The following is a 57,671-nucleotide window of genomic DNA, read 5'->3' as shown; positions in this document are numbered from 1 at the left end:
TTCAGACGAAGACGGGCTGGACTTTTCCCAAAGAATACAAAATCAACAACCTCAGGGAAAGCATTACGGGCAATAATAAGATCAAACAGGTCGAAAGCATGGAAACCACGGTTTCGCCGTATGGTAATGTGATGATCATCTCGGTTGAGCGCAGCGATACGGAAGGAAAAAAGGACTTGTATGTTTCCTTTCTGCAATCGAGCGACAGCTGGTCGGAGCCGCTGCATCTTGGAAATGTGATCAATACGGCCGATTATGAAGGAACTCCGTTTTTGGCATTGGACAACAAAACATTATATTTTTCCTCACACGGACACAGCGGCTACGGAGCCGGTGATTTGTTCCTCACCCGCCGGCTGGACGACACCTGGGTCAATTGGTCGAAACCTGAAAACCTTGGCCCGGTGATTAATACTTCGCTTTGGGATGCTTATTTTAATGTTCCTGCAACGGGTGATTATGCCTATTTCAGTGCCAGCGAAAAGGTTTCGGGGCAGGAAGATATTTTTCGTGTAAGGCTTACTCCCGAGACACGCCCGGATCCGGTGGCCATCATTTCCGGGACCATCCTGGAAGCAGAAACAAACAAGGCTGTGCGTTCCGACCTCATCGCACAGATCAAGAAAAACAATGATGTTTTCACAAAAGCAACATTTGACCCGGAAACCGGCGAGTACCGGCTTATTTTGCCGCTGAAAGAAATTTACCGCATTACGGCCTCTGAAAACGGCTATTTCCCTTTTACTGAGGAAATTGATTTATCCAAAGACACCACATTACGTAACATCCGGAAAGACCTTTATCTGCAACCGATCAAAGCGGGGCAGCGGATCAGGCTTAGCAGCACCATGTTTGCGCAGAGCAGCGCCGAAGTGATCCGGTCGTCTTACCCGGAGCTGGACAGGATTGTTTCGGCTATGACAAGTTATCCGGCAATGGAAATTTTGCTGGAAGGACATACAGACAATCAGGGCGAAGTCCAAAAAAATGTGAAGCTGGCGGAAGACCGTGTGCAACAGGTCAAAAAATATCTTTTATCAAAAGGAGTAGACGGCAAAAGGATCCAGACAAAGGCCTGGGGACCAGCCAAACCCATTGCCAGCAACCTCACTGAACAGACCCGCCAGAAGAACCGGCGCGTGGAGTTTACAATTCTTAAAATCTAAAAAATATCCTATAAAGGGAATTTTGCTTAATTTCGCGGCAACTCGGTCTGTTTCCCAATTTTTGGGCAAAATAGAACGATACAGAAATTTTAGCGCACATCAACTTTCTTAAATGTCTTCAAACCGTACGAACGAAACTCTGAAAACCTGGCTCATTTTCGCTGTCATTTTAATTGCGGGAACTGCGCTCAGGCTTCACAATCTGGATCGTTACAGTATTTTCTTCGATGAGAGAAGCACAATGGTGATCAGCCAGGGTGTTGTGTTGGAAGGTGCCAACCAAAAGGAAGTTTTTTCTAAGCTGACATTATCGGATTCGCAGTTCTGGAAAACACCTGAATTCAGCCTCAGGCCGCCAAGAGTCTTACGCTCATTTACTTACAACGAAAATTATGCCCCGCGTGCATTTACACCCGCCGAGTTTTGGGCACCCAAAACAATAGAAGATTATTACGAAGCCAATAACCGGAGTGATATTGGAAACAGCCCTTTCTATTATCTGCTGCTGCATTATTGGATGGAGGTTTTCGGTCTTTCGGACTTCTCCGCGCGATCCCTTTCTGTGCTTTTCAGCGTGCTCATCATTGGTGTGGTATACTTGTTCGGAAGGCGTTTTTTTGGGGTTAATACAGGACTGATTGCCGCTGCGATCGTGGCTATCGAGCCGTTTTTTATCGGTTACAGCCAGCAAGCGCGCAGTTACTCCTTAATGTTCTTCCTTACCCTGCTTGCTACCTATTTCTTTTTACAAATCATTGAAAGAGAGGCTGCAAAGCGGAAAACAACCCGGCTTTACATAGGCTACATTATAACTGCAGGATTAAGCATCCTATCCCATTTTCTTTCTATTGCGGTCCTTTTGGGGCACGCCTTATATGCTTTACTTTTTCTAAGGAATGTCAAAGGTTGGATAAGAATGGCGGTTTCGGCCGTAGCGGCTTTGTCTGGTGTGGCCTGGTGGATGATTTATGGCGGCGGGACGTATACGCTGCATACGCTTAATTATCAGGCAGCGCTCTACAAAAGAATGGCCGAAACACGGCCTATGGACAATCCTTTCGGCATTATTTTACCTGCCACAATTGGTAATGTGTTCACCAAAGCGCTGCCACTTTTTTCAGACCTAATTATTTTTACCAACGGACTGACGGATGCCCTTGCCGGCAGAAAGAATGTAATTGTTTCTATATCAATTGGCGTGCTGCTGATCATTTGGTATCGGTTCAGAAACCACATTAAAATGAATGACGGAGTGAAAGCGGCTATTCCTTTCGTTCTGGCCATTTCCGGTGCTGTATTTTACTCAAATCATAAGCTGCAATTCATCATTCTTTCGGTCAGTATTTTTGCACTCTCCTTTATTCCCGATGTGCATATGCAGGCTGATAAGCAGCATAGGAGACGGCTTTGGATCGTCTATATTATGGCGCTGTTTCCAACGATCTTTTTGATTATTATGTCGTTCAAAAACGGCCATACATATGGATTGATGCAACGATATTCGGGTTTTTCGTTTCCCTATGCGATCATATTGCTGAGTCTTTTGCTGCAATATTACAACACCATTAAGCTGGAATTCAGGGCATTGATCTTTGTTGGCTTAGCTTGTCAGTTGTATTTTGTTTCGTTACGGCTTGGAGAATTCTATGCAGACCGGTCGGTGAAATACGGCTATTTTTCGACACCGCGGGCTCCTAACCCTTACTATGAGGCGGCGCAAAAAATTAAGGAATTGTATCAGGAAGGCGACACGATCCTGTATCCCGCTTCCCGCTATCCGATTTTATCAGAAATGGACAGGACATTCCTCTCCTATTCGGTTCAGGACGCGCAGGTGACGAATTTGTATCTGCCCAAAGACGCCCAATATGTGCAGGTGATGGACACGACACAGACTACACATATTTTACTTAAAAAAGCAGGAAATCCTGAACCGGTTGTGATCAAGAAATTGAAAGGGCTGCGTTACGGATTGGAGTAGGCAATGTAGGCTGATATCAAAAGCCGACAAATAAGATTTTGTATATTGCACTCTCAAAATCGAAGATTTGACCTTTATTTAGTGAGATTTTCTTAATATCGACATATACACAGGCATGACCGCAGAAGAGATATTGAATGACCCAAGACAGATAAGCGGAGAACTTCGGCTTAAAATTCTGGGTCTCTACCACAAAGCAAATGCCGGTCATATCGGCTGCTCATTAAGCTGCATTGATCTGATGATCGCTGTTCTTTTTCTGCAAAAATCGGAGGAAGACACCTTTATTTTATCCAAAGGACACGCCGCCGCCGCATTATACGCCTGCTTGAATGTTACAGGCGAAATTACAGACGAAGAACTGGACACTTTTTACCTGGACGGCACCTCACTCCCAGCCCATCCGGCCCCAAGGCAATACAAAGGAATTCCTTTCGCAACCGGCTCATTGGGTCACGGCCTCCCCATTGCAACCGGAATCGCTCACGCAGCAAAAGTCGGCGGAGAAGAAACTTATTCATTCGCGTTGCTTTCAGATGGCGAGACAAATGAAGGAACAACCTGGGAAGCAGCACATTATGCGATCCAAAATCAGCTGGATAACTTGTTTATGATTGTTGATAAAAACGGTTTGCAGGGTTTTGGTCCAACGGATAAAGTGTTGGGAGAAACAGCCTCCGTTGAGAAATGGAATGCAATCGGTTTTGAAACGATAGAGGTTGACGGTCACGACATTAATGCGCTAAGTCTGGCTATTGACGAACTTAAAACGCACAAGAACGGGCTGCCAAAGGCGATTATCGCAAACACTGTGAAGGGCAAGGGAGTGTCCTACATGGAGCATAAATTAGAGTGGCATTATTTACCAATGAACAAAGACCAATACGAGCAAGCCACGCTGGAAGTAAAGGAACGCTACTTTAATGAATTGACGAATGCTTGACCAATTGCCGGTTTTCCGCGATAAAATAGAAAGTTTAAAAGGGCCAGTTTTTGTTTTTGGTGCAAGCGGCTTCATCGGAGCCAATCTTTTCAACGAAATTTTTAAGATCCGAAAGGACTGTTATGCGCTCACACATGACGCAACAAAAGCATGGAGGCTGAAATTGCTGAATGTTCCTTTTGAAAACATTGTCCATTGCGATATCCTTTCCAACAACTCTGTTCAAGAGGTTTTTGAAAAATATAAACCGCAAACGATTTTTAATCTGGCGGCCTATGGCGCTTACAGCAAGCAAAATAATGTCAACCTGACCTATGAAACCAATGTCATCGGGACTGTTAACATTCTGCAAAACTGTACGACCGAAATGGTTTATATCCATGCGGGAAGCAGTTCGGAATATGGCTTCAACTGCACTTCTCCAAAAGAAACTGATCGCGTTGAGCCAAACAGTCATTATGCGGTTTCCAAGGTTTCAGCGGCCTATTTATTAGAATATTATGCCAAAGTTTTCAACCTGAAAACGCTTAATCTCAGACTTTACTCCATTTATGGATACTGGGAAGAGCCGGACCGGCTGATCCCGAAACTAATCGAAAACGCCCGGAAAAAGCAACTTCCTTCGCTCGTATCTCCGGATATAAGCCGTGATTTTGTTTTCATAGAAGACTGCGTGGAAGCGTTTCTAGACGCGGCATTAAAGATTAACAAGGAAACTTCAGGGAAGTCCTACAACATTGCAACGGGTCGTAAAACAACGATGGGCGACCTCGTTGATACGTCCAGACGAACATTCAACATTACGCAGGAGCCGCAGTGGGGCAGCATGTCCAACAGAAAATGGGACCTTGCTGAATGGTTCGGCGATCCGAGCGCATTTGAAACGGACTTTGGCTGGAAAGCCCGGACTTCGCTGGAAACCGGCCTTTCAAAATACAGTGACTGGCAGGCGCAGATAAAATACGAAGACCGTGTCATTCCTGCTTTCGAAAACCCGAAACTGAATCCGATCATTACCGCGATCATCGCTTGTTATAAGGATGCGCAGGCTATCCCGTTCATGTACGAGCGGCTTGTGAAGACTTTCAATGATCTGAAAGTGCGCTATGAAATCATATTTGTCAATGATAACTCGCCTGATAATCAGGAAGAAGTGATTAGCCAGATTTGTGATAAAGATCCTAATGTTGTTGGAATCAGTCACTCGCGTAATTTCGGATCTCAATCTGCATTTTTGAGTGGAATGGAGATTGCAACGGGCGATTGCGTGGTTTTAATGGATGGTGATTTACAGGATCCGCCGGAAATTATCCCTGCTTTTTACGAGAAATGGATGGAAGGATTCGATGTCGTTTATGGCGTTAGGGTTCAGAGGGAAATGAAACCGCACATTCACTTTTTCTATAAATCGTTCTATAAAGTATTTCAGGGACTCAGTTATATTTCGATTCCCCGCGATGCCGGCGATTTTTCTATGATTGATCGCAAGGTTGTTAAGGAATTGGTAGATCTGCCTGAAACAGAGCAGTTTCTGCGTGGATTGCGCGCGTGGGTTGGTTTCAAGCAAACGGGCGTTCCTTATGTAAGGCCGGAGAGAATGTTTGGCGTATCAACCAACAACTGGACAAAAAACATTTGGTGGGCAAAAAAAGCGATTTTCTCGTTCAGCTTTGCTCCGTTAGAATTGATGAGTTATGCAGGTTTTGCCTTAACCGGATTTTCGATTTTAGGGATTATCTGGCAAATCTTAGCGAAATTCGTGTTTTTCAGGGACACACCGCAAGGCATCAGCACCGTTATTGTATTGGTTGTTTTCTTTGGAGGGTTAACCATACTTGGCATTTCGTTCCTGGGAGAATACATTGCCAAGATCTTTGAAGAAACCAAAAAGCGACCAAAATACATCCGGACCAGAATCCGCCGCGGCTCAAAATCATACAAAACCGCAGACGAGATCCGGACGTTAGTGAAGCAATTGAGGAAGTAATTGCAATAGTCAAAGCATCATCATACAAACCGAATGAGAAAAGAATTTTCAAACGCTATGGAGCAGTTGGCAGTGGAGGATGACTCCGTTGTCTTCATTACTGGCGATCTTGGCTATAATGCATTGGAAAATTTGCAGGCCAAAATGGGTAAAAGATTTATAAATGCTGGTGTTGCTGAGCAGAATATGGTCGGCGTGGCAGCAGGATTTGCGCATAAAGGCTATAAAGTTTTCTGTTACAGCATTGCCCCTTTTATCGTTTACCGTTGCTTAGAGCAGTTTCGGAATGATGTGTGTTTCAATAACTTGCCCGTATTCCTTGTCGGGAACGGCGGTGGTTATGGATACGGAATCATGGGAAGCAGCCATCATACAATTGAAGATCTGGCTTGCCTGAGCGGCCAGCAGAACGCAAATGTGTGGGTTCCTGCTTTTGCTGATGAAGTGGAACCTATGATTCAACAGATTGTCACTGACGCGCGCCCCGCTTACCTGCGTTTGGGCGCGGGAAAAACAACTCCCGACAACAGTTACATTTCAGGTTCATTCAAAGTAATCCATGCGCCGGAAACGGCTGAAATTACAGTTTTTGCATTAGGACCAATTGCTAATAATGTCATGACCGCCCTTTCACTTTCGGAAGATCTTACAGCGAAGGTGAATGTGATTACGGCAATGCATTTCCCTTTGCAAATTACCGACGAAGTGGAAACGCTCATTCGGAAAGCGCCTGCAATTCTTGTGGCGGAAGAACACATCAGCATTGGCGGATTGGCGCAACAGCTTTCTGTCCAGCTTTTGGAGAAAGGCATTTTTCCCCGGGCTTTCAAAAGCCTCAGAGCGGAAGGTTATCCGAACGCCCGTTACGGAAGTCAGACATATCACCAGAAATTATCCGGCCTGGATCCTGATTCCATCGTTTCCCACATTGGTCAGTTAATGATTCCGGCATGACGAAAAAGGCTTTAACTATCTTTCTGAGCCTGATCCTGCTGCTACCGGTCCTGATTTATTTTATGGTCTGGAATTATTATGCTATTAATATTCCAAAATTTGACGACCACGCTTTAAAAGAATTTATCCTGTATTATTCCCAGGCGTCGTCCTGGAAAGAGAAGATCTGGCTGCTTTTTAAACAGCATAATGAGCACCGGATTTCCTTAACAAGGCTCATTTCGTGGTGGGACTATTCGTTATTTGGATCATTGAATTACCGGCATCTGATGACAGCCGGGAATCTGTTGCTTTTGGCTGTTATCCCGCTTTGGTACGAACTGCTAAAAAAGAACAAAAAGCCCTTATCTGCCCTATTACCCGTTCCTTTTCTCTGGCTTACACTTGCATTTTGGGAAAATATGTATTGGGGAATGGCTGCGATCCAGAATTTTGGTGTCGTTACTCTGGCAGTCTGGACGTTGTATTTGTGTATCAATTTTAAAACACTACCCTTCGTAATTTCCCTTATTCTTGCTGGCGTCACCATCCTGACGAGCGGGAATGGTTTGCTGGTTCTTCCGCTGGGCGCACTGCTATTATTCCTGACGGGCAATAGAAAGCGCTTCGCATTGTGGCTTGTTGTCAGTGCCGTTGAGATCTTCTGCTATTTCAATTGGTATACTAAACCGGAATCCAATCCCGAATCCAAAGCAACCATTTTCCAGTTCATTAAGGGCTACATGGCATTTCTGGGATCATTTGCGGAATCTTTTCCAGTTGCCGACCACATTAAGGTTTGCTTTTTTATGGGGATCGTTTTGTTCCTGGTTGCTATTTCTATTGTTTCCACCACGCTGTTCCGAATCGTGCGGAATAAATACAGCCAGAAATTTGAGCGCATAACCGACCTTTTCTGTCTCGGAACTATCCTTTTCATTCTGGCCACTGCATTAATTGTGGTTTACAGCCGTGCCGGATTTGGATTTGACACACTCGTAACCAGCCGTTATAAGATTTACTCGGTGCTCTTGCTGATTGTCGCGTATTTGTATGTGGTTATTCCGATTCGCGGAAGCTTTCTTTCACCCTATGTGACATCAATTGTTTTCCTGGGCGTGATATTCAACATTTTCAGCTACCATTATCATTTGGTTGACGCTTATAACTTGCGCAAGGAGTTAACGACTTCGCAGTTTAACTGGACTTTTACAGACAAAGAACTGAAATCCCCGACTGACACTTCGTTTGCGGCCAATATAGTCGAGAAAACTCCCGTTTTCTATAATAAGCTTCTCCCGCTCATTTCCGTGGCCGACCGCCAGACTTATGCCGGAAACTCGCGCGGCCTGACCGAATTATACGATCGCACTACTTTTAAAGCTGGCGAAGAAAATCTGACCATTGAAAATAATACTTTTACCAGCCAGAGATTGCAGGACAGCGGCATATACATTTTGCTCAGTTCCAAAGAGCGATATTACCTGTTTCCAGCATTGAGAACGCGTAATACAAGCCGTAAAGAGCTTTTTTTGAAACAATATTACTTTGCACCGGGATTCAGGGCGAACATTCCTTTTTCCGAAATGGACAAAGGGCTTTATGATGTTGCATTAATCAGGCAGCAGGGAGATCAAACGGGCATTCTGTTTCAAAACCAGAAAGTGCGGGTAAAGGAAACTAAGAAAAAGACAGTGAAGGTAAACTGGTAATTATGCGCAGCACATCACAGGGACACATTATTCAACTTGATGGAATCCGCTTCATTGCCATCGCACTGGTGCTGATCGAACATCTGTTTGTAGAAATCAACACGGTGCCCGTCGGCGCTACAGGAGTGACAATCTTCTTTGTACTAAGCGGCTTTTTGATTTCCCGGATTCTTCTGAAAAGCAAAGAGAAAAACTATGAACTGGAAGGCGGGTTCAAAAAATACTTAAGCAAATTCCTGATCCGCAGAACAATAAGGATCTTTCCGGTCTATTATCTGACCATTTTCCTGCTCTATATCTTCAATGTGCCTCCCGTAAGAGAAAAACTGGGCTGGCTGGCATTGTACGGGACAAATATTTACATGGCCTGGAATAAAACCTGGATGGGTTCTATGGATCATTTGTGGTCGCTGGCCGTTGAAGAGCAGGTTTATTTATTCTTTCCTTTCCTTATATTTTTTATTCCAAAAGGCAAGCTGGTTCCGGTTTTGGGCATTATGGGCTTGCTAAGCCTTGCATTTCGTTTTTACTATTTCTACACACATCCGAATTTTGCCCTGGACGACTGGATTGTTACGTATGTAAGTACGCCAGCATGTCTGGACTCATTTGCGTTGGGTGGCTTACTTGCGTGGTTGCAGCTTTACAGGAACGATTTTTTTGAGAAGCTTTTCAGTAAATCATGGCCCGTTGTGCTTGCATTCGCTATATGGGTCCTGCTTCAATTCTGGTCTAAAACATTTGATAACCGTTTCAATGTATCATTTGTTGTCCTGGACAGAACGGTGTCGTCCATCTTCGGCTTTTTCCTGATCGGGCGGGGCGTTATGGGCTATACGGGAATCATGGCCGCTTTTCTGGAAAATCCAGTGAGCATTTACTTAGGAAAAATCAGTTACGGCTTGTATCTCTATCACAATTTCGTCTATAACCACTTTCATAGTGGCCCTATGCACCCTACTGTTCGCATTTTCCGGAAAATCTATCAATATGCTCCGGAACTGAAAGGCTCGGTTGCCTTTGAAGCGCTGGTCGTGATCCTCTTAACGATTGCTGTCGCTGCTGTCTCCTGGCACTTTTTTGAGAAGCCCATTAATGCCTTGAAAGACAGGTACGCTTAGTAATTTATCATTACCCATAGCCCGGTTACAGGCTTTATTTATTAATTTCGCGCAACCATACCAAATAAGTTTCTGCATGTCGTACCTTCTTAGTATAGTAATGCCCGCATACAATGAACAGGATTGTATCGAAAAGGTAGTATATAATTGGACTAATTTCTTAAAAAATAAATTTCCCAACGACAATACAACACTGATTGTAATCAATGACGGTTCGAAAGACAATACGAAAGTGCTTTTGGACAAATTACAGCAGGAGGTTAGCAATCTGACAGTTATCAATCAGAAAAACGGTGGTCATGGCAATGCAGTCGTAAATGGCTATCGCAAAGCGCTTGAACTGAATTCGGAATATGTTTTCCAGACAGACAGCGATGATCAGTTCGTTTCCGATGACTTCGATAAACTTTGGAACAAGCGCAGCCAATCGCAGTTTATACTAGGTTACAGACAAGTAAGGCACGATGCCGGCGTCCGTTTGTTCATCACAAAATTCCTTCGCGGAACGATCTCGACGGTTTATGGCACATTCATTATGGACAGTAACATTCCTTTCCGTTTGATCAAAGGAACGTTCCTGCAAAAACTGATGAACCAATTGCCTGATCCTGAGCCTTTCGCACCTAACATTTTCTTGTCTGTGATGGCCAAAAAATCGGGTCAGGAGTTGTTCGATATCCCCATTACACATAAAGACCGCGAAACCGGAACGGTTTCGATCGTCAAATGGAACCTGTGGAAGGTTTGTATACGCAGCTTTAAAGAACTGTTGCGGTTTCGCCTGGAACTCAATGATAAAGTGAGAGCGATCCGTGCTTAACCATTAGGCTTGTGTCGAAAAAATACATTTTAGCTATCCTGCTCGCTGCTGTCATTGCAGCAGCAGGATATTTTCTGTTCAAATATTCGAGAGGCTCGGCTGCTGCGTGGAAATTCATCCCGTCCAGCGCGCTTGTGGTCATCACCAGCGAACATCTTCAGGACTCTCTCTACGTCGCTACGGACGCCAATCTGGATGTGAAGCGACTTCCTCTGCTGGATGTTGCAAGCGACAACTTATCGCTCCTTAACCTTTTTACAAAAGACCAGAAAAAGTTAGGTAACTTCCTCAAAAACAAAGCCGTATCCTACTCCTACCATCCGCGCACAAGCACAGAATGGGGGGTGATCATGTACATTCCCATTGCTAATGAGGAAGAATCGAAATGGCTGAGCACGCCGCAGAATCCCAACATCCGCGCGTTGCACCATAACTTTCAGGATCATCGCATTACGGACATTATCGATGCCAATTCACGTCCGCTTTTTTCCTATCTTGTTGAAGATCATTATTTAATTGTAAGCTATTACGGCGATCTGATTGAGGATGCAGTCCGGGCTTCTTCTATTAACATTGAATCATTCAAGCTGAAATCACGCTTCTCCGATCTGAACGATTCGGACTATGGAACAAGCATTTATCTGCGAAATGATGCCTGGAAATCAGTTATTGCTGGTGACAATATCAATAGCAACTTTTACGAGTTCGGCCGGAATTTTCCGACATTCCAGGATTTTCACATTGAAGAAGCGAAGTCAAAAGGCGGTCTTTCATTGAAGTCGACCGGAACTGATGCACCGGATTATTACCTTACCAACATTATCAAGGACATTCCCGGTGCCCCGTTCAGCGGTCACAAGCACATATCTCAACAAACGTCATTTCTTTACAGATCGGGAGTTGTAGACCGGGCTGCATTTCAGAAGGAGTTTAAAAAATGGCATAAAAAATACAAGTCAGAATCGTGGAACAAGCTTGCTTACTACATTGGAAAGGAAAGCAATCAGCTCATCGATAACCTGGGTGCTGAGTTAATTTTATGTCAATTGGAAGAAAATAACAGCATTAGTGACGGCAAGATCTTGTTGGCTGAGTTTTCGAATTATGAAAAATTGCGGCCTGTGCTGCAAAAGCTGGCGCGCCTGGCAAATGAAGAAACCAATGTTTCCATTGACCAATATCAGGGTTACGACATTTACTCTGTGCCCATTCCAGAGCTGCCGTCTGGCCTCTACGGCCCGATGTTTACCGGTTTCCCGCGCAGTTACATCACTTACATTGCGCCTTATCTGGTGATCAGCAACAATTCCCAGGTTTTGCAGAATTACATTGTCGACTACGAAAATCAGATTACCTGGAAACAATCCCCTGAATATGACAGCATCCTTACTTCTGCGAAATCAGAAGCCCAGCTTTCGTTGATCGTCAATTTGCGTAAGGCGCAGACGCGTGCAGGCAATGGCGGGATTAAGAAATACAATGATTTGGTTACCAAGATGGAATCACTCGTATTTCAATGCAAATATGAGGACGGCGATGCATTTCCGGAAATCACACTTATTCCCAAAAAACGCCAGACCGCCAATAAAGTCCTGAACCGCACTTTCCTGAACATTGACATTGAATGGCCGGAAATTTTCGATTCCCAGTTGGCGGCTTTGCAGAACCCGATCGATGGAAGTTCGGAGATATTGCTGACCGACAAGCAAAATAACTTGCTAAGGACCAATAATTTACGAGAAGGAAAAACCGAAACCATTGCCAAGCTAAACGGGCCGATCATTACATCTGCCTATAAGGTCGATTTTCTTAACATTGGACGGCAACAGCGTATTTTTGCGACTAAGAGCACGGTTTACGCATTGGACGAAGATGATTCTACCACCGTCACAACATTTACTGGCTCGCTGCCTTCCGGCCAGGATATTGCTGCATTGTACGCGATTGACGGTGGTGATGACGGCAGTAACCGGTTTATTATAAAAAATACGGCGGAAGAGCTTTTCCTTTGGGAAAGCGTCACAAAGCCGATCAGGCGACTGAACCATTCCGTCCAGTTCGAGAACATTCAAAGTCCCGTTGTTGCATTGAACCAGATCGGGAATCGAGGGTTTATTGTAACGCAGAAAAACGGTAAGATTTTCCTCTTAAAGGAAAACGGCACGGTCAAGCAAGGTTTCCCGGTGGACATCCTGACGCGAACGGAAAGTGCATTTACGTGGACGCAGAATCCCGCAACCGGCCAGCCTGAACTTGTAGGGGTGAGTGTTTCCGGCGAGTTGATACGCATTAGTCTGGATGGCAAAATTACTTCCCGTAAGCAATTGCTAAGACCTGAACCCGGCTCGAAATTCAAGACATTATTTGACCGGAATTCGCTGGATTGGATCCTGATCCGGTCATTGAATTCTAAAACGGCGATCATCACGAAGGATGGAAACGATCTTTTTGAAATAAAGGACATTCTTCCAAATTCGATCATTCAATATCACTTTTTTGGCGTTGACAATCGCTTTATTACCATTAAGTCAGGAAGTTACACAACGGTTTTCGACATGACCGGCAAGCGGCTGGGCGACAAGGCTATCCCGTCCGAAATGCCTGCGCAGCTCACTTATCAGCCCGGATATTACAAATTGCTTATATTCAGCCGTTCGGAGAAAAAAATCCAGGTTTGGTCTATTAAGCTTCGTTAGCAGTTATGAAGTTTTTAAAATACGCGGTTTTATTTTTGGGATGCATTGTCTGGGCCACCGGGCTTAACCCTACCCTGTTAGCATTGGTTGGAAAATGCAGATTAATCACCGACGGTTATCAGTACGGTGACCTTTACCGCATGGCCAACCTGTCCGCATTCAAAGATCCGCGACAAGAATGCCCGGCATACACGCCCCCAGCCAGGAAAAACAATGCAAAAAAAGTGCATTTGTATATCGTAGGCGATAGTTTTACGGAAGCGCAACGCGTAGGAAAAAGTGATTTCGCGGTGGATCAATATGCATATGTGAAGTGGGCCGATGTGCTGCATGTGAAACTCGACACGTCGACGACCAACATTCTTTTGCTTGAATCCGTAGAACGCCATTTCAGACAGCATCTGGCAACACCCGTAACCTCCGTTGTGCCGGATTCAGCCACATTCACGCAACAGATCTCGTCATCCAAATTTATGCACAAACTGGATGCAGCATTCAACGGGAAACAAGCTCAGGACCGCTTTGAGGCTCTTTTGTTCCAAAATGAAGCTTTTTTGAAGGTTAAGGAATGGAAAGCCGATTTTACCTATCATCTTTTTCATCGTGTCAACACCAATGTTACCCTGATCGACAATGACCGTGCCGTGGTTTCACACATGGACACAGACACGCCCAACGTTACTTCTTCATTCTCCGAAGTCCGGAATTCGGAACTGGACTCGCTGGTGATGAATCTTGAATTGACAAAAAATGCTGCGCTAACAATGGGTTTTAACTTCGTTGCGCTAGCTATTATTCCCAACAAAGTTTCTGTTTTACAGCCTGACTACGGCGCTTATAATCAACTCATTGAGCGGGTTTACACCCATCCAAAGCTCCCGGTTCCCTACATTGACGTGCTTACCGATTTCCGCAAAATGGGAGCTGCTTCTTACCTGAAAGGCGATTCCCACTGGACTTGTGAAGCACAGAATTTGTGGCTCAACAAAGCCAATGCATTGATTAACACACTCGTTGGGCAGGAAAATATTTAAATGCCTGCCTGCTTATCTGCCGGGATTTTCTACATTTAAGTGAACAAATGTTACGTTCACGCTTTTAAAGATTGGATCGTATGTCAGAGAATCACCCGCGCAGCTCACGTTACAAAATTGAAAGACACTATTGCTGCTTTCTTGCCATTCTGATTCTGCTCGGTTCAGTTTCCGTAAAAGCGCAGAATAGCCAGCTCAAACCGGGCTTTGATAAAGAGGAATATTTGGAATTGCTCAGGATGCACGTTCTGTTATACGATTCCACAAAGGTTGACCCTTCAAAACCAAAATCTGCAATCACAAAACCGACCCATTTTACGAATGTATACAACTCTTCCGTGGTGGGCCTGGATAACAAATGGGGATTGTGGATCAGCAAAAAGCACCCTATTGCAGTGCTCAATGTCCGCGGGACGACAGTGAATCCTGTCGGTTGGTTAGAAAACTTTTATGCGGCCATGGTGCCGGCAAAAGGCGAGGTTAAGCTGGCGAATGACTACACATTTCAATATCATTTGGCCGACAATCCGGACGCGGCCGTTCATATCGGCTGGCTTGTCGGGATGGCTTTTTTAGCGAAAGATATTGTTCCAAAAATCGATTCCTGCTACAAATCAGGCATTAAAGAATTTCTGATTATGGGCCACAGCCAGGGAGGCGCCATCACTTTTCTGCTTACTTCTCATCTTTATCAATTACAAAAAGACAAAAAGCTGCCTGCCGATATCCGTTTCAAGAGTTATGCAAGCGCAAGCCCGAAAGTCGGAAACACTTATTATGCCTACGAATACGAGAGCTTGATTGACGGTGGCTGGGGGTATAATGTGGTAAATGCAGCAGATTGGGTGCCTGAGCTGCCTTTTTCCGTACAGACCCTGGATGATTTCAATGAAACCAATCCTTTTAAGAACATTGACCCGGTTATCAAAAAACAAAATCTACTAACCCGGTTTGCCCTGAAGCACGCTTACAAACAGATGAAAAACCCGAGTGTTAAGGCGCAGAAAAACTATCAGAAATACCTGGGAAATTATGCGTCAAAGTCCATCAAAAAGGCATTGCCGGAGTTTCAGCCGCCGGTTTATTTCAAAAGTGCCAATTACGTCCGCATAGGGCCTACAATTGCATTAATCCCGGATGCAGCATATTACAAGCAATTCCCAGATTCAGATACACAGGTTTTTATGCATCATTTGCCAGACCCGTATTTGTATTTAATGCAGAAATACAAACATTAATCTCAACAAGTTTCGATTCGAATATGCGTTTATTTTTTTACTCAATACTCTTCTCCTTTACATTATCAGCACAGGCCCAGTACACAACCCGATTTGAAAGCAGCGGCGGCAAACAAACGCCAACTTATGAAGAAGGGATTGCTTTTTACAAACTGCTGGCCAAGGACTTTTCGCAGATTCAGATCACTGAAAAAGGACTCACCGACAGCGGGTATCCGCTTCACCTGGTGTTATATTCCAAAAGCAAAACATTCGACATTAAAAAACTAAAATCGCAGCAAAAAGCCATTTTGCTGATTAATAACGCCATTCACCCGGGCGAGTCGGATGGTGTGGATGCGTCCATGATGCTGCTGCGCGACATAGCCGTTAATCCGGGGAAATTCCCTGAGCTGGACAATGTGATCATAGCCGTAATTCCATTTTACAACATTGGCGGTGCATTAAACAGGAACAGCACAACGCGCACGAACCAGGCAGGGCCGGAAGAATATGGTTTTCGGGGCAATGCCCGGAATTACGATCTGAACAGGGATTTTATCAAGAATGACACCAGAAATGCACGAAGCTTTGCGGCTATTTTCCATGAATTGGACCCCGATCTTTTTGCAGATACACACGTGAGCAATGGCGCTGATTATCAGTATGTAATGACATTGGATTATGCACAAAAAGACAAGCTTGGAGGTAAATTGGGCTATTTCAATGATAAGGTTTTCCTGCCTTATATGTATAAGCATTTGAAGGAATCAGGATTTGAGGCAACGCCTTATGTTAATTCCTGGGGCCAGACGCCGGACAAGGGTTTTGTGCAATTCCCGGACTGGCCTCGCTATTCAACAGGTTATGCTGCATTATTTCACACGATCGGCGTGATGACAGAAACGCATATGTTGAAGCCTTATGACAAGCGCGTTGCCGCAACTTACGCTTATTTGTTGGGCAACATTAAGTTCCTGGCAAGAAACCGCAGGGAGCTTCTTAAACTCCGGAAAGACACCAAAGAGGCTGTAAAAACGCAGGAGAAATTTGCTGTCTCCTGGGAAGTCAATAAAGTCAAAAACACCCAAATCGACTTTAAGGGCTTTGAACCTGAATACATTACCAGCAAGGTGAGCGGAGCGCAAAGGTTATCATACAACCGCTCCAAGCCATTTACCAAAAAAATCCCTTTTTACGACACTTACTCGCCATTAGACGAGGTTACCAAGCCCGTTGCATACATTATTCCGCAAGGATGGCACAACATTATCGACCTCATGAAGCTGAATGGTGTAGAAGTCAAGCAGTTAGAGAATGACGCTGAAATGGAAGTGGAGACTTACTATATCCAAGACCTGGAAACGCCCAAGCAGCCATTTGAGGGCCACTACTGGCATACGAGCGTGACTACGAAAACGGTTAATCAGCAGGTCAAATTCAAGAAAGGCGATTGGTATATTCCTGTAAACCAATGGACTAACCGTTACATTGTGGAAACGCTGGAACCGAAAGGTGTAGATTCTTTTTTCAAGTGGAATTTTTTTGACACGATCCTGCAATCCAAGGAACATTATTCCGCCTATGTGTTTGAAGATCTTGCCGCCGAACTGCTCGCCAAGGACGTCAGCCTGAGGATCAAGCTGGCAGATAGGCGTAAAAATGATCCTGAGTTTGCAAAAAGTGCCGCGGCGCAGCTGGACTTTATTTACGACAATTCGGCATACCGCGAAAAGGAATATATGCGCTATCCGGTATTCAGGCTGATGAAATGATGCTTATTAGAAACGCAGCCCCAGATTGAAATTGAATTCGCCGGTGATATTAATGCCGCCATTACTTATCTGCCGGTTGTCATTATAAGTCTCCCGGTCGATATACCGCGACCCTAAACCTGCGTTCAGGCCAATCTGAAAACGTTCTGTGATTTGGAAATTCACATAATTGTTGACGATAATGCCAAAACGAAAAATTTTTGTTTCGGTATTGTTGCCCGTATAGGTTCCTGTGTTAGGATCGTAATAACCGTTATTGCGGGACTGTTTTCCAAAGCCCGTAAAAACGCTCGGTCCGACGGCATAGGTAACCTTTCTTTGTCCGAAGGGATATATTTTCAAGCCAGGAGAAAAGTAAAACGACTCTGCCTGATCGCCATTTCCATCAAACGTATAGTTGAAACGGTCCGGAAAAATGATGGAAATAGGCAGTATGACGCCAAAATAGCCTTTTTCATCTGCCAGGATTTCATAGCTCAGCCCCAATCCTGGTCCGCTATCCAATGCTTTGAACGGTGAAAAGTTGATCAGATGTCTTCCAAAAAGATACGAGTTGCTCGCCGGTTGTGCGCGCCGCTTGCCCGGCAGATTTCTTTCATCAATGAAAACAGTTTGTCCGTTTCCAAACTCAATGCGGTTCAGCTCATTTTTTTTAATCACGAAACTGGCACTTCCGTCTTCCGAGCTGATTTTGTAAGAAACGCGGTCGATCCCAACTTCTGTAACCTTCCCGTCAATGGTCGAGCCGTTTTTCTTAACGAGAACATCCTGGCCGTTTGTAACTACGAATATCGCTGATAATAATACAGTTAGCGCGAAGGATCTGATCATAAAACAAATGAGTTGATGAATGTCAATCAAATTTAAACAATCCTGGATACTTTTGCGGAGTATATGGACTGAACGTTTAAAAATATACTACTGTTATACCCTTGGCTTACAAGGGCCTTTATATTATTCAGGCTGTTTTTATATTAATATAAAGGACAGCCATTTAAAAAAATCAAATGACATTTCAAGATTTAAAGCTCATTGAGCCTATTGCTAAGGCTCTTCAAGAAGAAGGATACACCACTCCCACCCCCATCCAAGCGAAAGCGATCCCCATTATCCTGGATCAGAAAGATTTACTAGGCTGCGCGCAAACAGGCACAGGAAAAACAGCAGCATTTGCTATTCCAATGCTTCAATTGCTTCATAATAATCCAGTTGGAAAATTCGAGAAAAGCAGAATCCGCGCATTAATTTTAACGCCAACACGTGAACTTGCGATCCAGATCGGTGAAAGTTTCGCCGCTTACGGTCGGCATACGGGTGTTAAGCATACAGTGATCTTTGGTGGAGTTGGTCAAAAACCACAAACGGATGCGCTTCAAAGGGGCGTAGACGTGCTTATAGCAACACCAGGACGTTTATTAGACCTTATTAATCAAGGCTTTATCAAGCTAAACCAGCTCGAATTCTTTGTTCTGGATGAGGCTGACAGGATGCTGGACATGGGTTTTGTTCATGATGTTAAAAAAGTGATCAAGCTGCTTCCCGCTAAAAGGCAATCGCTGTTTTTCTCAGCTACAATGCCACCAGCCATTGTAACATTAGCGAATACGATTTTAAGAAATCCGCTGAAAGTAGAAGTAACTCCGGTTTCCTCCACTGCGGACACCATTCGTCAGTCTGTTTTTTTTGTAGATAAATCTGATAAAAATTCGCTTTTACTACACATTTTGAGGGACGAATCCATTGCTACTGCATTGGTTTTCACCCGGACAAAGCATGGAGCAGATAAAGTTGTGAAGGTTTTGAGAAAAGCAGGCGTGAGCTCTGAGGCAATCCATGGAAACAAATCCCAGAATGCCCGCCAGAACGCTTTGAAAAACTTTAAAAGCCAGACCACCAGGGTTTTAGTAGCAACAGACATTGCTGCAAGGGGAATTGACGTGGATGACTTAACACACGTCATCAACTACGAGATCCCTAACATTCCTGAAACTTACGTGCATAGAATCGGCAGAACCGGTCGTGCAGGAGCGAAGGGAATTGCATTTTCATTCTGTGATCTGGATGAAAAAGTCTATCTGAAAGACATTCACAAATTGATCGCCAAAAATATCCCGGTTGTAAACGACCATCCGTACGCAACGGGCCGGTAACAATGACAAGGAATACTTACACCGACATTAACCTCCATGAGGCCAGGCAACTAGGAAAACAACCTGATGCTGTATTAGTTGATGTAAGGGAAACCTGGGAATTTGAAGAATTTAATGAAGGAGGAATTAATATTCCTTTGGCCGAGATCCGCGAAAGAAGAGCGGATCTCGTTCCATATAAGCGCATTATCGTAATTTGCACAAATGGTGTAAGAAGCAAAGTGGCTGCCATGGACTACTGCCGCGTGCCGGAGTGGCTCGATAAGCAGATTTTCCATGTCCACGGAGGGATTATTGAGTCCGAATAGATGGCCGGAGCTGAAATTTGCTAAGTCTTACAGGCTTGGCAAGTCCAAAACACCCTCAAAAACCCTAACCGCGGGCCCTATCAAATGAATGTTGTCAAATCCGGACTGCGTTTCTTCAAAATCAACTTTCAATGTCCCGCCAATTGTTTCAATGGTAATTGGCCCGTCAAAGCCTTTGCGTAAATGTGCCGATAATGCACATGCAGTTACACCGGTTCCGCAGGAGTAAGTTTCATCCTCAACGCCCCGTTCGTAGGTCCTGACGCTTAAATGATTGTCCTCGATCACTTCAATAAAATTCACATTCGTCCCGCCTTTCGGCCCATAAACCGAACCATAGCGAATTTCACTGCCGATATTCACAACATCCGTTTCTGACACATTATCCACATAAGTGACATAATGCGGTGAGCCGGTGTTCATGAAATCAAACTCTTCACGGCGCTCCACATTACTCACCGGCGACATTTTCAAGCTAATGACATCACCCGTAACCGTGGCCTCATGCAAACCATCGACAGCTATAAATGTTGTTGAATCCGTAAAAAGCCCTAAATCGTGCGCGAAGCGCACAACACAGCGTCCGCCATTGCCGCACATGCTGCCCTCGCCCCCATCCGCATTGAAGTACACCATTCTGAAATCGTAGCCCGGCTCATTCTGCAACAGGATCAGCCCATCGGAACCGATGCCGAACCTGCGGTGACAGATAGAAGCGATCAACTCTTTCGAAACCGGAAATGTTTTGCTTCGATCGTCAATCATCACAAAATCGTTTCCCGTTCCCTGATATTTAAAAAAAGCAATGTTCATATTATTAATGTTTCCGTCGGTTTAAACCGACGGGCATGGGGTCCATTTAAATTGACGGACAAATAAAACAATGGCCGCCGGTTTCAACCGGCGGACAATGGAAAAACAAAACCCTGCAAGAAATGATCGCTTGCAGGGTTTAAAATTTTTTGTCCGAAGGAAATTTATATTACTTCGATACTTTAAGCTCTTTAATACGAGCGGCTTTACCCTGACGGCCACGTAAGAAGAACAGACGTGCACGACGCACCTTACCGCGACGAATCAATTCGATTTTAGCGATACTTGGTGAAAGAATTGGGAAAACACGTTCTACGGCAATGCCGTTTGAGATTTTACGTACTGTGAAAGTTTCACCGCTTCCGCTAAGGTTACGACGTTGCATAACCGTGCCCTGGAATTGCTGAACACGCTCTTTGTTACCTTCACGGATCTTAACGTGTACGTTGATCGTGTCGCCTGAAGTAAATTCAGGATACTCGGATTTACGATTTTCAATCGTAGCTTCTACGAGTTTAATAAGTTCGCTCATGACGAATGCTTTTTTGGATTTAAAATGATAGCTTGCTTCCAGCGGATGAGGTGACGCCCCTTCATTCAAAACAGCTCTTGCGAAAACGAGTGCAAAGCTAATATTTTTTCTTTGTTTGTAAAAGCATTTACATGAAAATCCTAAATGTTGAACAGATTCGCGCACTGGATGCCTATACTATTAAAAATGAGCCGGTTTCATCCCTTGATTTAATGGAACGGGCTTCCAATGCCTTTGTCCGATGGTTTTGTAATCAATTTGTCAACACCCGCCCCGTTGCTATTTTTTGTGGCAAAGGAAATAATGGCGGGGACGGACTGGCGATTGCCCGGATTTTGAGCTCCAGCAGTTATGATGTTCAAGTTTACATCATCGAATACACAGACAAAGCTTCTCAGGATTTTCAAAGCAACTTAACACGTTTAAAGGATCATTTGCAACCCGTTAGTGTCACTGCTCAGGGTTCATTCCCAACATTGGCACCCAACGTGATTTGCATTGATGCCTTATTAGGATCCGGTTTATCAAGACCCGCCGAAGGGCTGTTGGCGCATATCATTGATTCTTTAAATGCACTTCCCAACAAGCTGGTTTCAGTCGACATTGCAAGCGGGTTGTATGCTGATAAAAGCAATCAAAAGGATGACCCGATAATAGAACCTGACTTCACCGTCTCATTTCAGCTGCCAAAGATTGCGTTTATGATGCCTCAAAACTCGAAATTTGTGGGTTCATGGCATTTGGTGGACATTGGTTTGAGTGAAGAATTTATCAAAAATGCAGAAACGCCTTACCATTATACAGATAAGCGCACAGCAGAAAAACTAATTAAGCCAAGGGACAAGTTTTCGCATAAAGGTACTTTTGGGCACGCATTGCTTATGGCAGGGAGTTACGGCAAAATGGGCGCTGCCGCCCTTTCGGGCAAGGCTTGTCTCAGGTCCGGCGTCGGTTTGCTGACCATGCACATTCCGTCCTGCGGATATGACATTATCCAGATTTCCATTCCCGAGGCAATGGCCATCACGGATCAGAATGCAAAACATTTAAGCGAAGTAACGGATCTCACCTCTTACTCAGCCATCGGCATCGGCCCGGGCGTTGGCAAAAATGCTACGACTGTTCAAGTCATAGAACAACTATTGAATAGCATCAATGCGGATGATATAAACGCCAGATTGATCATTGATGCGGATGCCTTGAATATTTTGTCAGAAAACCGGCACCTGCTGGATAAATTACCCGAAAACACTGTCCTAACCCCACATCCCAAAGAATTCCAGCGCCTGGCAGGAGAAAGCAAAGACGAATTTGAACGCTTACAAATCGGCATTGATTTTGCCAAAAAACACAAAGTAAATATCTGTCTGAAAGGCGCGAACACAGCCGTCATTCTTCCAAACGGCGAGGTGCATTTCAACTCCACCGGCAACCCCGGCATGGCCACAGGCGGCACCGGCGACGTGCTTACAGGGATAGTAACCAGTCTTTTAGCCCAAAAATATGAACCTGAGACAGCGGCAATTCTAGCAGTATACCAACACGGCCTGGCAGGTGACCGCGCCGCCGACCAACGAGGACAAAGCGCGCTGATCGCATCGGATTTGGTGGAGCATTTGGGTTGGTAAGCGCAAATGATTAAATTTGATACAATTGATTAAGCTATGCAATACTTAGAAAGAATAACCATCGAATCATCAATATGCCATGGGAAACCTTGTGTAAGGGGAATGCGATGGCCTGTGGAAGTCATTATCGATATGCTAGGTTCGGGAATGTCATTCGATGAAATTCTTGAAGATCATCCCGAATTAGAACGGGAAGATATTTTAGCCTGCCTGAGTTACGCGAAACTCCTGGTGTCCGGGCGCCTAATTAAGGACGCGGCCTGATGGATTTTCTTTGCGACGTTCACATTCCTATCAAACTGGCTAAACACCTGACAAGCTTAGGACATTCAGCGATTCATGTTAATCATTTGCCCTCGAAATGGAATTCAACTGACGCTGAAATATGCATCGTTGCAGACAAGCAAAATCTGATCGTCATCACAAAAGACGAAGATTTCAGAACTTCTTTTTTGCTACATAAAACTCCCAGAAAATTGGTCAGGATCATTCTAGGCAACATTTCCAATCAGTTGCTAGTAGAACTTCTTGAGAGAAATCTTCCTTTGATTGCTACATTAAATGAGGAAGATGGCTTCTTCCTCGAATTGGGCAGTTCGGCTGTTGTTTACAATTTATAAGCAATCCTTCAACTCAAAACCTGATAAACCACAAACGCCGATACATAAGCCAGCACCATTAAATAGGCTAGCTGGATCAACGGCCATTTCCAGCCGTGGGTTTCGCGTTGAACTACGGCGATGGTGCTCATACACATCATGGCGAAAACGTAGAATATAAGGAGTGAATAACAAACGGCTGGCGTGAACATGGCACCGCCGGTTTTGGGATTCTTTTCTTTAATCAACCGTTCCTTAACCGTCGGGACGTCCTCAAAATCACCGCTGATGCTGTAAATGGTTGCCATTGTTCCCACAAAAACTTCCCTTGCGGCAAATGAGGCGAGTAATGCAATGCCGATCTTCCAGTCATAACCCAAAGGCCTTATTGCCGGCTCGATGAAATGACCGAAATGGCCCGCGTAGGAATTTTCCAGGCGCGCGGACGAAATGGCTGCATTAACTTGTTCCTCAGAAGCTTGCGGCATGCTGGCAACAACTTTTTCCTCCGCCCGCTCCATTTTATCACCCGGGCCATATGTGGATAACACCCACAGAATGATCGAAATAGCCATGATCACTTTTCCTGCTTCCAGCACAAATGATTTCACGCTGTCATACATGGTAAATGCCACATGGCCCCAGCGCGGCAGCTTATAAGAAGGCATTTCCAGCATGAAATAGCCGGGTTCTTTTCTGGGAATGAACAATGACAAAATCCACGCAGTCGCCAGCGCACCTGCAAGACCGAGGAAATACAATCCGAACAAAACCAAGCCTTGTATATTGAGGAAGCCAAGCACTTTTGTAGGCGGCACAACCAAGGCAATAAGAATGGTGTAAATGGGCAAACGGGCCGAACAGCTCATCAATGGTGTTACCAAAATCGTCAGTAAACGTTCATAACGGCTGCTAATGCTCCTGGTTGTCATGATCGCAGGCACCGCGCAGGCCACGCCTGAGATCAGAGGGACTACGCTCCGGCCATTCAGACCAAATTTGCGCATGAGTTTATCCATAATCACCATTACACGCGCCATATAACCCGATTCTTCGAGAATTGAAACGAGCGCGAAGAGAATGGCAATCGGTGGAATGAATACCAGAATTCCTCCCAGTCCGGCCATGATGCCGTCGGTAAGGAGATCATTTAAAAATCCTTCGGGCAGAACTGCTTTTGTCCATTCAATAGTGGCCGCAATTCCCGCATCCAGCAAATCGCTGGGATAAGTTGCCCATGAAAAAATGGCTTGGAAAACCAGGATCAGGACGGCAGCGAATGTAACATATCCCCAAAACGGGTGCATCAGAATGCTGTCCAGCTTTCGCGTCCAGTAAGGTTGCTCGGTTACACCTGCTGACTTAACTGATTTAGAAATTATCGGCTTTATTTTCTCATAGCGCGCAACGGTTTCAGCTGCCAGAAAGCCGTTTTCATCAAACTCGTGCTTTTCAATCAGTTTATCCAGCGCAACCCTTGCCGGCGTTTCCAAAAATGAGAAATTATCATGCTGACAAACATACTGCAACGCAACGTAATCATTATCAAGGCTATACATACGCCTGACATCCGCAATCAAATCGATCTCGTTGTCTTTGGGCTCATAGAAATAGGCAAGTTCCGGTTTTTCAACCCGATCCGCCATTTGCCGCACCGCATCTTTTAACGCATTCAATCCTTCACCTGTGCGCGCATTGATGCGCACGACCGGCACATTCAGTTTCATAGCAAGCTGCACGGCATTAACCGTCAGGTTCATACTCGTAGCCACATCAAGCATATTAAGTGCCAGGACGCACGGCAGGCCAAGATCGCTTATTTCAGTAAAAAGGAGCAGGTTCCTTTGAAGATTCGACGCATCGACAACTACGATAACGACATCCGGGAAGTCAGGGTGGGCAGGGTTAGCGAGAATGTCCATTACGACAACCTCGTCCCTTGATTTGGGATAAATACTATATGTGCCCGGAAGATCTACAACGATGGCAGCAGCATCGGGCTGGCCCGACTGGCCGGGAAGCTTGAATGTTCCGGATTTTTTTTCAACGGTAACGCCCGGAAAATTCCCGGTCTTTTGGCGTAAACCGGTTAATGCATTAAATAATGTAGACTTGCCGGCATTGGGGTTACCAACCAGCGCAACTTTTATATTCCCTTGTTTCAATGGAGAGGCTTATAATCGGAACGTATCGCTTATTCAAGCACAATCACGGCCGCCTCGTTCAACCTGAGCGAAAGGCAATAGGAACCGCCAACATTAATACAGATCGGATCACCAAAAGGCGCAACTGCATCCAGACGCACTTCGCACCCGGGCAGGCAGCCCATTTCAAGTAATTTCAACGACATTGCCCGATCCGTAAAAGATTTTATGACCCCCTTTTCGCCCTTTCGAAGATGACTGACCGTACGAGCTGACATACACTCCTTATTTAGATTCATTTTATTTAAAGTGCAAATAAAGCACTATCACACCGTAATTCAAACATAACTTTTGCAATTGTGCTCCCACCCATACAAATCATGGAAAATCATGACCGTTTTATTATTTCCCTCAGGCTTTATGTAGTACTTTTGCAGCGCAAAGAGTAAATGAGCAGCGGAATTTTGAACGAGATTAAAACCCTTATCTGGAAAGAAGTTACACTCGAATGGCGTCAAAAGTATGCGCTGAGCGGCATGTTACTTTACGTGATCAGCACCGTTTTCGTTTGCTATCTGAGCTTTAATCTCAGAAGAAATCAACTCACTCCTATTGTCTGGAACACACTATTCTGGATCATCATTCTGTTCACTGCGGTAAATGCGATCGCCAAAAGTTTCTCTCAGGAGCGCTATGGCCGGTTGCTTTATTATTACAGCCTTTGCAGTCCGCAGGCGATCATTATTTCAAAAATAATTTACAATTCGCTGATAATGTTATTATTATCCGGAATGGGGTTTGTATTTTATTCGTTTGTAATGGGCAATGCAATCGGTGATATGGGGCTTTTTATCCTGTGCCTTTTTTTGGCCGCCATCGGTTTTGCATCCGTGCTTACCCTTGTGGCAGGGATTGCCTCCAAAGCGGATAACAGCGCAACATTAATGGCTGTTCTTAGCTTCCCGATCATATTACCCATGCTCCTGATGACGATCAAGCTGGCCAAGAATGCCATGGATGGCTTGGACTGGTCGGTCAGTACGGACGAAATCAGCACACTGTTATCAATTGATCTCATAGTAATTACGCTCAGTTATCTGCTTTTTCCTTATCTGTGGAGAAGTTGATTCAGACTGGCGAGTAAGCATTAAAGTAAAGAGTAAAATGAGAAAGATCTGGTGGAAAATCCTCTGCATAGTAATCATATTCTATGTCATTGTTATGGGTCTGATGGGCCCTGTTCCGCACCTTGCCATCATCAATGAGAGCATTCGTAACACTTATTTTCACGTAGCGCTCTGGCTGGCAATGACCACGCTGCTGTTCGTGTCCATGATTTTTTCAATCCGTTATTTGAATAAGGGAAGCATCGGCGACGACGACATTGCGAGTGAACTGGCCAAGTCCGCTATATTCTTCGGAATTTTAGGCTGCCTCACCGGCTCCGTTTGGGCCAATTATACCTGGGGCGATCCCTGGCCGAATGACCCGAAACTGAATGGTGCGGCAGTTGGCATCCTGATCTATCTCGCTTATCTGCTGCTGAGAAGCTCTTTTGAAGACGAGCAGCGAAAAGCGCGCATTTCTTCGGTTTACAACATTTTTGCATTCGCTGTTTTTATTCCAATCATTTACATCCTGCCCCGGCTGACAGATTCTTTGCATCCGGGCAGCGGCGGAAACAGTACATTCGGCTCCTACGATTTCAACAGCGATATCCGTAAAGTATTCTATCCTGCTATCATCGGTTACATTCTGCTGGGATTATGGCTGGCCGAACTTCGGATCCGGATTAAAGTAATCAACCGCGTCAGGGACGAAGCATTGATAACTTCTGACAAAATAGCCTGAACACGCACTAAGTTTGAACGATCACAAACATTTTAAATCAAATTTTCGTTAAGAATTTAGACCGTTACCCATATAATGAAAAAAGTCTCCCTCTTACTACTCACCTTATTTTTGATCTCAGGAAACTTGTTTGCACAAGCTGTTGATAATGGCGTGCCTATGGCCGACAAACTCCGGGAAGACGGTAAGATCTGGGTTGTTGTAGCTGTGATTGCTGTGATTTTCGCAGGGATCGCGATCAATATGCTTCGGATAGATTCCAAAGTAAGCAAAATCGAAAAAGAATTAAATATCAAGTAAACTTTCATGAAAAAGATACAAATATTCGGTTTGATCATCATTGCTGTGGCTATTGGCATTATTGTCTCAACAGCCGGTGATGCGAGCACATATGTGGATTTTACAAAGGCCAAAGAGATGGCACAGGACGGTGATGCAGAAAGCATTCACGTTGTGGGTACACTCAAAAAAGATGCATCAGGCCATATTATCGGCATGGAATACCAGCCTCAGGTTGATCCCAACTATTTTGCCTTCACATTGATCGACAACAACCAGGTCGAGCAAAGGGTCGTTTACAAGAACTCAAAACCGCAGGATTTCGATAAATCGGAGCAGGTTGTGGTGGTAGGTAAAATGAAAGACGGCGCTTTCACTGCGGAGAAAATCCTGATGAAGTGCCCGTCGAAATACGAGAACGGCAAAATGGAAACGACTGAACATACAGCAGAACAATCATGATTCACAGCACAATCGGAAGTGCAGGTCACCTGCTGGTAATAATTGCATTTGTAACAGCCCTGGTTGCCACATTCGCCTATTTCAAGGCTAGCACGGCTGGCATCACCATTGACGATGCCAAAACCTGGAAAAAATTCGGACGCGCCGTTTTTTATGCGCACGTTGCTGCCGTTATAGGCGTGGTTTTCTCCCTTTACTGGATCATCGGAAACCATTATTTTGAATATCACTACGCTTGGAAAAACTCCTCGCTGTCCCTGCCAACAGGCTACACAATTTCCAGTTTCTGGCAGGATCAGGAAGGAAGTTTCTTGTTGTGGATCTTCTGGAATGTTGTTTTGGGTTGTGTTTTAATCTTCACTAACCGCTCCTGGGAAGCACCTGTAATGACCGTTTTTGCATTGGTGCAGGCGTTTTTGACTTCCATGATTTTAGGTGTTGTCATTCCTGGCTTGGATCTTAAAATCGGTTCTACACCATTCCTGTTATTAAAAGAAGTAATGCCGGATCTGCCTGTTTACCAGATGGATGCGAATTTTATTCCAAAAGACGGAAACGGTTTGAACCCGCTTTTGCAAAACTATTGGATGGTAATCCACCCTCCTACCCTGTTCCTGGGTTTTGCTACAACATTGATTCCTTTCTCGTTTGCCATTGCAGGCCTTTGGACCAAAAAAATCCAGGAATGGATCCGTCCGGCTTTGCCCTGGGCATTGTTTTCTGCCATGATCCTTTGCATAGGCATCCTTATGGGCGCTTACTGGGCCTACGAAACGCTTAACTTCGGCGGTTACTGGAACTGGGATCCTGTTGAAAATTCATCTATCGTGCCCTGGTTAATCCTGGTGGCCGCGGTGCATACAATGATCATTGGACGCAAGAATGCGACAGCTCTTAAAACGTCCTTCATTCTTACCATTGCCACATTTATCCTGATCCTTTACTCCACTTTCATGACGCGAAGCGGGGTCTTGGGAAATGCTTCTGTTCACTCATTTACGGATTTGGGTCTTTCCGGACAGCTTCTGATTTACTTGCTGACATTCACAATCGTCGCAATCGGCTTGCTGATTTATCGCTGGAAAGACTTGCCAAGTGACGAAGAAGAAGTTTCCACCTACTCTCAGGAATTCTGGATTTTTATTGGTGCAACATTGCTTTGTTTGTCCGGTTTCCAAATCCTTGCAACGACCTCCATCCCAGTTTATAACAAAATCGCCGAAGCATTCGGAACGGTTTTGAACATGGCGCTTCCTGCCGATCAGATCGGACATTATAACAAATTCCAGCTTTGGTTCTTCTCACTGATCGTCATTCTGACGGGTGTAGGACAGTTTTTCTGGTGGAAAAGAACGGGTAAGGACAAATTGCAAGCGCTTTACAATCCGTTACTGATCTCACTGATTATCAGTGCTGCGATCATCACTATTCAAGGTGTTAAGGAAATCCAATACATTGTTTTGCTGACATCAGCAGTCTTTGCGATCGTTGCAAACGGGACGATTTTGATCAACATTATCCGTGGCAATTACAATCTGTCAGGCGGAGCGATCACGCATATTGGTGTGGCCTTAATGCTGATCGGGATCCTGTTTTCTTCGGCTTATACCAAAGTCGTTTCGATCAACAATTCGGGTTTGATGATTTCCCGGAGCGAAGAATTTACCAATAACGACAATAAGGAAAATAAGGAGAACATTACCCTGTGGCTTAATAAGCCCGAGAAAATGGGCGACTATATGCTTACCTGGCGCGACGTGCGCGTTGAGCCGCGTAAGATTCCTGGTTACATTCCTAAGAGCTGGGTCGATATCATCGAGGGTGATTTCCATGCAGTTGCTTTACGCGACATTGTTGTGGACGGGAAAAAGTATAATGTCAAAGGCGATACAATCGAGCTTTTCCCTGAAAATTTCTATTACGAAATCGAATACAGGGAGCCGTCAGGACGTATTTTTAGCTTGTTCCCAAGGGTGCAGATCAACCCGAGAATGGGTGGAATTGTTTCATCACCCGACATTCAGCGGAAGGTTGACAAAGACCTTTATACCCACGTAAACATGGTGACCAATCCAACTGCAGAGCCGGTTTGGAGCCAGACGGAGAACTTTACGATCAGCATGCGCGACACATTCTTTGTGAACGATTACGTCGCGATCCTGGATAACGTGGTGCGTACGGAGCAGGTTGAAGGCGTTAAGCTCGGCGATGGTGATGCTGCCGTGAAAGCCGTGATCCGGGTGCTGGATAAGGACAAAGAATACGTGGTAACACCATCATTCGTGATCCGTGATCGCATGGTGGCACGCAAGCCTGAGGTAAATAACGATTTGGGCATGCGCATTCAGTTCCAGGAGATCAATCCACAAACAGGACAATTCTCCTTCGCTGTTAATACCACTCAGCGCGACTTTATTGTGATGAAAGCCATTGAAAAGCCGTTAATTAACATTCTCTGGCTAGGAACATTTGTGCTGGTGATCGGCTTCATTATGGCTACGATCAGACGTTTCAAAGACTTTATCAAAATGCGGGATAAGGAAAATCAGTCTGCCGATAAGAAACCTAAAATTAAGGTGCAGCCTGTCTAGCGATTCTGGACCATTTAAAAGGGTGCGTTTGCTAAGCGAACGCACCCTTTTTATTTGTAATAACTCAAAGTTTCACGCGCAAAAGCAGCGTGCTAAATAATGAGCATGTAAGTTTTGATTCAACACTATCTTAAAACCTGAAACCTAATCTGGTGAAAAAGAAAGCTCCGTTGGTGCCCATTTGTACGGGATCCCAGCCGCCACCAGATTCTGTCAGACTAGGCAGAGACTTATCCGGATAAACATTCAGGATGTTGCTGCCACCGATCGAAAGCGAAATGTTTTTGCTGAACTTGTAATTCGCCGTTAGATCAGTCTGGACTTTCGCCTTGTAGATATCCAGTTCATAGTCCCAATTGGCCAGCTTCACCTCGCCAAATCGTATAAAACGTAGCATAAGGCTGAATTTATCAACGCCATAATCAAATGTCAGGTTGATTTTCGACGGCGGCGCCGAAGCCAGCACGAAACGCCGCTCCCTTTCATCAAAATAAGTGTCTTCTTTTCCTCGCAATTTTGGCACTGTATTAACCGGCCCCAAATCCATATCATTAAAGTTAGCCGCCAATGTTGTGCTCAGCCGCCCGATGCCCAGCGAAGTGGAATGCGCAATGATCAGGTCAATGCCTTGCGTGGTGGTGTAAGAAAGCGCGTTTGTGAAAAACTGGGCTTGTCCAACCCGCAGATTTTTCAGCAGCTCGCCGATATCCTCATCCTCATCGCTAAACTGCCCGGTAAGCACCACGCGATCCTTCACTTTTACATAGTAACCGTCAATCGTCACGGAAAGCCCCGGAGCCGGGTTCATCGTAAGTCCGATGCTGGCATTTTGGGAAGTTTCCTGCTTTAACTTTGGAATGCCCAGCGCCCTGGTCACTTCGCTGTTATTATTGGCCAGCAGCACATCCACCGCTTCACCATTGACGAAATTGGTGAATGTTGAATTGAAATATTTCTGAGCCAGTGAAGGCGCCCTGAAACCTGTGCTGACCGATCCGCGTAACGCAATGGCGTTGGTGATCTTGTAACGCAAGCCGACTTTCCCATTCAATGTAGTCCCAAAATCGCTGTAACTTTCAAACCGGGCGGCTGCATCGATCAACAATTTTTTAGTCAGATCTGCTTCTACGTCCAGGTAAGCACCTGCGTTGGAGCGGCTTCTATCCGTGACATCCGAAGGACTGTAACCCGGAAAGCCCTGCGATCCGCCTGCCAGGGAAGGATCGTAATTGTAGTACGAACCGCGCTCGCCCGCGAAAATCTTATAGCGCTCATTCCGAAATTCACCACCAAAAGCAACGTTGAGTCCTTGCAAAATGGTTTTGTAATGACGTGTAATGTTAAGGTTTGTAACGTTTTGTGCCAACTGAAATCCGCCTGCATCAAACTCCGTCCGTGACCCCTCGCCTAATGACGTGTTAATGGTGTTTTTCACATCAAACTGAAATTTATTAAACCCGTAAGTGTTGCTCAGATCAATGTTCCATGACTTCCAAACGCCCCGAACTCCCGCCGTTACAGCTCTGTCATCGATCGTGCTTGCAATGATGGGATCAAATCCGTTAGGGTAAATGGATGGCACATTGCGGTCATCATCGGCGAAACGTGTCCACGCATAAGCATCGCCTCTGCGCTTGTTGATTCCCCCGAAACTATAAAACTGGATATTCTCACCGACCGGGACTTTCGCATTGTAATAAAGCGCAGCATTATTGATCCTGGGATCGCCATATTGCCGCCTTTGAAGCTCGTCCGGATCGGAAACTGTGTTTGCGCGGTTGGTATGGTCCCGGAAATTATAATCGGCCGTCACATTCACAAAACCTTTTTGCGCAATTTTTACGCCGTAGTTGAGGTTAACATTACAATTCAGCCCATCGAAATCCTTGTTATCAAAGCGATATTTTGCCTTATAAATCCCTGCGTTCACATTGGCGGAAAGCTGGTTGACTGTCTCTTTTAAAACAATGTTGATCACGCCCGCAATGGCATCAGAGCCATATTGCGCTGCTGCGCCGTCCCTCAAAATCTCGATACGCTCAATGGCCGCAGCCGGAATGGCATTTAAATCGGTGCCCGTATTCCCGCGGCCTCTTGTTCCGAAAAGATTGACCAATGCAGACTGGTGACGCCGTTTCCCATTGATCAAAACCAATGTCTGGTCAGGTCCAAGGCCCCGCAAGGATGCAGGATCCACATGATCCGCGCCATCAGATCCCGTTTGCCTGTTGGAATTGAAAGAAGGCGCAGCGAATTGCAAAAGCTGGTTTACATCCAGCTGGCCTTGTTTGGTGGTGATCTCACGAATGTCAATCACATCCACGGGCGAAGGCGTGTCGGTGGACGACCGGTTTCCGTTCCTCGAACCCACAATGGTTACCTGATTAAGAATGGACGCGTCGGTCATTGTGAAGTCCAGATTAGCATTGGCCGAAACCGCGCGCTCAACAACATTGTAACCGACAAATGTCGCAACGAGAACAGCATTGGATTTGCCAACCGAAAGCACATAACTTCCGCTGCCGTCAGTAATGGTGCCATTATTGGTTCCTTTTTCCAGCACCGAAGCGCCAATGAGCGGCTCTCCGCGCTCATCGCGTACATTTCCCGAAACTTTAAGGCTTTGCGCCGTTGCATAAAATCCTGCAAGCGCAAGCAGACATGTAAAAATTGATTTTCTCACGAACGTTGGTGTTTGATTTTTGGTTATTCCTGCCTTCTAAATCTTCCTATTGCGTATCTTTACACTTAATAATCTTACGCTTACAGTTCTTTTTTTATGATCTCCACGCTTGTTAAATCCGCCCTCGGCCGTCTTCGCATCATTGCTTTTCTTGAAGGCATTTCTTACCTCGTTTTGCTCGGCATTGCTATGCCGTTGAAATATCTTGCCGGTCTTCCGCAGGCTGTCCGCATTGTTGGCATGGCGCACGGCGTTTTGTTCGTGCTTTTTGTCGTTTTGCTGATCCAGGTTGCTACGGAAAGAAGCTGGTCTTTTAAGAAATCACTTCTCGCTTTCATTTCTTCGCTCGTTCCTTTCGGGACGTTTTATGCGGATGCAAAGTGGTTCAGAAGCTGAGAACACCGCCTGAGCCTTTATTCAACCATTCCTACACCCTGATCAAGTGCAAAAAATTTCTATCCTAAACCTTATTTTTTTCTGTTTAATCATTTCAAAAAGCATTGCACAGAAACCCAATGAAAAATATCAATACAATATTCATTCCGCGACATCCTCGCTGAACATTGATGGTGTCGCGGATGACCTGGCATGGGAATCCGCTGAGGTTGCCAACAACTTTTTCATGATCACGCCTATGGATACCAGTTTTTCCAGGGCGCTTACGGATGTGAAAATGTGCTACGATAAGGACAACCTCTACATTCTGGTGGTTAATTATAAGCCCGTAAAAGGCTCTATTATTGTGGAATCATTGAAAAGGGATTTTTCTTTCGGGAAAAATGACAACTTTCTCCTTTTCATGGACACATTTGATGATAAGACCAATGGTTTTTCATTCGGTGCCAATGCGGCCGGCGCGCCGTGGGATGGCCAGCAGGGAGACGGTGGAACGGTCGATCTGAGCTGGGACAATAAATGGGTGAGCGCGGTAAAGAATGATGATGACAAATGGGTCTGGGAAGCCGCAATTCCTTTCAAAAGCATTCGGTACAAGCCGGGGATAACGAGATGGGGCATTAATTTCAGCCGTCAGGATCTCACTATTTCTGAAAAATCGGCCTGGGCGCCCGTTCCGCGGCAGTTTCCTTCGGCCTCACTGGCTTATACGGGCGTGCTGGCATGGGACGTTCCCCCGCCCAATCCGGGCCCGAACATTTCTATCATACCCTACGCGGCCACGCGTTTGACAAAAGATTATCAAAAAGACACGCCCAATAAATATAAGCCGGCCATCGGAGGCGATGTAAAAATCGGCCTTACCCCATCTCTGAACCTCGACTTAACTGTCAATCCGGACTTCTCTCAGGTCGACGTGGACGTGCAGCAGACCAATCTGGACCGCTTTGAATTGTTTTTCCCGGAGCGCCGTCAGTTCTTTCTTGAAAATGCTGACCTTTTCGCCAATTTCGGGTACGCTACCATTCGGCCTTTTTTCTCCCGCCGCATCGGATTAGGCGTCCCGATTCAGTTTGGTGCGCGTATGAGCGGGAAGATCAACAAGAACTGGCGCATCGGTGTGCTGGACGTGCAGACGGGTTCTTCCGACAGCCTGACGCCCAGAAATAATTACGCGGTTTTTGCATTACAAAGGCAATTATTAGCCCGGTCCAATGTCCGTTTTATATTTGTAAATAAAGATGCGACGAATTACTCGCCGGAGCAGCATCAGGCCACAAACCGCTATAACCGCAATATAGGAGCAGAATTTAACCTCGCAAGCGCTAAAAATCTCTGGACAGGAAAAGTTATGATGCTCAAATCATTCACACCCGGAAAGTCCACAGACGATTTTACTCACGCTGCTGATTTGAAATTTAACAAAGCCAATTTTTTCTGGCAGTGGCAGCACGAATATGTGGGTAAAAATTTCAATGCAGAAGTAGGTTACGTGCCGAATGCGGTCAGGATGGGTTATTACAAGATCAGTCCGAACATTGGTTATCTGTTTTTTGTCAAAAATCCAAAGATCATCAGCCACGGTCCAAAGCTGATCAGCAATGTATTTTGGGACAAAAAATTTGACCTCAGCGATCGTGAATTTATTCTTTCCTACAACCTGAATTTCATCAACCGCGCCACAGTTGCCGTTTGGGGATCGAGTAATTATGTCAGGTTATTAAGGCCATTTGACCCTACCAACCTCGGTGTGGGAACATTGGCAACCGGCAGCGAGCACAATTGGAAAGCCGCCGGTTTTGACATTGTTTCAGGCCCGCAGAATCGCCTTACTTACACTGCTTCGGGGATTTTCGGCGGTTATTATCAGAATGGTCATCGTAACAATTTACGGGCCGAGCTGGGTTATCGTGTGCAGCCTTACGTAGCGATCACCATGGCTGGAAACTATAACGATATCCGCCTTCCTGAGCCTTGGAAAAGAACGCAATTATGGCTCGTAGGCCCGCGGGTGGACTTTACATTTACCAATAACCTGTTCTTCACCACATTCATGCAGTACAACAATCAGGCAGATAACATCAACCTGAATGCGCGTCTGCAATGGCGCTATAAGCCTGCCTCCGATTTATTTATCGTGTATACGGACAACTATCTGCCCGAAAACTTCCGGGTCAAGAACCGGGCAGTTGTGTTGAAATTTACGTATTGGTGGAATTTGTAAATCAATAAAATACTTCAATGTTCTTGCTTTTCAGCTGGCCGAGCTGCCTGCTGTACTTGGTCTCCGCATCGTCTTTTACAAATGGGTTGCCGCGCAGGTAAAGTTTTTCAAGTTTCTTTATTTCCAACAGCTGCTCCGGGAAATCGGGGAAGTTGTTGGAAGAAAGATCCAGCTCCTGCAATTTTACAAAAGCGGTTAGTTCCGGGGGAAAATTGGTAAACCAGTTAAAACCCAGATCCAGAATTTTCAGATTTTGCATTTTGGTAATGCTTGCCGGGAGTTTGCTAAGCCGATTATGGTGCGCATATAATGTATGAATGCGGCTCAGTTTGTCGATCCGTTCGGGCAATGCTTTTATCTGGTTATAGGAAACGGCCAGATGTGTCAGGTTTTTAAGCTTAGTAATGCTTTTCGGCAGCATTTCCAGCTGGTTATAATACAGATCCAAGACTTCCAGATTCTTCATTTTCTTAATCCCCTTGGGTAAAACGGCGATGTCGGATTTGTAAAAATTCAGGTCTTGCACCGATTTCAGTTTTCGAAAACTGCCGTTGGACAATGCTGACATTTGGTTACCGCCAAGCCATAGCGTCCTTAATTTCTTGCATTTACGAATGGAGGTAGGAATGTTGGTAAATTTATTTTCTTTCAGATTCAGCAGATATAATGTATTGTTACCAGTGATTTGAAAGCTTTTTTCGGTGAGCTTATTTTGCTGTAAATGAAGTTGAGCCAGCTTAGGCAGGCGCGCCATGTCGATATAAACCGCCTGCAACTCGTTGTTTCCCAGATATAACTCTTCGAGGTTCGGAAACCGGTAAATGACATCGGGTAATGTCTTCAATTCCAGCTGGTTCAGATAAAGCCGCTTGGTTTTTAATGTATCCTGAAAAACGAGCGCCGTTTTCAGGTCAACGACCGAGCTGTCGCCACGCCGAACCTCGCGCACTACGGGCTGCTTCCCTACCGTTCGGACCGATACGACCGAAAACTTTTTCCCTGTTTTCGAAACTTTCCATCCATCAAAACCAGTCAGAAAAGCATATTTGGCGTGTTTATCGAGGGAGTCTTTGTCATATCCATCACCGGTCCGCAGGTCAAAGATCAAATAGTCCAGGCTTCCGGATTCATTGACATAAATCTGCGTGAATACGGTGATACCCGGATTGGGATTCTCAGGAAATGCGGACGCGATGATCAGACTTGTTTTCTTCATCACCTCAGTCATCATAGACTGCTCTTCACTTCCGTACTCATTAGCGATTTTAATAGGGTCGATGCCCTCTTTTTCGAGATTTTTTGAAGAGACCACCTTCATTTGTGCGCACGCACATTGCACGCACAAGCAGATTAATGCAGAGAATATAGCTTTCATGACATAAAGGTTTTTATGGAAGTGCTAACATAACTAAAAGTTTAGTCATATTATTATAGTTACTTACATATTTGTCGCGAAAGGGAAGTGAAGGAGTGAATGAATGAATTTTGAATGAGTGAATTTTGAATGAGTGAATGAGTGAATGAGTGAATGACTGAATATTTTTTTGTCACTCATTCACTCATTCACTAATTCACTCATTCAAAATTACTTACTTCTTTCTATGGTGTATTGAACAAGCTGTTCAAGGGAATGGCGGTGGGGGGACTCGGCAAATTCGTATAAAAGCGCCCTTGCTTCCTCGACGTAACGCTGCATGACCTGCTGTGCGTAACCAAGGCCACCGGAGTCTTTTACGAAGGCAATTACCTCGCTCACTTTTTTAGGTTTGTGACTTTCGTTCCGGATGATATTGATGATCCTCCGTTTTTCAAGCCAGCTTGCCTTATTGAGCGCATAAATGAGCGGCAGCGTCATTTTTTTCTCCTTAATGTCAATTCCAAGTGGTTTGCCGATCTCGTCTTCGCCGTAATCGAAGAGGTCGTCTTTGATCTGGAATGCCATGCCTACTTTTTCGCCAAACGCATGCATGCGCTTCACAATGTCAGCCGTAGCACCCACAGAACTGGCGCCTACCGCGCAGCAGGACGCGATAAGAGAGGCTGTTTTTTGCTTAATGATCTGATAATAAACCTCTTCGTTAATGTCCAGCCTGCGTGCTTTTTCAATTTGAAGCAACTCCCCTTCACTCAACTCACGAACGGCAGTAGAAACGATTTTCAGGATATCAAATTCCCCATGATCCACAGACAAGAGCAGTCCGCGTGAGAGCAGATAATCACCTACAAGGACGGCTATCTTGTTTTTCCACAATGCATTAACAGAAAAAAAACCGCGACGGTAATTGGAGTCATCCACCACATCGTCGTGCACGAGCGTAGCCGTATGGAGCAATTCGATCAATGCGGCGCCCCGATAAGTGGACTCGGCTATCTGGCCGCAAACACCAGCTGAAAGAAACACAAACATCGGCCGGAGCTGCTTGCCTTTGCGGCGGACAATGTAATTCATAATCTGGTCCAGCAGCATTACGTCACTTTTCATAAACTGACGAAACTTGTGCTCAAAAGCCTTCATTTCATCTGCAACCGGGACCTGGATTTCCTTTATTGAAAGGGTCATATTTATGGACGAGGGCTTCAAAAATCCCTCCTGATATAAAAGGCGTCGGAAAAACCGGAATTCGTTTTCATCGTTTTTCCGCTTCTGAACTCTGATCTTCAAATTTGGAATAAAATCTTCTGTTTATATCAATTTTAGTATGAAAATGTTTAGAATTGAAAAAATTAGGATTGCGATCCGTCGTTCTACCATTCAATCACTGCGCCGGCACCCCGGTTCAAACAACATTACATGAAAGCATTAGTGCTGGGAGGAGGATCAATGAAAGGCGCCTTTCAGGTTGGCGTTATACAAGCTGTGCTGGAAAATGGGTTTGAGCCCGAAATGGTTTACGGCATTTCCGTGGGCGCGCTGAATGCAACATTTCTTGCCAATGAAGCGGGAAAGCAAATGCACGAAAAGAATGCAGTGCAATGGCCGGTCGTCAGCAGGAAACTGCTTGAATTCTGGATCAAAAACATTACGCAGCCACAGGACATTTCAATGCTCCGCTCGCGGGTAATGCTTGGTATGGCAACGCTTATGAGCCGTTTTGACGGGATCGTGGATCCTATGCCCCTGCATTCCATGATCCGGAAGCATGTGAACGATCAATATCTTCATAACAGCCCTGTTAAGCTGAAAGTAGGCGCCGTGAACATCGGCAGCGGAGAAATAAAGTATGCTTCGCCCGATAACCCGCAATTTATGAGCTATGTATATGCAAGCTCATCCATTCCTATGCTGATGCCCGCAGTCGAGATCGAGCAGCAGCTTTACCTGGATGGCGGTTTGCGGGAAGTGGCCCCTATCCGGCAAGCGATTGAAGATGGTGCTACGGAAATAGTGCTTATTGCCTGCCATTCGCCGCTTTTGTACCAGCCGGAAGACATGAATTCACGCAACCTGATCACATTGATTGAGCGCGTCAGGGACATTACGGTCAATCAGATCGTCAACAGCAACATTGTCTGGGCCGAGTCATTTGTAGACCGCTCCAATCTGCGCGGAAAGCCGATGAAACTAACGGTAATCCGTCCCGCTGCACCGCTTTTTCTTGATTTACAACATTTCACTTCCGAAGACATTTCCCGATTGATTGTCGAAGGTTACCGGGCTGGGATTGAGGCCGTTATTGAAGGGGTGGAGAATAAAACGGAAGTCAAAACAAATTCATAACATCAAGCGGCTAAAAGCAGGATTGGCAAAATAATAACCGTTACAAGACGAATCTTGCAGCGGTTATTATTCACTTAATTACTTTTAAATCTTCCCTTTTATCGACGATTCATTCGAATGCACGATTGCTTATTCTCTATCTTTTTTCAGCCTCTCAACCTCGGCCTTCAAATCCTTAATCGATTCAATTAAATGCGGGATCAACCCCATGTAGTTTACTGATTTAAACCCTTCCGTATCCGTTGTCACCAACTCCGGAAAGCTAGTCTCCACTTCCTGCGCAATTAAGCCAGTTTGCAGGCTTTGATCCTTTTGACCGTCTTTCCAATAGTATTGGTAACCCTTTAACGTATTAATTTTTCCGAGGCTTGAAGTCAAGGGATTGAAATCGCGCTTTAAGCGACGATCTGAATTTTGGCTTAATGTGCCAGTTAAAGTGGCATTGCCATTGCTATTTACAAAATACTTCCAGCCACCACCTACAAAAAATCCGATTTCATTGTCATTTACCATTCCTACAAAACCAGCGGCTGCATTAGCTGAATTATTAAAAAATACTCCGGCCGTTTCACCATTGTGTTGAATTCTCGCTCGTCCTGCCACGTCGAGAAAGTATTTCGGATCCTTTGCACTCTGGCCTATACCCATGAAGCCGTTTCTTAGGACCGTGAGGGCGTTGCTTCTTTGGATAGAGATTCCATTGCCAATTTGGAAAATTCGATCTAATGGCAACTGTGCACTTACAGGATTATCTGAGACATCATTATAAATTCCCGCTGCTATTGAACCTTCTACTTTCGACACAGTCCCTACTCCCATTGCAATCGCAGCATACCCTGATGCATTTGTTGAATTCCCCAGTGAGGCCGAAGCCATCCCCGAAGCAGAAGTGTTTTCGCCAAAAGCAATGGAGGAGTTTCCAGTAGCTTGATTCGAGAGACCAAAAGCCATACTCTCGGATCCAAGGGCAAGATTACTACTTCCAAAGGCCGTAGAATTGTTCCCTATTGCATTTTCCTCCCAGGTAACACCATTGGAGGAGCCCGCTCTAAATGCTCCTTTTGCGGGATACCAAATAAGTCTCTGACCTTCACCTACATGAGGTAACAAATATTTTTGTATGTCAGGATCATTGGGGTCATTTATATCTATGTCAGATCCAATTTCAAATTTCTGAACGACTGGATAGCTTCTCTGCCAGCGACTTGCTTCGTTAGCATGCTGTGCATAAGGCACGCTTAAAAGCTGCGTCGTTCCTAAATCAATTAAACTATTTCCACCATCCGGGTCCATTTCTATTTGAATAAAATGAGCGCTTATTTTCCAATCGATGGTCGAGAAATTGCCACTTTGCACATTACCACCACCCACGGCGATATTAAAAATGCCTTGTGGAGACGTCATCGCATTGTGTAATTCCTGGTAGACCGATGGCCCGGCCGAGCTTTCCGAGTGGATTGTTATTCGGAGATTAATGGATTTATTGGCAAGTATCTTGCCCTCACCGTTTCTGGCGACACCCTGAAAACTAAATAGATTTGGGACTTGCGCAAAAGATGGAATTGCGGATAGGCAAAATAAGCAGATAAGCGCACTTCGCAAGGTCTTAACGAGATACCTGGTTGCATTTTTTGCTGCCTCATGTTTCAGAAGAAAGGAGATTTTGCTCTTCATGTTTATATTTGTTTTTGACTCTCTAGCTTGACCGCACGTTGTTGTGCGCAGCGCGAATATTGGTCAAAAACCAGCCGGTTTTAAATTCGTTGAGTAATCGGCAAAGGACGTTTACCCAACGGCAAAACTTAGCGGGATATTAACACAAGATGTCTGTCCCGGCTCGGAACAGACATCTTGTGTTATTCAAGGGAGTGGCGAAGCTGGTCCCTAGTTAAAAATATAACGGATACCGATTTGTGCCTGCCAAACGTCATTGATCGTGCGACCTTTAACGAAAGCATCACGAACCAAAACTGTCTCGCCACCAATTACTTGTGTCCCCATTCTGTATGAAGGAACGCCGTCCGCAGAAACACTTGCGAAGTTAAGCGGGGTCGACTGTGTTGAGTTGGAAGAGACCGTTACCTGGTTGCCTACGCCCCATTTGTTGTTGATCATGTTTCCAATGTTGAAAACGTCGGCACGCAAACGGATAATGTTCTTTTTATCTTTTGCACCCACTTTTACATAGAAATCCTGTTCAACGGTCAGGTCAAAGCGGGTTAACCATGGATATGCACCACCGTTACGCTCTGTATATTGTCCTTTTCTTTTTGACAAATAAGGATGGCTGTCGATATAGTTCTGGAAAGCCTCTTTTTGCTGTTCTGGTGAGAACGTGTAGGTCTTTCCATTTACAGTTGTAGTAGAAGTCACGAAATTAACGTCGGAAGCACTTTTCGGCACATATAGCAAGTCATTGTTCTGACCATCACCATTCATATCCGTCGAGCTGATGTAAGAAAGCTTCGTTCCGCTGTTGGAAACACCGCCTAATGTGATCATTGTTGCCCCGCCGATTTTGCCACCATATTCTTTTCTGTAAGATACGTAACCTACAAAACGGTGACGCAGGTCGTTACCAGACCACGCAAGATCCAGATTGTTCAAACCATTGATCCCCGGCACGTTGCCTTCCACTGTGCTGGAAACAGAAGCGATGTCTTTTGCCTGTCCGTAAGTATAGCCCACCATTCCACCAAAGCCGCGGGTTGCCGCTTTTTCCAGTTTTCCTGTGATCGAGTAAGAGTATCCTTTGTTGGTGTTTGTCAGGACGTAAACGTTTGAAACATCTCTGTTGATAAGACGCGCCGCAGTCGCAGCTTGTCCGGACAGTCCTGATGCAGGAAAACGGTCACGTGAGTCTGTGCCAGCAAACTGAGCAGTTGCAGGTTTAAGGTTCACGTCAATATAGCGGAGTGCATTGTAGTTTTTGTTGAAAATACCTTCTACCGTTGCTATAACGCCCCAGCCAAGCTGCTGATCAATACCAATGTTGCTTTTCCAAACCTGTGGGAATTTAAGATTTTCATCCGAAGCATTCACCTGGTAACCAGTCAATTTTGAAGCTGAATCCGGGTTGTATCTCGACGGGTCCAATGTGAACGGAAAGTTCACTGTGTTACTTCCCTGGATTGTTGCAGAGTTCACGCCATTGTTACCCAACTGGTTGGATATCAATACGTAAGGAATTCTTGACAAGAATAAACCTGTTCCCCCACGCACCTGTGTCATTCTGTTTCCTTTCACGTCCCAGTTGAAACCAAGGCGAGGCGAAAGATAAATGCGCGCTTTCGGAACATTACCTGTGTTCACCTTATAGTCTGCACCTTCATTGTCTTTGAATGTCAATGCGGCTACATCAGCATTGTAATATTGTTTCGAAGTGTTCGGGATGGTGATATAATCTCCGCGAAGACCTGCTGTAACTTTAAAATTTGGCGCAACCTGATATTCGTCCTGAACATACAAACTAAATGTCTGTGTCTTGAATTCCTGCCAAGGTGCAGAACCGTCCGGAAGCAATGAGTAGCGATAATTGAAACGAACCAATGTGTCCGGCGCAACTGTCAGGTTTGGATTAGCCAAATATGCATTGGCTGCATTTTTAAAATCCTGGATCGATTTGAACACGTAAACCCCGTTCGAAGTCGGGAAGAACAGGTTGTTCGATTTGAAATATTCGAAAGAAGCACCCGCTGTTAATGTGTGTTTTCCGGCGAAGTAAGTCAGGTTATCCGTAATGTTCAATGTGGAGTAATCCAGACGGTTGTTCGGTGTAAAAGGATCGGAACCGATTGTCGTGTAAGTTGATCCGTCTTTCTGGATTTCTACGGTTGGGAAAATTGGTGCTTTGTATTTCCTGTCTTCGATCTGCTTATTGAATGTTCCGATCAGGTTGTTGGCAAATTTTCCTCCGAAATTGGAGTTCAGTTCCGCTACGAAAGAGCGCGTGTTATCCTGGATAATGTAGCCCGTATTCTGAGGAGAAATTGCTGACAATGAGTTGGTACGGTTACCAAATCCTGCTGTGTTACTGCTGTTGCTCTGGCTGATCAACACGTCCGAATCCGAATCGTGGTGCGAGTAACGCAATGTCAGTTTATGTGCGTCGCTGATGTTATAATCAATGCGCGCAAGAAATTTATTACTCTTGTTCTCATTGTTGAAACCATCGATAGCACCGATATCATACTTGAATTTATCCTTCATAAATGCGCCAAGATCTTCAAGATCAGCAGCAGTTGTGCGGGAAACATTGTCTCCTGACTGTCCGCGGTTAAGCACAAAATCCAATGCCGGGCTCGAACGTTTTACAAATTCACCGTTAACGAAGAAGAAAAGTTTGTTTTTAATGATCGGCCCGCCCAAACGGAATCCGGTTGTTTTCTCACTGAATTCCGTAACGTTGATCTTGTTACCGTCCGCTTTGTCCCCCGCCAGGTTTTTGTTTTTGAAAAAATGAAAAACCGAACCTGAGAATTCATTTGTTCCTGAGCGCGTTACCGCGTTAATACCCGCTCCCGCAAAACCCGATTGACGAATGTCATAAGGAGCAATGTTGATCTGAACCTCTTCAATTGCATCCAGGGATATCGCAGAAGAACCTGTCCGGCCACCCGCTGCCGCCTCGCTACCCAATCCGAAACCGTTGTTGAAAACAGAACCGTCGATGGTAAAGTTGTTGTAGCGGCTGTCCTGGCCTCCAAATGAGCGGCCATTGCCATATGCATTGTATTTGGTAATGTCGTTCAGTGTCCTTCCCAATGTGGGCAGGCTGGTTAGCAAGCCCTTGTTGAATGTTGTTGCTGCTCCCGTGCGGTCCGAGCTGAAAATATCGCTTCCGGCACCGGTCACAACCACTTCACTAAGTTCAGTAGAACCGTCTTGCAAATCGAAATTAACATTAGCCGCTGTTCCCAGGTTGGCAAAAATGTTTTCTTGTGATTTGTCGCTGAACCCTACAAATGAAACTGTTACAGTGTAAGGGCCACCGACACGAACAGCCGGAATCGTGTAAAGTCCCTGCTCGTTGGTCACGGAACCATACTTACTTCCTGAGGGAACGTGAATCGCTACGACAGTTGCTCCCGGAAGCACATCTCCCTTGCTGTCTGCCACACGACCTGTAATTGCTGATGAAGTAACCTGCGCCCGGGCTTCGGGACTCAGCAGGGACATTAAGAAGACAACCAGCGCAAAGCTCGCTGCCCTGAAAAGTAAACTTTTCACGTTCATAAAATTAGTTGATTTGGTTTTTAATATTAGTAGCTTCATCAAAGGCGATGAGTAATATTTACCGTAAAATAAATTCTTTTTTATTTCAATAACAAAATTGCAAATCCTACTAAAATACAATACTAATCGGCGTAACTGCTTGATTTGTTGGAATAATACATAATTCTGTACCAATTATTCAATATTACAAAGATTAAGAAATTGTTAACAAACCAGCGGATCCGCCCCATTGCTTTTTAAAGCAATTATTGATCTGCTAACCAGTTTTTTCGGTTGAAAAATAATTTTTTGGAACACCCGCAAAAAGATCCTGGAAAATCAATGTTGAATTAAAACCGGCCTGGTTTTGTCCTTCTTATAAATAGCCCGACTTTTACATTTCGACTATTAAAACCATTTTCAATACATAATGCAACTCAACTATAAACAGATCGGTGAAAGCGGAAGAGCTGTGATTATTCTCCACGGCGTTTTCGGTTTTCTCGACAACTGGCTTACAATTGGCAAGACCATTTCTGAACACGGCTTCCAGGTATATCTCGTCGACCAGCGCAACCACGGACGTTCCCCGCACGAGGGACATCTGGATTTTCCGACCTTGGCAGCAGATTTGAAGGGTTTTCTGGAAGAGCACCAAATCATTGATCCTGTTCTGATCGGCCATTCCATGGGCGGCAAAACCGTTATGGAATACGCTGTGACTTACCCGGAAACCCTTACACAGCTCGTCATTGTGGACATAGGACCCAAAGCCTACCCTATCCATCATAAAAGAATATTGGAAGGACTTAATGCAATTCCTATCGACGAAATCGAAAGCAGGAACCAGGCGGATGAGATATTAAGCGAATACGAGCCGATTTTAGCGGTGCGTCAGTTTTTGCTTAAAAATCTATACAGGAAAGACGAAGGTGGTTTCGGATGGCGGTTTAACTTGCCAATCCTCACATCCGATATGAGCAAGGTAGGATCAGAGATTGTTTCTAAACAAAAAATTGAAGCTCCCACCCTTTTTATCAAGGGTGAAAACTCCAAATACATTGTTGATGAAGACTGGGAAGGGATACTAAAAATATTTCCGAATGCCCGGCTCGAAAGCATTGCCGACGCGGGACATTGGGTGCAGGCGGAGCAACCGAAAGCATTTGTTGACGCGCTGCTGAAATTTCTGGAAGAAACTACCTGACATATTTAAGCCGCTGATTATTGCACGGCGTAACGATCATTTCAGGACCGGATAGCTCTATATCCCAACTGGGACAATTAACACAATTGACGAGTACGCATAACGGATTCGGCGGAAGCGCGACCTGCGGCTTAACAGGCATTACCTGATCATTGATAATGAGCATTCCCGGGGCGCAGCAACGCGGTTTCCCGTCCGTGTCCAGCATCACACCGTCGGAACGGAAGATCAGCGTGTCTGCTTTGGCGAGGTCGATGGGTTCCCAGACCTTATTTCTGCCGTCGATGGCGTTTTTCTCAACTGCGGTGAGATACCATTTGCCCTGAACAGATAAAAGCTCCGGGGCGTTCATTGCCTCCATTGTGTCTTTTTTACAGGATAACAACAGGGCGATACAGAAGGGTATGTATAGTAACTGTTTCATTGTCTTTTAACTTTGTTATTTCACATATGAAACAAATCAGGTGAATAAGGTTGGAAGAAAATTTAAATTTCACATTAACTTATGAATCAACTCCCTACTAAGCTTTATCTTATCCCGACCATCCTTGCAGATGATACACAGCAGAAAGTGCTAAGCCCTCAGATTCTTAGCACGATCCAAAATCTGAATGTATTTTTTGTAGAGAATGTGCGGACGGCCAGGCGCTTTATCAGCGGCCTCCGGTTAGGTAAGGTCATTGACGAACTAACATTTATCGAGCTGCATAAGGATACGCCTGAGCACATTACGCGGGAGCATTTGCGGGCACTTACCCAGGATGCGGGCGTGCTGTCGGAAGCGGGTTGCCCGGGCGTGGCCGACCCCGGCGCCGTGGCGGTGGGCCTGGCTCATATACTGGGCATTCAGGTGGTGCCATTGGTTGGTCCTTCCTCCATTTTGCTGGCGCTGATGGCTTCTGGGTTGAGCGGCCAGTCTTTTGCATTTCACGGCTATCTGCCCATTGATAAGTCCGACAGGAAAAAAGCTTTGCAGCAGTTGGAACGCGACTCTAGACAAACCGGCCAGACGCAGATTTTCATGGAAACACCATTTCGTAACAACACATTTTTAGAGGCGATCCTCGAATCCTGCGCACCGGATACCATGCTTTGTATTGCTGCTAATGTGACGGCTGAGGATGAGTTTATTAAGACGATGTCTGTCAAAAACTGGAAGTCGGCCAAGCCTGATCTGCACAAGAAACCTTCGATTTTCTTGATTGGATAATGCTAAAATGTTATACAATCTTTCCAACCATCTGTGCGGGGAACTGATCTTAATGGTAATTAAAGTCAATAACTCAACTACAAACTTTACTCCACCATGAAAAAATGGATCCTGTTTTTGGTCTTTCCGCTGGCAGCTTTCATGTCATCGTGCAAGGACGACGATTCGCTTAATGCCGTATTTATCTCTGATTCCGCTTTTGAAACCGGCACGGATGGCTGGGCAGCTGAGTTTGCTGAATACGACACAACCACCGATTCTTCAACACTTCGCATGTTAGCGGTCCGCTCACGGCTGCCAACCGGCCTGGATACGAGCAAATACGCCTATTTCGTTGAGGCGTCAAATCGCAGTGATGATATGTTTATGTATCTCAAAAAGAGACTGACCGGCTTTAATGCGAACCAGACTTACAACATCACATTTGAAGTGACCATTGCAACAAATTACCCCGAAGACGGCCTAGGCGCCGGCGGCGCTCCCGGCGGTTCCATGTTTCTGAAAGCCGGCGCGTCCGGTGTTCAGCCAGGCCGGAGACTGGTAAGTGGAACATACGAATTCAATCTTGACAAGGGAGCCCAGTCGGAGGAAGGCGTTGATGCGGTTATCCTTGGAAACGCAACCAACGAAAGCACTCAGAGCGCATTCAGGCTCACTAAAAAGTCCAACACGAAACCATTTGCCGTGAAGGCGAACGAGAATGGTGAGATTTGGCTCTTTGTGGGCGTTGATTCCGGTTATGAAGGTCTCAACACCGTTTATTACGACCGGGTCAAAGCATTTATATCTGCGCAATAACGGTTCCCGGCAACTTATGATTTAGAGCGCTGCTGCATTTTTAATGTAGCGGCGCTTTTTGTTTTTGGCACATTCAGGGCATCTTTCAGGTCTGTTTGCAAAGTGTTTTGTAACTTCGTCCGAAACTATTGCAGCTCTTATCCATATAAAATGACGACCGTTCAGACTTTCACATTCAACCCATTTCAGGAAAATACATACGTGCTTTATGACGAAACGGGCGAGGCGGTCATCATTGATCCGGGCTGTGTGGAGAAAGATGAATACGAAGAATTATATGGTTTTATTGAAAAAAATGGCCTGAAACCGGTCGCGATCATCAACACGCATGCACACATTGACCATGTCCTGGGCGTTGCAGCTGTAAAACGGAAATATAACATTCCCTTCGCGTTGCACCAGATCGATGAACCTTACCTGCGAGCCGTTAAAACTTACGCTTCCAATTATGGCTTTTACCAGTTTGACGAGCCCGAAATTGACCGTTATCTGACCGAAGGAGAAATTGTGAAATTCGGTACAACTGAGCTGGAAGTCATTTTTGTCCCCGGCCATGCTCCCGGACACGTTGCATTTGTAAGCCATGCCGATCATTTCGTAATTGGCGGTGACGTACTGTTTTACATGAGCATCGGGCGTTCGGATCTGCCGGGAGGAAACCATGAGATTTTAATCAACAGCATTCGCACCAAAATGTTTACATTGCCTGATGACTATAAGGTTTACGCAGGCCATATGCAGGCAACGACCATTGGTTTCGAGAAGAAGAACAACCCTTTTTTCAAATAACCCATGATCCGCCGCAACATTCCCAACGCCCTCACCTGTGCAAACCTGCTATGCGGGTGCATAGGCGTCGCAGAAGCGTTTCATAATAATCTGGTTATTTCCTGCATTTTAATAGGCATAGCACTTATTTTCGATTTTTTTGACGGCTTTTTGGCGAGGCTATTGAAAGTGAGTTCTGCCATCGGAAAAGATCTTGACTCGCTGGCCGACATGGTAACATTCGGATTGCTGCCTGCCATTATCGTTTATCAGCTCCTGATGCAAAGCATTCCGGACCTGCTCGGCATATGGAAAGCCTATCCTGCGTTTATCATTGCCATATTCTCAGCGCTAAGGCTGGCGAAGTTTAACAATGATCCCCGCCAGAGCGATTCCTTCATTGGCCTGCCCACACCGGCCAACGCAATGCTGATCGCATCGCTTCCGGTTATCCTGTTGACCGAAGATCCGTTCTGGAAAGACATTATTGTCAACACCACCAATCTCCTCATCTTATCCGTTGTAATGTCGTTCATGCTGGTCATGGAAATGCCATTGATCGCATTGAAATTCAAGCATTTCGGCTGGAAGGGGAATGAATTCCGGTTTTTGCTTATCGCATCGACGGTAATCCTGATCCTGACGCTTAAAATCCTTGCAGTGCCCGCCATTATCATTCTTTACATCCTGCTTTCGGTGGTGGATAATGTCACGAAAAAGGATAGATCAATTGGTAACATTTAGTTTTTATTGCAACTTTGTCACGGGTGTTTTCAAGTAATTCTTCGCAACAAAAGTATGGCTTTCTCTAAAATAACCGGTCTTGGCTATTACGTGCCTGATAACATTGTCACCAATAATGACCTGACCAAATGGATGGAGACTTCGGATGAATGGATCCAGGAAAGGACCGGAATCCGCGAACGGCGCTACTTTGAGCATGGAAAGGACACCAATTACAGCATGGCCGCCGCAGCGTCCCGGCAGGCACTGGAACACGCGGGTTTAGAGCCCAACGACATCGACGTTATAGTTTACGCCACCATTACACCCGATTATTTCTTTCCCGGCTCCGCCTTTTTAATGCAGCGCGAGCTAGGCATGGACGGGAAGCCGGTGATCGATATCCGTCAGCAATGTTCCGGGTTTGTATATGCGCTTTCCATTGCTGATCAGTTCATCCGCTCCGGCATGTATAAGACAGCACTGGTGATTGGCAGCGAGATCCAGTCTTCCTGGATTGACAAGACCACGGCCGGCAGAAACACCGCCGTAATCTTCGGAGACGGCGCTGGGGCAGCGGTTCTTACCGCCACTGAAGATCCCCAACATTGTATATTATCTACACACCTTCACGCAGACGGGCGTTTTGCAGAAGATTTATATGTGAAAGAACCAGGCAGCAGCCGCCCTGGCCGGGCTGCCACAAAAGAAATGCTCGACGAGGGCGGTTTCAATGTTCATATGAATGGAAATGCGGTTTTCAAGCACGCAATCGTCCGTTTCGGAGAGGTGATCAATGAGGCCCTGGAAGCGAATGGATTCCAGCAAAGCGATCTTGATTTACTGGTTCCGCACCAGGCCAATATCCGCATCAGCGACTATGTCCGCCAGCAATTAGGGCTGTCTGAAACACAGGTGGTTAATAATATTCAACGTTTCGGTAACACCACGGCTGCCTCCATCCCCATCGCCATGGCGGAAGCCTGGGAGCAGGGCCGGTTACAAGATGGAAACCTGATTTGTCTGGCTGCTTTCGGAAGCGGGTTTACGTGGGCTTCTGCGCTGATCAGGTGGTAAATAGACTAATATTGGCCAACTGAAAGCATTACTAGCGTGCATCCCTCTATTGGTATGATATTTTTATCTTTAAGGATGCTTTTAAATTCAGGATTCTCTGTACCGGGATTGAAGATGACGCGTTTAGGGTTTAAAGAAAGGATATAATCGTAATATTCGGGCTGATGGGTTGGATTAATGTATAACGTCACCGTATCTACATCCTTCCAATCTTGTTTGTCCAAATGAATTTCTTCACCTAATGCAGTTCCCTTTCTCCGGCCAAGGAGCAAAATCGGATGTCCGTAGGTTCTGAGTTTTTGTGCAGCCAGATAAGCGTATCTGGTGGGATTTGAGGTTGCTCCGAGGATAAGCGTGCGCTTCATACTTTTAGATTTAGTGAACAAATGGAATCATATTCCTTGCTCATTAACATCGAAAAGATGCAAAATCGTTTCCAAGACAACAGATCGTGTGAGTGAGTACTAAAATCAGCTTTAAAAACTATTATATATTGTATCAAAATGAATGAGTCAAATGTAGGTCGGAGTTTCTGGAACGAAAAGTGGGCAAAAATTATCTTCGACGAAATCGAGAACGCTCCTCATTACGAAGTATCAAATTACGGCAGATTAAAGAGCTTTCAGAATAATCCAAAAGAAGGCGCAGTGATAAAAGGCTCTGTAATACAAGGTTACAGGTCATTAAATATACGGGTAACAGGCGGAAAAACGATCAACAGATACGTGCACAAGCTCGTAGCGGAGCATTTTGTTGACAAACCAAGCGATGAGCACATCTTCGTGATCCACTCGGATTTTGAAAAACAAAACAACCATTTCGAGAACCTGAAATGGGTTACAAAAGCTGAAATGATCGACCACAACCGGGAAAACCCTGCTTTTATCAATCGTGTTATTCCAAGAAGGACTAAAAATTATAAACTGACGGAAAGCAAGGTAAGGATCATTAAGAAGCTGTTAAAGAACGACAATAACCGCTTAAAAATGATTGCAAAGCAGTTTGGCATCACGCATACGCAGCTTAACAGGATTCGTTCGGGAGAAAACTGGAAACATGTAACCATTGAAGATTAAAGCAAATACTTAATTACACTTTTTCCTCGGTAGAAACCGTATAACCAGTGCCGTTCGCTCCTTCCTCGAAATCGACAGATAAACCGATTACGTACATAAGGTGTCGCCTGTCTACAAAGATCTTGATATCGTCCACCATATAAGTCTGGTCATGCTCGGTTGCGGTGTCAAAACCCAGCAGAAATGAACCGCTGCATGCGCCGCCTTTGAGTCCGACCCTTAATCCGTAAGTATCTGGAATTTTATTGGCGGCTAATGTTGTCCTTATTTCCGTTTTGGCCTTCTCTGTAAGCTGAACAGGGCTTTCCATTTGAAATCTGATGCAATGTTGTGTTAAGTATCTCCATGAACACGAAAGGCTGTTAATCCATTCGCTATTTCAAATAATTCTCTGCTTAATGCAGTTATTCCTTTAATTTTGCGGTTTATTGATTAAAATCAGCATTCTAAAAACGATGGAATATTATTCACTGCTTGTTATTGTCGTGCTTGGCCTCGCCATAATCTTCGGCATTTATGCAACCATTACAACCGTAGCATCCAAGTTGTCGGATAAGCAAAGATGGGAAATCCGCGGCAAACATACCGACATTACACTTCCGTTAAGGTTGCAGGCTTACGAACGCATGTGCCTCTTTCTAGAACGCATAGCACCTAATAATTTGTTGATAAGACTGGTGCCCTCGGCAATGAGCGCCCTGGAATTGCAACAGATCCTGCTGCACGAGATCCGCGAAGAATACAATCATAATGTTGCGCAGCAAATGTATATCAGCAGCAATGCATGGGAACAGGTCACGAACGCTATGAACGAAATGGTTGCAGTTATCAACCAGGCTTCTACGGAAGTGGCTGCGGACTCTCCTCCTGCGGATCTTGCAAAAAAAATATTTTCGCACGTGATCGAGAGAGAAGTGCAGCCTTCGGCGCATGCATTAAAGGTCTTGAAAGAAGAAATCAGGACTTTATTTTAAAAAGCAACCGGCTGTCGGGTCATGGCTGTCGGATTGCGTTATGTTTTACAATATTTCAGGCCGAAAGCGGATTGCCGCAGGCCGATAGCCATAAAAAATGCTTTATCCCAATACATTAGAACAAAAATTAGGCTTCGACAAGCTGCGGGAGCGGCTCAAAGAAGCTTGTATAAGCCCGCTCGGGCAGAGTTACGTTGAGAAAATCAAGTTTTCGGAAAATTTCGGGCTTGTCGAAAAACTGGTAAGCCAAACAGCTGAAATGCAGAAGATTATGCAGATCGGTGAAAATTTCCCTTCTCAAAATTACATTGACGCCACTTCCTTTCTGAAACGCGCGGCCATTGAGGGAATGCTGCTCACGCAGGCCGAATTTTCTGACATTAAAGTTTCGCTGCTCACTATCAGACTTTGCCTTCGCTTTTTTGCAAATGAAGAGCCGGAAGCTTACCCGATCCTGGGTGAGTATGCTAAAACAATCCGCGTCGACAAGGCCATTACGGACGCCATTGACCGCATTATTGATGATCGGGGGCAGATCCGCGATTCGGCTTCATCGGAATTATCGCGCATCAGAAAAAGGCTTATATCCGAACAGGCTGGCATTCGCAAAAAGCTGGATACGATCCTGAAATCGGCACGGAGCAATGGCTGGGTTGGCGACGATGTTTCGCTGACCATAAGAAATGGCCGGATGGTTATTCCCGTTGCCGCCGAACACAAGCGTAAGCTGCGGGGATTCGTGCACGACGAGTCGGCCACCGGGCAAACCGTATTCATAGAACCAACGGATGTTTTTGAATCCAATAACGAGATCCGTGAACTGGAATACGAGGAACGCCGCGAGATTAACCGGATTCTACTGGAACTTACGGCACAGCTCCGGCCTTACGTCCCGGATCTGCAAAAGGCCTATGGCTTTTTGGGCTTGATGGATTTCCTGAGGGCCAAGGCAAAGCTCGCTGCTGAAATGAGTGCGATTAACCCGCCTTTTTTCAATAAGCAGTTTATCGACTGGCGTGATGCAAGGCACCCGTTATTACATCTTTCTTTCCAAAAACAAGGCAAGAAAGTGGTTCCGCTTAATATTGAATTGCAGGAAAAGCAACGCATACTCATTGTTTCCGGGCCAAATGCAGGTGGAAAATCGGTGTCGTTGAAAACAGTGGGTTTGATTCAATATATGTTCCAATGCGGCTTGCTGGTGCCGGTTGCAGAAGGTTCTACAATGGGTTTTTTCCAAAACATTTTCATTGATATCGGTGATGAGCAATCACTTGAAAATGACCTGAGTACATACAGTTCGCATCTTACAAACATGCGCCATTTCCTGGCCATGGCCAACAGGCGCACGCTTTTCCTGATCGATGAATTCGGAACCGGAACGGAGCCGGGACTTGGCGGAGCAATAGCGGAAGCAATCCTGGAAAACCTGACCAAATCAGGTGCATATGGAGTAATCAATACGCATTACACCAACCTGAAAGTGCTTGCGGACAAAACCGAAGGCCTTGTGAATGGTGCCATGCGTTTTGACGGTGAGCATTTGGAGCCGCTTTATCAACTCGAAATAGGAAGACCGGGCAGTTCTTTTGCATTTGAAATTGCTTCTAAAATAGGGCTGCCGAATGCTGTGGTTGACCGGGCGAAGGAAAAGCTGGGAACGCAGCAGGTGAATTTTGAAAAATTGTTGAAAGAGCTCGACATTGAAAGACGGGTTTTTGCCGAAAAGAACATTGAAGTAGGCATTAAGGAGCGCAAGCTGGCCAAACAACTTGCTGACTACACGGCACTGAAAGAAAAGCTGGATAACAATGAGAAAAAGATCGTTAACGAGGCAAAGCAAAAAGCTAAAACGCTCATTTCCGACGCTAACCAGCTGATTGAAAACACGATCCGGGAGATTAAAGAAAATAAAGCCGAAAAGGAAAAAACAAAAACAGTAAGGGTTGAGCTTGAAAAATTTGGCAAGAAAAACCTTGAACTGGAACAAGTGACCGAACTGGCACCGGCAGAGGACATTTTTGAACCCGAAAGCGGCGACATTATCCCTGGCAGTTATGTCCGGATTGTGGGCCAAACGGCTATTGGTGAGGTCATTGGATTAAGAGGAAAAGACGCCGAAGTGCGGATCGGTGACCTGAAATCTACCATTAAGCTGAATCGATTGGAAAAGGTTTCCAACAAAACTTACAAAGCCGCAACAGGCGAAAAGAAGTTAAAAACCAGTGCTAAGGGCGTTGATTTGAATGAGCGTATGCTCAATTTCAGTTTCAATCTGGATATGCGCGGCAAACGCGGGGAAGAAGCATTGGGGCTTGTGGACCAATTCATGGACAACGCCATCATGCTCGGCTACGACGAATTGCGCATTGTGCACGGTAAAGGTGACGGAATACTCAGGACGTTGGTAAGGAACCATTTGAGGGGTTACTCGCAAGTTTCCGGCATGCAGGACGAGCATCCGGACCGCGGCGGGGCTGGTGTTACCATTGTGAAATTGAAATAGCGTTTATTTACAGCATAGCAACAAAAAGAGGGTGCCTTCCGGCACCCTCTCCTATTTTATAAGCTTAGCAAAATTAATGTGCAGCAGCCGCCGTAGTTGTGGTTGTTGAACGTCTGCCTTTCATCCAGAAGAACAAAATCCCGAATGCAACGATCAAAATCGCAGGGAAAATGATCATGGTGCTGAGCGTCGCCTGACCGGCTGCCAGTTCCATTTCATCACCTGTAAGGCCTGCTGCAATCTTTTCAGCTTTCGCATCATCGAGCCATTTACCGATAACTGGCTGCCAGATCGCAGTTGAGAACATACCCACACCACCTACGATGGACATTCCCAACGCGCCGCTAAGCGGAACATTCTGTGCAATAAAACCAATCATTGTTGGCCAGAAAAGGCCCACGCCCATCGCGAAGATAACCGCTGCCGCATAAGCCGCTCCGCCTGTTACCGTGCTGAACAAATAGATTCCGATAGCCGCCAGGACAGACGAGCCCCAAAGGATCCCTGTTGCGCCAAGTACTTTCACGATTGGCGCAGCAAAGAAGCGGATCAAAGCCATTAAGCCTGTTACGAGCGCAAGAATAAGCATTGGACTTGCACCGCTTTTGCTCATGATCAAACCAGTCCATTGCTGTGGCCCGAACTCAGAAATAGCGGTTAGCATCATGCAAAGGAATATAAATATGAACAAAGGCGAGGCCATTGCTTTCAGGTTTTCGCCGATAGAAGTTACACCTGCAACGTGAGGCCTAGGAAATGCCTGTCCCCAGAACAAGAATGCATAAATCACAGCCGGGATCATAATCACCCAGATTTGCGCCTGCCATCCCAGGTTCGCATCGGTCATAAATTTAGATATCAAGCTTCCTACAACGATTCCGCCCGGGAACCACATGTGGAAACGGTTGAGCATCTTATTCATTTTCAAACCTTCGTAAGTGTCCGCTATCATTGGGTTACAGGCCGCTTCCGTACACCCGTTTCCAATTCCAATAAAAAATGTCGAGATCAAAAGGCCGGTATAACCGCCTGCATATATGGTAAGAAGAATGCCGATTACGTGGCAGACAAATGCAATCTGCATGATGATTTTTGGGCCCACGGTGTGGTAAACAAGTCCGCCAATGATCATGGACAAGGGAAAACCGAGGAAAAACATAAGGTTAATAAACCCAAGCTGCTCCGCAGTCAGGCCAAATTCATCCCCCAACTGTGGAAGGATACCCGCCCGGATACTGAAAGAAAAAGCGGTGGTAATAAGAGCAAAACAACTAGCATTAAAAAGCCTGTCGCTATTAATTGTTTGAGTCATGAGACTAAAAGGGTTTGTTATTTAAATGGATGATTAACCTTATGGAGACTGCTGTTTTTATGTAAGAATTTCACAGAAAAAACAAATAAACGCTTTTTCTACTGCATTTAGTTATGCCCGGGAAGTGTTTTTTAAGTGTTAAAATTATATTTGTAAGAAGTAAGAGTCATCTATACTACTCTTTAACATGTTATAAATCTTTTCAAAACTTTAAACCAACTGGAATGTCAAGAAAGATTAGGATGGGTATGGTGGGCGGATCGCTTGATGCCTTTATAGGCGGCGTCCATCGCCGTGCTGCTATTATGGATGGAGAAATAGAGCTGGTTTGTGGTGTGTTCAGTTCCGATCCTTCCAAATCGAAAGAGACGGGCAGAGCCTTATATTTGCCGGAGGATAGATTATACAACGATTTCGAGGAGATGATCCTCAAAGAAAAAGAGCTTCCCGAAGGAGAACGCATGGATTTTGTGGCCATTGTAACGCCCAACCACATGCACAAGGCCCCTACTAAACTAGCCCTTGAAAACGGTTTTCACGTCGTTTGCGATAAGCCAATTACATTAAATACGGAGGAAGCGGAGGAAATTACAGCATTGGTTGAAAAAACAGGCTTGATTTTCTGCCTTACCCACAATTATACAGGCTATCCTATGGTCAAAGAGGCGAAACATATGATCGCTTCGGGTGCCATCGGCAAGGTCCGGAAAGTGATTGTGGAATATCCGCAGGGCTGGCTGGCAACATTGGTGGAAGTGACTGGTAACAAGCAGGCTGCATGGAGAACTGACCCGAAACGCTCAGGCGCTGCAGGCGGCTTAGGCGACATTGGAACACATGCCGAAAACCTGGCCGAATACATTACCGGGCTGAAAATCACTCAGGTTTGCGCCGATCTGACAATTTTCGTCGAAGGCCGCTTACTGGATGACGATGCGCATGTATTGCTGCGTTTCGACAACGGTGCAAAAGGAATTCTGCAAAACAGCCAGATCGCCAACGGCGAAGAAAATGACCTGAACATTCGTGTTTACGGCGAAACA

General features: G+C 45.3%; 49 protein-coding genes (2 of these 49 cut by a window edge). 35 read left to right on the top strand and 14 right to left on the bottom strand.

Annotated elements, in window-relative coordinates; translation table 11 throughout:
• The 12 genes from L0660_RS04710 to L0660_RS04655 form a co-directional block, all read left to right on the top strand.
• Nucleotides 1–1,166: the 3' portion of an OmpA family protein gene (locus tag L0660_RS04710; RefSeq protein ID WP_235158370.1), read on the top strand. Its footprint begins 889 nt before the window's first position; 1,166 of the gene's 2,055 nt are visible here — the last part of the coding sequence; its start codon lies off the left edge, out of view; its stop codon occupies nt 1,164–1,166.
• Between the two features lie 112 nt (nt 1,167–1,278).
• Entirely contained in the window at nt 1,279–3,147 is a 1,869-nt protein-coding gene (locus tag L0660_RS04705) for a glycosyltransferase family 39 protein (RefSeq protein WP_235158369.1), read from the top strand.
• A 115-nt stretch (nt 3,148–3,262) separates the two neighbouring features.
• Nucleotides 3,263–4,090: a transketolase gene (locus L0660_RS04700; RefSeq protein WP_235158368.1), complete on the top strand. Its 828-nt coding sequence runs from the start codon at nt 3,263–3,265 to the stop codon at nt 4,088–4,090.
• Nucleotides 4,083–6,077: an NAD-dependent epimerase/dehydratase family protein gene (locus L0660_RS04695; protein WP_233795789.1), complete on the top strand. Its 1,995-nt coding sequence runs from the start codon at nt 4,083–4,085 to the stop codon at nt 6,075–6,077. Before L0660_RS04700 ends, L0660_RS04695 begins: the two co-directional genes overlap by 8 nt.
• A gap of 33 nt (nt 6,078–6,110) precedes the next feature.
• A complete protein-coding gene (locus L0660_RS04690) occupies nt 6,111–7,031 on the top strand; it encodes a transketolase family protein (RefSeq protein ID WP_233795786.1) in 921 nt (306 codons plus the stop codon).
• On the top strand, nt 7,028–8,722 hold the full coding sequence (locus tag L0660_RS04685) for a hypothetical protein (RefSeq protein ID WP_235158367.1): 1,695 nt from the start codon (nt 7,028–7,030) through the stop codon (nt 8,720–8,722). Before L0660_RS04690 ends, L0660_RS04685 begins: the two co-directional genes overlap by 4 nt.
• A 2-nt stretch (nt 8,723–8,724) precedes the next feature.
• The gene (locus tag L0660_RS04680; protein ID WP_235158366.1) at nt 8,725–9,843 is read left to right on the top strand and encodes an acyltransferase; all 1,119 of its coding nucleotides are present in this window, start codon (nt 8,725–8,727) and stop codon (nt 9,841–9,843) included.
• 76 nt (nt 9,844–9,919) lie between these two features.
• Nucleotides 9,920–10,663 (top strand): glycosyltransferase family 2 protein, encoded by a 744-nt coding sequence (locus tag L0660_RS04675; protein ID WP_235158365.1) that lies wholly within the window; start codon nt 9,920–9,922, stop codon nt 10,661–10,663.
• 11 nt (nt 10,664–10,674) lie between these two features.
• Nucleotides 10,675–13,359: a DUF3352 domain-containing protein gene (locus L0660_RS04670; RefSeq protein WP_235158364.1), complete on the top strand. Its 2,685-nt coding sequence runs from the start codon at nt 10,675–10,677 to the stop codon at nt 13,357–13,359.
• A gap of 5 nt (nt 13,360–13,364) precedes the next feature.
• Nucleotides 13,365–14,393: a hypothetical protein gene (locus L0660_RS04665; RefSeq protein ID WP_235158363.1), complete on the top strand. Its 1,029-nt coding sequence runs from the start codon at nt 13,365–13,367 to the stop codon at nt 14,391–14,393.
• 80 nt (nt 14,394–14,473) lie between these two features.
• Nucleotides 14,474–15,631: a lipase family protein gene (locus L0660_RS04660; protein ID WP_235158362.1), complete on the top strand. Its 1,158-nt coding sequence runs from the start codon at nt 14,474–14,476 to the stop codon at nt 15,629–15,631.
• Nucleotides 15,632–15,654: 23 nt separating this feature from the next.
• Complete coding sequence (locus L0660_RS04655; protein WP_235158361.1) at nt 15,655–17,385, top strand: M14 family metallopeptidase; 1,731 nt, start codon at nt 15,655–15,657, stop codon at nt 17,383–17,385.
• Between the two features lie 6 nt (nt 17,386–17,391).
• Here L0660_RS04655 and L0660_RS04650 read toward each other — a convergent pair whose 3' ends face one another.
• Nucleotides 17,392–18,216: a hypothetical protein gene (locus L0660_RS04650; protein ID WP_235158360.1), complete on the bottom strand. Its 825-nt coding sequence runs from the start codon at nt 18,214–18,216 to the stop codon at nt 17,392–17,394.
• A gap of 176 nt (nt 18,217–18,392) precedes the next feature.
• Between L0660_RS04650 and L0660_RS04645 the strand changes: the two genes are divergently transcribed.
• Together L0660_RS04645 and L0660_RS04640 are read left to right on the top strand one after the other, a co-directional pair.
• Nucleotides 18,393–19,535, top strand: a complete 1,143-nt coding sequence (locus L0660_RS04645; RefSeq protein ID WP_026630936.1) for a DEAD/DEAH box helicase — start codon at nt 18,393–18,395, stop codon at nt 19,533–19,535.
• Nucleotides 19,536–19,537: 2 nt separating this feature from the next.
• Nucleotides 19,538–19,843, top strand: a complete 306-nt coding sequence (locus L0660_RS04640; RefSeq protein ID WP_235158359.1) for a rhodanese-like domain-containing protein — start codon at nt 19,538–19,540, stop codon at nt 19,841–19,843.
• Nucleotides 19,844–19,870: 27 nt separating this feature from the next.
• Here L0660_RS04640 and dapF read toward each other — a convergent pair whose 3' ends face one another.
• Together dapF and rplS are read right to left on the bottom strand one after the other, a co-directional pair.
• Nucleotides 19,871–20,656, bottom strand: a complete 786-nt coding sequence (gene dapF / locus L0660_RS04635; RefSeq protein ID WP_235158358.1) for a diaminopimelate epimerase — start codon at nt 20,654–20,656, stop codon at nt 19,871–19,873.
• A gap of 169 nt (nt 20,657–20,825) precedes the next feature.
• Nucleotides 20,826–21,188 carry a 50S ribosomal protein L19 gene (gene rplS, locus L0660_RS04630; protein WP_233796335.1) on the bottom strand — a complete coding sequence of 121 codons (363 nt, stop codon included), beginning with the start codon at nt 21,186–21,188 and terminating at the stop codon, nt 20,826–20,828.
• A 131-nt stretch (nt 21,189–21,319) separates the two neighbouring features.
• Here rplS and L0660_RS04625 point away from each other — a divergent pair, with 131 nt between their 5' ends.
• The 3 genes from L0660_RS04625 to L0660_RS04615 are packed head-to-tail and all read left to right on the top strand — an operon-like array spanning nt 21,320 to nt 23,436.
• Nucleotides 21,320–22,816, top strand: coding sequence for an NAD(P)H-hydrate dehydratase (locus tag L0660_RS04625; protein WP_235158357.1), 1,497 nt, complete (start codon nt 21,320–21,322; stop codon nt 22,814–22,816).
• A 36-nt stretch (nt 22,817–22,852) separates the two neighbouring features.
• Nucleotides 22,853–23,080, top strand: a complete 228-nt coding sequence (locus L0660_RS04620) for a DUF433 domain-containing protein (protein WP_235158356.1) — start codon at nt 22,853–22,855, stop codon at nt 23,078–23,080.
• Nucleotides 23,080–23,436: a DUF5615 family PIN-like protein gene (locus L0660_RS04615; RefSeq protein ID WP_235158355.1), complete on the top strand. Its 357-nt coding sequence runs from the start codon at nt 23,080–23,082 to the stop codon at nt 23,434–23,436. The genes L0660_RS04620 and L0660_RS04615 overlap by 1 nt, the downstream gene beginning before the upstream one ends.
• An 8-nt stretch (nt 23,437–23,444) precedes the next feature.
• Here L0660_RS04615 and feoB read toward each other — a convergent pair whose 3' ends face one another.
• Together feoB and L0660_RS04605 are read right to left on the bottom strand one after the other, a co-directional pair.
• Nucleotides 23,445–25,580, bottom strand: coding sequence for a ferrous iron transport protein B (feoB, locus tag L0660_RS04610; RefSeq protein ID WP_235158354.1), 2,136 nt, complete (start codon nt 25,578–25,580; stop codon nt 23,445–23,447).
• A gap of 29 nt (nt 25,581–25,609) precedes the next feature.
• Nucleotides 25,610–25,837 carry a FeoA family protein gene (locus L0660_RS04605; protein WP_026630930.1) on the bottom strand — a complete coding sequence of 76 codons (228 nt, stop codon included), beginning with the start codon at nt 25,835–25,837 and terminating at the stop codon, nt 25,610–25,612.
• A 171-nt stretch (nt 25,838–26,008) separates the two neighbouring features.
• Here L0660_RS04605 and L0660_RS04600 point away from each other — a divergent pair, with 171 nt between their 5' ends.
• The 5 genes from L0660_RS04600 (at nt 26,009) to ccsA (L0660_RS04580) (ending at nt 30,742) form a co-directional block, all read left to right on the top strand.
• Nucleotides 26,009–26,686 (top strand): heme exporter protein CcmB, encoded by a 678-nt coding sequence (locus L0660_RS04600; RefSeq protein WP_233795774.1) that lies wholly within the window; start codon nt 26,009–26,011, stop codon nt 26,684–26,686.
• A gap of 37 nt (nt 26,687–26,723) precedes the next feature.
• The gene (gene ccsA / locus L0660_RS04595; RefSeq protein ID WP_235158353.1) at nt 26,724–27,410 is read left to right on the top strand and encodes a cytochrome c biogenesis protein CcsA; all 687 of its coding nucleotides are present in this window, start codon (nt 26,724–26,726) and stop codon (nt 27,408–27,410) included.
• A 75-nt stretch (nt 27,411–27,485) separates the two neighbouring features.
• Nucleotides 27,486–27,710 (top strand): CcmD family protein, encoded by a 225-nt coding sequence (locus tag L0660_RS04590; RefSeq protein ID WP_026630927.1) that lies wholly within the window; start codon nt 27,486–27,488, stop codon nt 27,708–27,710.
• A 6-nt stretch (nt 27,711–27,716) separates the two neighbouring features.
• A complete protein-coding gene (locus tag L0660_RS04585; RefSeq protein WP_233795772.1) occupies nt 27,717–28,151 on the top strand; it encodes a cytochrome c maturation protein CcmE in 435 nt (144 codons plus the stop codon).
• Nucleotides 28,148–30,742 carry a cytochrome c biogenesis protein CcsA gene (gene ccsA / locus L0660_RS04580; RefSeq protein ID WP_235158352.1) on the top strand — a complete coding sequence of 865 codons (2,595 nt, stop codon included), beginning with the start codon at nt 28,148–28,150 and terminating at the stop codon, nt 30,740–30,742. Before L0660_RS04585 ends, ccsA (L0660_RS04580) begins: the two co-directional genes overlap by 4 nt.
• A 130-nt stretch (nt 30,743–30,872) precedes the next feature.
• Here the strand turns inward: ccsA (L0660_RS04580) and L0660_RS04575 are convergent, their stop codons facing one another.
• Nucleotides 30,873–33,425, bottom strand: a complete 2,553-nt coding sequence (locus L0660_RS04575) for a TonB-dependent receptor (protein WP_235158351.1) — start codon at nt 33,423–33,425, stop codon at nt 30,873–30,875.
• A 96-nt stretch (nt 33,426–33,521) separates the two neighbouring features.
• Here L0660_RS04575 and L0660_RS04570 point away from each other — a divergent pair, with 96 nt between their 5' ends.
• Together L0660_RS04570 and L0660_RS04565 are read left to right on the top strand one after the other, a co-directional pair.
• Entirely contained in the window at nt 33,522–33,821 is a 300-nt protein-coding gene (locus tag L0660_RS04570; RefSeq protein ID WP_026630923.1) for a DUF3817 domain-containing protein, read from the top strand.
• 46 nt (nt 33,822–33,867) lie between these two features.
• Complete coding sequence (locus L0660_RS04565; protein ID WP_233795769.1) at nt 33,868–36,045, top strand: DUF5916 domain-containing protein; 2,178 nt, start codon at nt 33,868–33,870, stop codon at nt 36,043–36,045.
• A 1-nt stretch (nt 36,046) separates the two neighbouring features.
• Here L0660_RS04565 and L0660_RS04560 read toward each other — a convergent pair whose 3' ends face one another.
• Together L0660_RS04560 and L0660_RS04555 are read right to left on the bottom strand one after the other, a co-directional pair.
• Entirely contained in the window at nt 36,047–37,420 is a 1,374-nt protein-coding gene (locus tag L0660_RS04560; protein WP_235158350.1) for a leucine-rich repeat domain-containing protein, read from the bottom strand.
• Between the two features lie 210 nt (nt 37,421–37,630).
• Nucleotides 37,631–38,605, bottom strand: coding sequence for a polyprenyl synthetase family protein (locus tag L0660_RS04555; RefSeq protein ID WP_026630920.1), 975 nt, complete (start codon nt 38,603–38,605; stop codon nt 37,631–37,633).
• A 231-nt stretch (nt 38,606–38,836) separates the two neighbouring features.
• Here L0660_RS04555 and L0660_RS04550 point away from each other — a divergent pair, with 231 nt between their 5' ends.
• Nucleotides 38,837–39,763: a patatin-like phospholipase family protein gene (locus tag L0660_RS04550; RefSeq protein ID WP_235158349.1), complete on the top strand. Its 927-nt coding sequence runs from the start codon at nt 38,837–38,839 to the stop codon at nt 39,761–39,763.
• Nucleotides 39,764–39,892: 129 nt separating this feature from the next.
• On the opposite strand, the gene L0660_RS04545 is transcribed toward L0660_RS04550, so the two are convergent.
• A complete protein-coding gene (locus L0660_RS04545; RefSeq protein WP_235158348.1) occupies nt 39,893–41,437 on the bottom strand; it encodes a tail fiber domain-containing protein in 1,545 nt (514 codons plus the stop codon).
• Between the two features lie 210 nt (nt 41,438–41,647).
• Entirely contained in the window at nt 41,648–44,998 is a 3,351-nt protein-coding gene (locus L0660_RS04540; protein ID WP_235158347.1) for a carboxypeptidase regulatory-like domain-containing protein, read from the bottom strand.
• Nucleotides 44,999–45,407: 409 nt separating this feature from the next.
• Here L0660_RS04540 and L0660_RS04535 point away from each other — a divergent pair, with 409 nt between their 5' ends.
• The gene (locus L0660_RS04535; protein ID WP_235158346.1) at nt 45,408–46,184 is read left to right on the top strand and encodes an alpha/beta fold hydrolase; all 777 of its coding nucleotides are present in this window, start codon (nt 45,408–45,410) and stop codon (nt 46,182–46,184) included.
• On the opposite strand, the gene L0660_RS04530 is transcribed toward L0660_RS04535, so the two are convergent.
• Nucleotides 46,177–46,608, bottom strand: coding sequence for a hypothetical protein (locus L0660_RS04530; RefSeq protein WP_235158345.1), 432 nt, complete (start codon nt 46,606–46,608; stop codon nt 46,177–46,179). The genes L0660_RS04535 and L0660_RS04530 overlap by 8 nt on opposite strands.
• An 81-nt stretch (nt 46,609–46,689) precedes the next feature.
• Here L0660_RS04530 and L0660_RS04525 point away from each other — a divergent pair, with 81 nt between their 5' ends.
• From L0660_RS04525 to L0660_RS04505, 5 genes are all read left to right on the top strand, one after another.
• Entirely contained in the window at nt 46,690–47,394 is a 705-nt protein-coding gene (locus L0660_RS04525; RefSeq protein ID WP_233795763.1) for an SAM-dependent methyltransferase, read from the top strand.
• Nucleotides 47,395–47,490: 96 nt separating this feature from the next.
• On the top strand, nt 47,491–48,192 hold the full coding sequence (locus tag L0660_RS04520) for a hypothetical protein (RefSeq protein ID WP_235158344.1): 702 nt from the start codon (nt 47,491–47,493) through the stop codon (nt 48,190–48,192).
• Between the two features lie 150 nt (nt 48,193–48,342).
• Nucleotides 48,343–48,981, top strand: coding sequence for an MBL fold metallo-hydrolase (locus L0660_RS04515; protein WP_235158343.1), 639 nt, complete (start codon nt 48,343–48,345; stop codon nt 48,979–48,981).
• A 3-nt stretch (nt 48,982–48,984) separates the two neighbouring features.
• Nucleotides 48,985–49,704 (top strand): CDP-diacylglycerol--serine O-phosphatidyltransferase, encoded by a 720-nt coding sequence (pssA, locus tag L0660_RS04510; protein ID WP_235158342.1) that lies wholly within the window; start codon nt 48,985–48,987, stop codon nt 49,702–49,704.
• Nucleotides 49,705–49,758: 54 nt separating this feature from the next.
• On the top strand, nt 49,759–50,760 hold the full coding sequence (locus L0660_RS04505; protein ID WP_235158341.1) for a 3-oxoacyl-ACP synthase III family protein: 1,002 nt from the start codon (nt 49,759–49,761) through the stop codon (nt 50,758–50,760).
• 5 nt (nt 50,761–50,765) lie between these two features.
• Here the strand turns inward: L0660_RS04505 and L0660_RS04500 are convergent, their stop codons facing one another.
• Nucleotides 50,766–51,125 carry a CoA-binding protein gene (locus L0660_RS04500; protein ID WP_235158340.1) on the bottom strand — a complete coding sequence of 120 codons (360 nt, stop codon included), beginning with the start codon at nt 51,123–51,125 and terminating at the stop codon, nt 50,766–50,768.
• Nucleotides 51,126–51,263: 138 nt separating this feature from the next.
• Between L0660_RS04500 and L0660_RS04495 the strand changes: the two genes are divergently transcribed.
• On the top strand, nt 51,264–51,836 hold the full coding sequence (locus L0660_RS04495; protein WP_026630910.1) for an NUMOD4 domain-containing protein: 573 nt from the start codon (nt 51,264–51,266) through the stop codon (nt 51,834–51,836).
• A gap of 13 nt (nt 51,837–51,849) precedes the next feature.
• Here L0660_RS04495 and L0660_RS04490 read toward each other — a convergent pair whose 3' ends face one another.
• Nucleotides 51,850–52,146 (bottom strand): iron-sulfur cluster assembly accessory protein, encoded by a 297-nt coding sequence (locus L0660_RS04490; RefSeq protein ID WP_235158339.1) that lies wholly within the window; start codon nt 52,144–52,146, stop codon nt 51,850–51,852.
• Between the two features lie 145 nt (nt 52,147–52,291).
• Between L0660_RS04490 and L0660_RS04485 the strand changes: the two genes are divergently transcribed.
• Both L0660_RS04485 and L0660_RS04480 read left to right on the top strand, forming a co-directional pair.
• The gene (locus tag L0660_RS04485) at nt 52,292–52,810 is read left to right on the top strand and encodes a hypothetical protein (protein WP_233795756.1); all 519 of its coding nucleotides are present in this window, start codon (nt 52,292–52,294) and stop codon (nt 52,808–52,810) included.
• Nucleotides 52,811–52,907: 97 nt separating this feature from the next.
• Complete coding sequence (locus L0660_RS04480) at nt 52,908–55,316, top strand: endonuclease MutS2 (RefSeq protein WP_235158338.1); 2,409 nt, start codon at nt 52,908–52,910, stop codon at nt 55,314–55,316.
• A gap of 73 nt (nt 55,317–55,389) precedes the next feature.
• On the opposite strand, the gene L0660_RS04475 is transcribed toward L0660_RS04480, so the two are convergent.
• Nucleotides 55,390–56,628, bottom strand: a complete 1,239-nt coding sequence (locus L0660_RS04475; RefSeq protein ID WP_235158337.1) for a sugar MFS transporter — start codon at nt 56,626–56,628, stop codon at nt 55,390–55,392.
• 242 nt (nt 56,629–56,870) lie between these two features.
• Here L0660_RS04475 and L0660_RS04470 point away from each other — a divergent pair, with 242 nt between their 5' ends.
• A protein-coding gene (locus L0660_RS04470) for a Gfo/Idh/MocA family protein (protein ID WP_235158506.1) crosses the window boundary here: on the top strand, nt 56,871–57,671 show its 5' portion. The gene runs 327 nt beyond the window's last position; only the first 801 of its 1,128 coding nucleotides appear in the window; its start codon is at nt 56,871–56,873; its stop codon lies off the right edge, out of view.

Origin of the sequence: Dyadobacter sp. CY351, assembly GCF_021502625.1 — a bacterium.
GTDB classification, from domain to species: domain Bacteria; phylum Bacteroidota; class Bacteroidia; order Cytophagales; family Spirosomataceae; genus Dyadobacter; species Dyadobacter chenhuakuii.
This window is presented reverse-complemented; position numbering and strand designations above follow the sequence as displayed.

What these genes read in the sequence shown, in the direction of transcription:
- L0660_RS04705 (WP_235158369.1), top strand. Translation starts at nt 1,279, where the DNA reads ATGTCTTCAAACCGTACGAACGAAACTCTGAAAACCTGGCTCATTTTC.
- L0660_RS04700 (WP_235158368.1), top strand. Translation starts at nt 3,263, where the DNA reads ATGACCGCAGAAGAGATATTGAATGACCCAAGACAGATAAGCGGAGAA.
- L0660_RS04695 (WP_233795789.1), top strand. Translation starts at nt 4,083, where the DNA reads ATGCTTGACCAATTGCCGGTTTTCCGCGATAAAATAGAAAGTTTAAAA.
- L0660_RS04690 (WP_233795786.1), top strand. Translation starts at nt 6,111, where the DNA reads ATGAGAAAAGAATTTTCAAACGCTATGGAGCAGTTGGCAGTGGAGGAT.
- L0660_RS04685 (WP_235158367.1), top strand. Translation starts at nt 7,028, where the DNA reads ATGACGAAAAAGGCTTTAACTATCTTTCTGAGCCTGATCCTGCTGCTA.
- L0660_RS04680 (WP_235158366.1), top strand. Translation starts at nt 8,725, where the DNA reads ATGCGCAGCACATCACAGGGACACATTATTCAACTTGATGGAATCCGC.
- L0660_RS04675 (WP_235158365.1), top strand. Translation starts at nt 9,920, where the DNA reads ATGTCGTACCTTCTTAGTATAGTAATGCCCGCATACAATGAACAGGAT.
- L0660_RS04665 (WP_235158363.1), top strand. Translation starts at nt 13,365, where the DNA reads ATGAAGTTTTTAAAATACGCGGTTTTATTTTTGGGATGCATTGTCTGG.
- L0660_RS04660 (WP_235158362.1), top strand. Translation starts at nt 14,474, where the DNA reads ATGTCAGAGAATCACCCGCGCAGCTCACGTTACAAAATTGAAAGACAC.
- L0660_RS04655 (WP_235158361.1), top strand. Translation starts at nt 15,655, where the DNA reads ATGCGTTTATTTTTTTACTCAATACTCTTCTCCTTTACATTATCAGCA.
- L0660_RS04650 (WP_235158360.1), bottom strand. Translation starts at nt 18,216, where the DNA reads ATGATCAGATCCTTCGCGCTAACTGTATTATTATCAGCGATATTCGTA.
- L0660_RS04645 (WP_026630936.1), top strand. Translation starts at nt 18,393, where the DNA reads ATGACATTTCAAGATTTAAAGCTCATTGAGCCTATTGCTAAGGCTCTT.
- L0660_RS04640 (WP_235158359.1), top strand. Translation starts at nt 19,538, where the DNA reads ATGACAAGGAATACTTACACCGACATTAACCTCCATGAGGCCAGGCAA.
- dapF (WP_235158358.1), bottom strand. Translation starts at nt 20,656, where the DNA reads ATGAACATTGCTTTTTTTAAATATCAGGGAACGGGAAACGATTTTGTG.
- rplS (WP_233796335.1), bottom strand. Translation starts at nt 21,188, where the DNA reads ATGAGCGAACTTATTAAACTCGTAGAAGCTACGATTGAAAATCGTAAA.
- L0660_RS04625 (WP_235158357.1), top strand. Translation starts at nt 21,320, where the DNA reads ATGAAAATCCTAAATGTTGAACAGATTCGCGCACTGGATGCCTATACT.
- L0660_RS04620 (WP_235158356.1), top strand. Translation starts at nt 22,853, where the DNA reads ATGCAATACTTAGAAAGAATAACCATCGAATCATCAATATGCCATGGG.
- L0660_RS04615 (WP_235158355.1), top strand. Translation starts at nt 23,080, where the DNA reads ATGGATTTTCTTTGCGACGTTCACATTCCTATCAAACTGGCTAAACAC.
- L0660_RS04605 (WP_026630930.1), bottom strand. Translation starts at nt 25,837, where the DNA reads ATGTCAGCTCGTACGGTCAGTCATCTTCGAAAGGGCGAAAAGGGGGTC.
- L0660_RS04600 (WP_233795774.1), top strand. Translation starts at nt 26,009, where the DNA reads ATGAGCAGCGGAATTTTGAACGAGATTAAAACCCTTATCTGGAAAGAA.
- ccsA (WP_235158353.1), top strand. Translation starts at nt 26,724, where the DNA reads ATGAGAAAGATCTGGTGGAAAATCCTCTGCATAGTAATCATATTCTAT.
- L0660_RS04590 (WP_026630927.1), top strand. Translation starts at nt 27,486, where the DNA reads ATGAAAAAAGTCTCCCTCTTACTACTCACCTTATTTTTGATCTCAGGA.
- L0660_RS04585 (WP_233795772.1), top strand. Translation starts at nt 27,717, where the DNA reads ATGAAAAAGATACAAATATTCGGTTTGATCATCATTGCTGTGGCTATT.
- ccsA (WP_235158352.1), top strand. Translation starts at nt 28,148, where the DNA reads ATGATTCACAGCACAATCGGAAGTGCAGGTCACCTGCTGGTAATAATT.
- L0660_RS04570 (WP_026630923.1), top strand. Translation starts at nt 33,522, where the DNA reads ATGATCTCCACGCTTGTTAAATCCGCCCTCGGCCGTCTTCGCATCATT.
- L0660_RS04560 (WP_235158350.1), bottom strand. Translation starts at nt 37,420, where the DNA reads ATGAAAGCTATATTCTCTGCATTAATCTGCTTGTGCGTGCAATGTGCG.
- L0660_RS04555 (WP_026630920.1), bottom strand. Translation starts at nt 38,605, where the DNA reads ATGACCCTTTCAATAAAGGAAATCCAGGTCCCGGTTGCAGATGAAATG.
- L0660_RS04550 (WP_235158349.1), top strand. Translation starts at nt 38,837, where the DNA reads ATGAAAGCATTAGTGCTGGGAGGAGGATCAATGAAAGGCGCCTTTCAG.
- L0660_RS04545 (WP_235158348.1), bottom strand. Translation starts at nt 41,437, where the DNA reads ATGAAGAGCAAAATCTCCTTTCTTCTGAAACATGAGGCAGCAAAAAAT.
- L0660_RS04540 (WP_235158347.1), bottom strand. Translation starts at nt 44,998, where the DNA reads ATGAACGTGAAAAGTTTACTTTTCAGGGCAGCGAGCTTTGCGCTGGTT.
- L0660_RS04535 (WP_235158346.1), top strand. Translation starts at nt 45,408, where the DNA reads ATGCAACTCAACTATAAACAGATCGGTGAAAGCGGAAGAGCTGTGATT.
- L0660_RS04530 (WP_235158345.1), bottom strand. Translation starts at nt 46,608, where the DNA reads ATGAAACAGTTACTATACATACCCTTCTGTATCGCCCTGTTGTTATCC.
- L0660_RS04525 (WP_233795763.1), top strand. Translation starts at nt 46,690, where the DNA reads ATGAATCAACTCCCTACTAAGCTTTATCTTATCCCGACCATCCTTGCA.
- L0660_RS04520 (WP_235158344.1), top strand. Translation starts at nt 47,491, where the DNA reads ATGAAAAAATGGATCCTGTTTTTGGTCTTTCCGCTGGCAGCTTTCATG.
- L0660_RS04515 (WP_235158343.1), top strand. Translation starts at nt 48,343, where the DNA reads ATGACGACCGTTCAGACTTTCACATTCAACCCATTTCAGGAAAATACA.
- pssA (WP_235158342.1), top strand. Translation starts at nt 48,985, where the DNA reads ATGATCCGCCGCAACATTCCCAACGCCCTCACCTGTGCAAACCTGCTA.
- L0660_RS04505 (WP_235158341.1), top strand. Translation starts at nt 49,759, where the DNA reads ATGGCTTTCTCTAAAATAACCGGTCTTGGCTATTACGTGCCTGATAAC.
- L0660_RS04500 (WP_235158340.1), bottom strand. Translation starts at nt 51,125, where the DNA reads ATGAAGCGCACGCTTATCCTCGGAGCAACCTCAAATCCCACCAGATAC.
- L0660_RS04495 (WP_026630910.1), top strand. Translation starts at nt 51,264, where the DNA reads ATGAATGAGTCAAATGTAGGTCGGAGTTTCTGGAACGAAAAGTGGGCA.
- L0660_RS04490 (WP_235158339.1), bottom strand. Translation starts at nt 52,146, where the DNA reads ATGGAAAGCCCTGTTCAGCTTACAGAGAAGGCCAAAACGGAAATAAGG.
- L0660_RS04485 (WP_233795756.1), top strand. Translation starts at nt 52,292, where the DNA reads ATGGAATATTATTCACTGCTTGTTATTGTCGTGCTTGGCCTCGCCATA.
- L0660_RS04480 (WP_235158338.1), top strand. Translation starts at nt 52,908, where the DNA reads ATGCTTTATCCCAATACATTAGAACAAAAATTAGGCTTCGACAAGCTG.
- L0660_RS04475 (WP_235158337.1), bottom strand. Translation starts at nt 56,628, where the DNA reads ATGACTCAAACAATTAATAGCGACAGGCTTTTTAATGCTAGTTGTTTT.